Consider the following 55,350-nt stretch of genomic DNA (forward strand, 5'->3'; position numbering starts at 1 on the left):
GATAAGCGTACTGCTGGTTAACCTGCTGGGCGACGGCATTCGCCGCGCCATCAATGCGGGGGTGCAATAATGCCGTTACTGGATATCCGTAACCTGACCATCGAATTCCGCACCAGCGAAGGCTGGGTGAAAGCCGTCGATCGCGTCAGTATGACCCTCGCAGAAGGGGAAGTTCGCGGGCTCGTCGGTGAGTCCGGCTCGGGAAAAAGCCTGATCGCCAAAGCCATTTGCGGCGTCACCAAAGACAACTGGCGGGTTACCGCCGACCGCATGCGCTTTGACGACATCGACCTGCTGCGCCTGTCGAGCCGCGAGCGACGCAAACTTGTCGGCCACAATGTGTCGATGATTTTCCAGGAGCCGCAGTCGTGTCTCGACCCGTCGGAACGCATCGGCAAACAGCTGATGCAAAACATTCCCGGCTGGACCTATAAAGGCCGCTGGTGGCAGCGCTTCGGCTGGCGCAAGCGTCGCGCTATTGAGCTGCTGCACCGCGTCGGCATTAAGGATCACAAAGATGCGATGCGCAGCTTTCCTTATGAGCTGACAGACGGCGAGTGCCAGAAGGTGATGATTGCCATCGCGCTCGCCAACCAGCCACGCCTGCTGATCGCCGATGAGCCGACCAACGCCATGGAGCCGACGACCCAGGCACAGATCTTTCGCCTGCTCGCAAGGCTCAACCAGAACAACAACACCACTATTTTGCTGATCAGCCATGACCTGCAAATGCTGAGCCAGTGGGCCGATAAAATTAACGTGATGTACTGCGGACAAACCGTGGAAAGCGCGCTGAGCGAAGACCTGGTCAGCACGCCGCATCATCCTTATACTCAGGCGCTGATTCGCGCGATGCCGGACTTTGGCCGTTCAATGCCGCATAAAAGCCGCCTGAACACCCTGCCGGGCGCGATCCCACTGCTGGAGTCGCTGCCGATTGGCTGCCGTCTGGGGCCGCGCTGCCCTTACGCCCAGCGCAAATGCATTGAACGACCGCGGCTGACCGGGGCGAAGAACCACCTGTTTGCCTGTCATTTCCCGCTGAACATGGAGAAAGAGTGACATGGTCGAGACCCTGCTCGAAGTCCGCAACCTGAGTAAAACCTTTCGCTATCGCACCGGGTTGTTCCATCGCCAGACGGTTGAGGCGGTTAAACCGCTGAGCTTCACATTACGTGAAAAGCAGACTCTGGCGATCATCGGCGAGAACGGCTCCGGAAAATCGACGCTGGCCAAAATGCTGGCGGGTATGATCGAACCCACAACCGGCGAGCTGCTGATTGACGATCATCCGCTGGCCTTTGGCGACTACTCGTTTCGCAGCCAGCGTATCCGCATGATTTTTCAGGACCCGTCGACGTCGCTCAACCCGCGTCAGCGTATCTCGCAGATTCTGGATTTCCCGCTGCGCCTGAATACCGATCTGGAGCCTGAGGAGCGGCAAAAGCAGATTATTGACACGCTGCGCCTTGTCGGTCTGCTGCCCGATCATGTCAGCTACTATCCGCATATGCTCGCGCCAGGGCAAAAGCAGCGTCTTGGCCTTGCCCGTGCGCTGATTCTGCGCCCGAAGGTGATCGTCTGCGACGAGGCGCTGGCCTCGCTGGATATGTCGATGCGCTCGCAGCTGATTAACCTGATGCTGGAGCTCCAGGAAAAACAGGGCATTTCGTATATTTACGTCACGCAGCATCTGGGGATGATGAAGCACATCAGCGACCAGGTGCTGGTGATGCACCAGGGGGAAGTGGTCGAACGCGGCAGCACCGCCGACGTGCTCTCCTCCCCGCTCCACGACCTGACCAAACGCTTAATTGCCGGGCATTTTGGCGAGGCGTTGACGGCAGATGCGTGGCGAAAGGATCGGTAAAAACGCAAGCGGCTGAATCATTCAGCCGTTTTTTTTTGTGCATTTTCAGGCACAGCAGCGATCGTTCCACGAATCGCGATAGAGGATATTCCCTTCCGTGTATTTCCAGGTAATCGCTTCGTAGCGGAGCTCAATCGTTTCAAGATGCGTGCTGCTCCGGCCGCCAGGCGTCAGAAGCGGCGATACTGTCGTCAGTATGACGTTTTCCAGAACGATGTTGAAATACTCCACTTCAATGCCTGATTCCAGAATGCGGTACATCCTGATAATCGCCTTTTTGAACGGACGTCCCTGACAAACAGCACGATAGAGAATCGGCGTGGTCCGGTCGAACTCTTTCACGACAACAATTGGGCGATGAACGCGCGTGCCGGTCAGTTTGCCCCACTGAGGATCGACAGGAATAGTGACGCCATGGGAGAAGGATTTTAATTCAATCGAACCGGCTCGCAGAGGCATTATACAACTGCCGACAATCGGTGAGCCATTTTCATCCTCAAGCCATAAATGGGCCGGTGCGGACATAGTGATTCCTTATTGATGAGCGTTAAGGGTAAATGTTATTTGTTCACTTCTTGAATTTTCTGTATCTGTGCCAGAGATAGATTGCAGTCGCAAAGAGAAAGAAGGCTCCAATTGGCCAGACCGGGCTACCTGGAAAAAAATAGCTCTCCAGCAAAGCAAATATAACAGTTGCAATTACAGGGTGGGAGCCTTCCAATGCTGACTTACATGGCCAGCACATTATTTTCATGACCCATTTCATCGCTTATTCCATTTAACTTCACATCAGGACAGAGTAATCGTCACGACAATATAGGAAATCGGTATTAGCCAGAGCGGGATGCCAGGAAAAAATTGCAATTGAAGCAGTACAAATATACATAACAAGCCGAGAGATCGTAATACCCATTTGATAAACTCCATCATCACTATTGAATCATCCTTCTAATGATATCGACGAGTGACGAATCGGAAGTAAATTGCCCCTCCAGAGCGCCTGCACGCTGAAGCACGGGTTCTATCAAAAAATACATCATTTCAAGTTCGTGCGTGTACAACGCGGCGTAATAAGCTGGAAATTGTATATGTAACCGATAAGCGCTATCGGCAGCTTTCTGAACAACTCCATACAGTGAAGCACCTAACACGGCAACCCTGACACTGTCGCTAGCCAGAGCACTAATCTGCATGCTGAGGTTCAAGCCACCTTTGACTAAAGCAGCAGTTGCAAAAGCAAACCCCTCCTTTGTAAGCGAACTGGATGCAATATGCACGCTTCCCGCCAGCAACCATTGCTTAATGTACTCTAACTGTTCAGTTGTTCTGTACCTGAATACTTCATCAAAATAGATCCTGAGCATCTCACCAACAATATCTTCGCGGCGCAGCAATCGGACGACTCCATTAAAGAAACGAGCATCCTCCCGCCCCTGCTTTTTGCAAACGTCATGATATTCATCGGTAAAGCAGGAGAGATAATTCAATGCACGGGTTGCACCCTGTTCTGCATTTTTTACCTGCTCCATTACTTCTTTTCTGACGGCTGAAGCGGCGCGATCGAGTTTTTTGGAAAGAATGTTATTCGCCTGGAGATAGCTGATAATGGCGCTATTCTGATGCATTACGGATTCCTGTTATTCATTCTCTTACAGTTTCAAAACGGAAATGATTAAAGCCGTCAATAAAAACAAATATCAGCAAAACAGACAGCACGTCAAACAATAAATACAGCATCGTTAATAGAACAAATAAAACAACCCCGTACTAAAGAAGACATTTCCTGAACGCTTTATTTATATCGCTATTGCTTTTTATTGATTCTGAATATGTAATAAGCCCGCCAGACTTGCATTTAATAAAGTGAGACCGCTTCCGGGAATAGCGCTTGTCGTAATAACGCTGACCCCTTATTCTTTTTTTCGCATCTGCAAAATCAGATGCCGGGATTGAGTTTCTGGAAACCTTAAGTGACGACACACTGTCGCGTCTGCGCCATTTTTGTGTCGTGCGTACGGCTACGCTACAATGGCGGGCCGGACGGGGGCACCGCAAGGTGCGTTAGTTTCACTAAGGCCAGTAAGGTCAGCATCGTCCGGTTCCCTCCCCCGTGAGATTGGCCTCTCCAGTGGCGGTGAGGTTGGATCAGTCCTCTTCACGACTCCTGATATAATAGAAAGGTATCGTTTTACTGCGTTTTGCCGCCCTGCCTGCCGGGCGCAATGTAAAAATCACGTGACAATTCAGGCGTGTAGTGAGCTATAATTTCGGCCTGCTATCTCTCTGTTCTGGCTTTGATAACAGTAACTTACTGAATACAAAGCCAAAAACAAGCAATAACATAAGGATTAAAAGCTATGGGTTTTCTTTCCGGTAAGCGCATTCTGGTGACTGGCGTTGCCAGCAAACTCTCCATCGCCTACGGTATCGCACAGGCTATGCATCGCGAAGGCGCTGAGCTCGCCTTCACCTATCAGAACGAAAAACTGAAAGGTCGCGTTGAAGAGTTCGCTGCACAGCTGGGTTCCAGCATTGTTCTGGAATGCGATGTTGCGCAGGACGAAAGCATCGATAGCCTGTTCACTGAACTGGGCAAAGTGTGGCCGAAATTTGACGGTTTCGTTCACTCCATCGGCTTCGCGCCGGGCGACCAGCTGGACGGTGACTACGTAAATGCCGTCACCCGTGAAGGCTTCAAAATTGCACACGACATCAGCTCCTACAGCTTCGTTGCGATGGCAAAAGCCTGCCGCGAAATGCTGAACCCGGGCTCTGCGCTGCTGACCCTGTCCTACCTGGGTGCAGAACGCGCCATCCCTAACTACAACGTAATGGGTCTGGCTAAAGCGTCTCTGGAAGCAAACGTGCGCTACATGGCGAACGCGATGGGCCCTGAAGGCGTGCGCGTTAACGGTATCTCCGCCGGTCCAATCCGTACGCTGGCGGCCTCTGGCATTAAAGACTTCCGTAAGATGCTGGCACACTGCGAAGCGGTTACCCCGATTCGTCGCACCGTCACTATCGAAGACGTGGGCAACAGCGCAGCATTCCTGTGCTCTGACCTGTCTGCCGGTATTTCCGGTGAAGTTGTTCACGTTGACGGTGGCTTCAGCATCGCCGCAATGAACGAACTGGAACTGAAATAAGTTCTTCTTCCGCCCTGCTTTCGCGGGGCGGATTTCCCGCCGTTATTCCACTCCGTTATTTGTTATCACGCTTCAATATTTTTACCTGCCCGCGCCTTACGTCAGGATAGCGTTCTATCGATACGACATCCCGAAGGACATTCCATGGAGCAAAGCCGCGCTCACGGCAAAAGCCATTGGTATCATGAAACGCAAGCAAGAAATCAGGCAGCCGACGTGCTTCCCCTGGTTCCGGAAGCGGCCCACGTTGCAGACCGCTTTTTGCTGGATCTGACTCTTCCTCCCTTTTCTTCCCAAACGCTACGCTGGCTTGAACTTTCGCGGCAAATTTCGGCACATCTTTTTCCGGATGCCGTTGACGTCAATCGCCTGAATACCTTTAGCGCCTATGAACGCCTGAGTACCGCCCTCACCGTGGCGCAGGTTTTTGGCGTCCAGCGCTTATGTAATCACTACGCCGCGCGTCTCGCGCCGCTGCCAGGCCCCGACTCCTCGCGCGAAAGCAATCACCGGCTGGCGCAGATTACGCAATATGCGCGCCAGCTGGCCGCATCACCGTCGATTATCTGTACCCAGTCACGCCAGCAGCTTGACGCCGTTGGGCTGACGGCGCCTGATATGGTGCTGATAACCCAGATTGTTGGATTTATCGGCTATCAGGCACGTGTGGTCGCCGCCGGGCAGGCATTAATGGGATTACCGGTGCGCTGGCTTCCCGGCATGCCGATGCAGGACGATGCGCCTGCCAGCTGCTTTGACTCGCCAAAGGGGAGCTGGCAACCGGGACTGGCCTGCCGTGAAGCCACGCAGATCGATGCGATATCGAACGAAATCCCGCAAGCGCTTGCTGCCCTGCTGGCATGGGACGAATCGCTGCCTGACCTTCTGGCCGAACTGATACAGTCGCTTGAGGTTGATCAACCACTTGCAACGCTGGTGGCATTGCTTAACGCGCGTATTAACGGCAGCACCAGCTGTTTTCAGCTGAACGGTGCCGACGAGTTGCTGAAAGCTGCCACGCTGACGGGAGAACGGGCATTAAAACTGTGGCAACCGGAAGATCTGCTCAGTCACGCCGTCATTCAGGCCGTGCAGCTGATAATCCGGGCGCCAGACCGCTTCAGCGCCGCACAGTTTTCTCCCCTCACTGTACAGGGGCTTTCCGTCGAACAGGCCTTTACGCTGCTGGCATGGAGCGGCGTTTGCGGGTGGATAAACCGCCTGAAAATCGGCCTTGGCGAGGTGCTGCCGGATGCGTAAAAGCCTTAAAGTTCGCTTGCTGCGACAGGCATATTCGCGTAAAACTGTCAGCCGCTCTTTTGGCCACGAAAATACATTATTATGTTTCAGGACAATCCGCTGCTTGCGCAGCTAAAACAGCAACTTCATTCCCAGACCCCTCGCGCTGAAGGGGTGGTGAAAGGCACGGAAAAAGGCTTTGGTTTTCTCGAGGTCGATGCTCAGAAAAGCTATTTCATTCCGCCTCCGCAGATGAAAAAAGTGATGCATGGCGATCGTATTATCGCCACCATCCACAGCGATAAAGGCAAAGAGAGCGCTGAACCAGAAGAACTGGTTGAGCCATTTCTGACGCGTTTTGTTGGCCGGGTGCAGAAAAAAGACGATCGCCTGTCGATTGTTCCTGACCATCCGCTTCTGAAAGACGCCATCCAGTGCCGCCCGGTGCGCAGCCTGGAGCACGATTTTAAAGAGGGTGACTGGGCCGTGGCAGAAATGCGCCGTCATCCGCTGAAAGGCGACCGCAGCTTCTACGCCGAACTCACCCAGTTCATCACTTTTGGCGACGACCACTTTGTTCCGTGGTGGGTGACGCTGGCACGCCACAATCTTGAGAAAGTCGCACCGGATGGTGCTGCCACCGAAATGCAGGACGAAGGCCTTGAGCGTCGCGACCTGACTGCGCTGAACTTCGTCACCATCGACAGCGCCAGCACCGAAGATATGGATGATGCGCTGTTTGCTGAAGTCGCCGAAGACGGCAAACTGCATCTGACCGTTGCTATCGCCGACCCGACCGCGTGGATCGTCGAGGGCAGCAAGCTCGACAACGCTGCAAAAATCCGCGCGTTCACCAACTACCTGCCGGGCTTTAACATCCCGATGCTGCCGCGTGAACTCTCAGACGACCTCTGCTCGCTGCGCCCGGACGTTGTACGTCCTGTTCTGGCCTGCCGCATGATCCTCGCCGAGGACGGTGCTATCGAAGACGATATCGAATTCTTCGCCGCCACCATCGAATCAAAAGCCAAGCTGGCTTACGACGACGTTTCCGACTGGCTGGAGGGCAACGGCAGCTGGCAGCCGCAGAGCGAAGCAATCGCTGCGCAGATCAAACTTTTGGAGCGTATCTGTGCCCTGCGCGGCGAGTGGCGTCACAACCACGCTCTGGTGTTTAAAGACCGTCCGGATTATCGCTTTGTACTCGGTGAAAAAGGCGAAGTGCTGAACATCGTGGCGGAACCGCGCCGCATCGCCAACCGTATCGTTGAAGAATCGATGATTGCCGCTAATATCTGCGCCGCCCGCGTGCTACGCGATAAGCTCGGCTTCGGCATCTATAACGTGCACACTGGCTTCGATCCGGCGAAAACCGAGCAGCTTTCTGAGCTGATGAAAACCCACGACGTGCACGTCGATCCGCAGGAAGTACTGACGCTGGAAGGTTTCTGCAAGCTCCGCCGCGAGCTCGATGCGATGCCAACGGGCTTCCTCGACAGCCGCATTCGCCGCTTCCAGTCCTTTGCAGAAATCAGCATCGAACCGGGCCCACACTTTGGCCTTGGCCTCGAGGCTTACGCCACCTGGACTTCCCCGATCCGTAAGTACGGCGATATGGTGAACCACCGTCTGCTGAAAGCGATCGTTAAAGGCGAAACGCCGGCGCGTCCGCAGGATGAGGCCACCGTCCAGATGGCCGAGCGTCGCCGCCTGAACCGCATGGCGGAACGCGACGTGGCGGACTGGTTATACGCCCGTTTCCTGAATGATAAAGCCAGGACCGACACCCGCTTCGCGGCTGAAATCATTGATATCAGCCGCGGCGGCATGCGCGTGCGCCTGGTAGACAATGGCGCAGTTGCCTTTATTCCCGCACCATTCCTGCATGCAGTTCGTGATGAGATGGTTTGCAGCCAGGAAAATGGCACCGTGCAAATCAAAGGCGAAACCGTCTATAAAGTCACCGACGTGATTGACGTGACGATCGCCGAAGTGCGCATGGAAACCCGCAGCGTCATCGCGCGTCCGTTCCAGGCGTAATACTTAAGGGCGACTAATCATTGCTTAGTCGCCCTTCTCTTTCTGCAATGCGATTCCATCCACAATTTTTTTCCTGTTTTTCCCCACATTCCATCAAAAGCGATCACAATAAAGTGGTGTATCGCAACGCAAAATAATGACCCGCCTGATCGGTGCTCTTTTTTAGCTTCCGGGAACGGATATACCATTGAGAACCACCAGGCTCCGTCGCTGGCTAAGACTTTCGTATGAGCTGGCCGGACCAATTGATTCATGATTTCAGGATGCGCTTAACCAGGTTTTGGAGAAAAGATGGCTGAGGAACTGGAGCAAAATCTGCTCTTCCGGTATCTGGGAACCACGAGTCCCTACTGGCGATTGTCAGCAGACAGCAACGCGCTGCATCTGGCTATCAGCGAGGACACCGACACAAGCCAGGTCGTCGCGCTGAGCGCCGAACAGGCGAACAGCATTCGCGAGATGACGGTGATCACCTCCAGCCTGACGCTCAGCCTCAATCTGTACGGTAACGCCGTGCCGGTACATCTAGTTGGCCGTAAAATCAACAAATCACAGTGGGCAGGCAGCGCCTCCGCCTGGGATGATACCGGTTCCGTCGCCCGCGACCTGGTGCAGGGCCTCTCCTTTGCCGAACAGGTCGTTTCCGAAGCCAACTCCGTTATCGTTATCCTCGATAGCCATGGAAATATTCAGCGCTTTAACCGCCTGAGCGAAGAGTATACCGGGATGAAGGAGCAGGAAGTCATCGGCCAGAACGTGTTCAAATTGTTCATGAGCCCGGCGGAAGCGGCGGCATCGCGCCGTAACATCAGCGGTTTCTTTAAAAACGGCAGCTCCTATGAAGTGGAGCGCTGGATCAAAACCCGCAAAGGTCAGCGTTTGTTTCTGTTCCGCAATAAATTTGTGCACAGTGGCAGCGGCAAAAACGAAATTTATTTGATCTGCTCCGGTACCGACATCACCGAGGAACGCCGCGCTCAGGAACGCCTGCGCGTGCTGGCCAATACGGACACTATTACCGGACTTCCCAACCGTAACGCCATCAACGATATGATAGCCGAAGAGATTACCGGGCGGGGTGAGAATCAGGTTGGCATCGTCTATCTCGATCTCGACAACTTTAAGAAAGTGAACGATGCCTACGGGCATATGTTTGGCGATCAGCTGTTACAGTCCGTAGCCTTATCGATTTTGAGCTGCCTTGAAGAGGGTCAGACGCTGGCACGCCTCGGCGGCGATGAGTTTATCATCCTGGCAACGAACACCTCTCAGGGAAGCCTGGAGGCGATGGCTTCGCGCATTCTGACCCGACTGCGCGATCCTTTCCGCATCGGGCTGATTGAAGTCTATACCGGCTGTTCACTGGGGATCTCCCTCGCCCCGCAGCATGGTAACGATCGCGAAAGCCTGATTCGCAATGCCGATACCGCGATGTACACCGCCAAGGAAGGCGGTCGCGGTAAGTTCTGCGTGTTTTCACCCGAGATGAACCAGCGAGTGTTCGAATACCTGTGGCTCGACACCAATCTGCGCAAGGCGCTGGATAACAATCAACTGGTCATTCACTATCAGCCGAAGATCACCTGGCGCGGTGAAGTGCGCAGCCTCGAAGCGCTGGTGCGCTGGGAATCGCCCGAGCGCGGGCTTATTCCGCCAACCGAATTTATCTCTTATGCCGAAGAGTCAGGCCTGATTGTTCCGCTCGGACGTTGGGTCATGCTCGACGTGGTGCGCCAGGTTGCGCTGTGGCGTGATAAGGGCATTAATCTGCGGGTAGCGGTGAACGTTTCGGCTCGCCAGCTGGCGGATCAGACCATTTTCAGTGACCTGAAGCAGGCGTTGCGCAATCTGAATTTTGAGTACTGCCCGATTGACGTAGAGCTGACGGAAAGCTGCCTGATTGAGAATGAAGAACTTGCTCATTCGGTTATCCAGCAGTTCAGCGCGCTGGGCGCCCAGGTGCATCTTGATGACTTTGGTACGGGCTATTCATCACTGTCGCAGCTTGCCCGTTTCCCGATAGACGCCATCAAGCTCGATCAGATTTTCGTACGAGATGTGCACAAGCAATCCGTCTCGCAATCCCTGGTGCGTGCGATTGTCGCGGTGGCGCAGGCGCTTAATTTACAGGTCATTGCCGAAGGCGTTGAAAGCGCAAAAGAAGACGCCTTTCTTACCAAGAACGGCGTCAACGAACGGCAAGGTTTCTTATTTGCAAAGCCGATGCCCGCTGCCGTATTCGAGCGCTGGTTCAAACGGCGCCAGGCGCGCAAAATGGCGCGCTAATCGTAATGCAGCCTTGAGGGATAACAGGTCAATCTCAGCCAGCTTTTAGCCTACGCTTTCCTGGCCAAACTGGTGGCGATAGTCCGCCAGCAGCGCTGACGTGTTGTCGTAACCCAGAATGACGCCTGAGACAAAGCCAAGGGCGCCGCCCATGATCGTCGGCACAATCAGTCCCACCAGCTGCGAAAGCGCGCCAAAGCCAAATCCGCCCGCGCCGCCATATTTGCCACCGATAGACATACCTGTCGACATCCCGTCCAGGGTATTAGAGAAAATTTGATCCATGCGCTGGAAGATCTCCGGAGTAAAAGTACCGGCACCGCTCACTTCATTCATTTCATTTAACGCTAATTCTCTCATATTTATTTCCTTATCCTGTTCGTATTGTGAATAAAAAAGAGGTACGTATGAGCCACTGTCGCTAATTTAAAGCAACAGGATACGCACCTCTCTTTCATTATTAATCAGCAGTAATTAGCCGATAGTACCGCCGTGGTTAACGTCGCCTGGACCAAAGCTGTGACGATAATCGCTAAGGATTGCGCTGACGGTCTGGGTATCGCTCATCGCACCGGTAACAAAGCCAAAGATGCCACCCATTGCGGTAGGCACGATCAGACCAACCAGCTGAGAGAGCGCACCGAAGCCGAAGCCGCCTGCACCGCCCCACTTACCGCCGATAGACATACCGGTAGACGCGCCATCAAACAGGCCGAAAATTGCACCAGCCAAATCGCCACCTGCAACATTAGACAGTTCGGTATTAGATAATTCACGCATGATTTCTTTCCTTGTAAAATAGTTTTATCAACCACCGTCTCAGCATCAAAATTGATCTTTCACTGCTGGGCTGGTGATATAAAGTCTAACCTCCTCCCTCAGCGAAGAATATAGTAAAAATTTTATTTTACGGGTCAGATGGGTGGCACAAACATAATTAAAACCGGGACATGTCTTCACCGTGTCTGAACAGTTAATAACGCTCAAGTTTAAAAAGACGCCATTTAACCGTTATTAGCAGCAATGGCGTCAGCGAACGGCGATTTATTGGCTTACTTTCGCGATCCCGGCCGCAGTAAGCATGAGAAGGTACAACCCATGGCTAGCTGGCCTTACGCAACGCAACCTGCGTGTGTCGGTTCTGCAACATGACCAGTCGTTCCATATAGGCAATGTCTTTCTCCTGAAGGCAGAACGCAGCATCGACCCAGTCTTCGGTGATGTCCATCAGTTCGCTTCGCGGCAGCGTCAGTACCCGCTGGCGGGCCCGCAGCATCGCGCGGACGCCGTTCAGCTTCGGCAGCAGGGTGTCGATAAACGTGCGGGTCGCCACGTAGCTGTTACCCGGTTCAAACAACACGTCCACTAATCCTCGTTGTTCATGCCACTCAGCCGTATGCGCTTCTCCCCGATAGATCAGCTGCTCGGCAAGCTTCATGCCCGAGCGACGGCTGACCAGCGAGTACCCACCCATGCCCGGAAAGAGATTAAACGCAATCTCCGGGAAGCCCATCCGGGCATCCCGCTGAGCAAGAATAAAGTGATGCGCCAGCGCCGCTTCAAAGCCGCCGCCGAGTGCACTCCCCTCTACCATCGCAATACTGATAGCACCCGTATCAAACGCCCGGGAGGCCGCATGCACACAGTCCACGCAGGCACGGGCATAAGCACGAAGCGCTTCGCGCCGCCCGTTGCGAATGCACTCCACAAAATAGCGCAGATCGCCGCCGGTGTTGTAGATCCCCGACACCAGCGAGCCGGTTACCCAAAAATCAACCGCAACCCCCTGCTGCCTGACGAGCCAGGAGAGGTTCATGATCTCTTCTATCAACGCGTGGTTAAAGCACGGCCGAGGCTGCGCGCGTAACATCATCCACACGGTGCGCCGTTCTTCCTCGTAGTAGGCGGAGAGCTGGGTGAATCGTTCAGTGTCGGTAAACAATTTACAGGTAGGCTGATTAATCACGGTCATAATCTATTCCTCATAGATAAAAGCGCGTTGCGCGCCTGATCAGACTAATCCAGGCCATTTACTGCGGATATGTTGCAGTAGTAATTTATAATTTTATGTTATGTGTTTCAGTCCCGGCTCAATTTCCTCTTCTCTTTTCTTTCTAATTTTTGCATCATTGATTTTTCTTACTTTTCTTTCAGAGATGGCCTATGCCCAAGCTTGATGCGCGTCAGTTAGCTCAACGTATTGATACCGTGCTGGATATTCTGGTGGCGGGTGATGACACTTCCGCCATTAACAATCTGGAAATTCTGAAGGCAGAATTACTGGCCCAGGCGTCCGGCGAAGAAGAGGCCTCCTCTTCTCAGCCAAAATCTCCCTGGGAAATTTGAAGATACGACGACCCTGATATGAACGCCCGACAACAATCTATTTTACAAATGGTAATCGACCAAGGCCGCATGAGCGTTGGCGATCTCGCCCGAATGACCGGGGTTTCAGAAGTGACTATCCGTCAGGACCTGAACCTGCTCGAAAAACAAAGCTACTTACGCCGCATGCATGGATTTGCCGTTCCGCTGGACAGCGAAGACGTCGAAACCCGTATGATGAACAACTTCGCTCTGAAGCGTGAGCTGGCGGCGTTTGCAGCCAATCTCGTGAGCCCGGGGGAAACGGTGTTTATTGAGAACGGCAGCAGCAATGCCCTGCTCGCACGCGCGCTCTCCGAGCAACCAGGCGTCACGATCATCACCGTCAGCAGCTATATTGCCCATCTGCTGAAAGAGACGCCCGGCGAAGTGATTCTCCTCGGCGGCATTTATCAGAAGAAAAGTGAAAGCATGGTCGGTCCACTGACCCGCCAGTACATTCAACAGGTCCATTTCAGTAAGGCGTTTATTGGCGTTGATGGCTGGCAGTATGAAACCGGATTTACCGGCCGCGACATGATGCGCGCTGACGTGGTTAGCGCGGTGCTGGATAAAGGGTGCGAGTCTATCGTGCTTAGCGACAGCTCAAAATTTGGCGCGGTACACCCCTATCCGCTGGGCCCTTCCCATAAATTTAATCGTGTGATCACTGACGACAACCTCTCCGCCAGCCAGCGACAGCAGCTGGAAATGTCAGGTCTGACGGTCAATATTGTGCCTCGCCCATAATGACGGCCCCCAATTGGGGGCTGCAATTTAACTATCATCTTGATTTTGTCTCATTTTTCAACATTCAGACACATATAAGATTGTTCTGACCCGCCAATTAAGACAATTTACCTGCCTCATTCTTTCCCGTGTCGTAAAATTAATGTTAGCGATATAACAGGAAGTGACTATCACTTGCGTGATTTTAGTAACGCCTGCGCAACCTACTCCACGAGTGCCAGCTTTATTTCTGCGGAAATAATGATTGTAGACGCGGCGTGGACGAATTATTCAGGAGAATACTTTATGACTTCAATGAGCAAAAAAATGACTGCAGCCGTTCTGGCTGTCACCCTGGCCATGTCCCTGAGCGCATGTTCACATTGGTCTAAACGTGACCGTAACACCGCTATCGGTGCCGGTGCCGGTGCCCTTGGTGGCGCAGTACTGACCGATGGCAGCACCCTGGGCACCCTCGGCGGTGCAGCAGTCGGTGGTATTATCGGTCACCAGGTAGGCAAATAATCCTCCAGGGAAAGATAACAATAAATAAGATTTACAGCAGACTTACGCACCAAAAAGACAGGGCCACGCATTCGCGTGGCCCTTTTACATGGAATATATTTTCTGCCAAAAAGAAATATTAACCGCCGGCCAGTTTCACCTTCATGCCTTTTGCTTCCAGCAGGGTTTTAATCAGGTCACGTTTATCGCCCTGAATTTCAATCACGCCCTCTTTCACCGCACCGCCGCAGCCGCATTTCTTTTTCAGCTCAGCCGCAATTTTTGCCAGTTCGGTGTCGTCGGCATCAATGCCGGTAATCAGGCAGACACCTTTACCTTTACGGCCGCTGGTCTGGCGCTGAATGCGCACAATGCCGTCGCCTTTAGGCCGATCGACCGTGGCTTCAGGTTCATCGATACGACCACTGTCGGTGGAATACACCAGACGGCTGTTGGAATCGTTCATCAGACCTCCTTTACGAGGGATGCATTAATCTGGCGCAGCGTTTGCGCCGGGTCCGCAGACTGGGTAACCGGGCGGCCAATCACCATGTAATCCACGCCTGCCGCCTGTGCCTGTTCGGGGGTCATGATACGACGCTGATCGCCTGCATCGCTCCCTGACGGGCGAATGCCTGGCGTCACCAGCTTAAACGCCTGCCCCAGTTCCTGCTTGAAGCGCACCGCTTCCTGCGCGGAACATACCACACCGTCAAGCCCACAGCGCTGGGTCAGCGTCGCGAGTTTTGCCGCATGATCTGCCGGAGAGAGCGTAATGCCCAGGTCCTGTAAATCGCTGGCTTCCATGCTGGTTAATACGGTCACGGCAATCAGCAGTGGTGCATCTTTGCCAAACGGCAGAAGCGCTTCACGGGCCGCCGTCATCATCCGCGCGCCACCGGAGGCGTGCACGTTCACCATCCATACGCCCAAATCCGCTGCAGCGGCAACGGCATGTGCCGTGGTGTTCGGAATATCGTGGAATTTCAAATCCAGAAAGATGTCGAACCCGCGCTGTTGCAAATCACGCACCAGCTGCGGCCCGAATAGCGTAAACATCTCTTTCCCGACTTTCAGACGACAGTCGCGCGGATCGATGCGGTCGATGAAGGCCAGTGCTTTATCGCGATTATTATAATCAAGAGCAACAACGACGGGAGAGGAAGTAACACTACGGGATGGAGACGTCATGACCAGACCTTCTTGTTGTGAGCCGCAACCGGCGAAAAATCGGTAAACGGCGTGCATTCTACCTGCGATATCCGCAAATTAACAGGCTGCATTTCCCGCTTTTCCCTGCATGGCAAAGACGGGCACGTTGCCACTTAATGGGTTTAAAAAACCATTAGTATGTTGTAACTAATTAAATTGTTTTTAAAAATTACTGGCCGTCGAGACCACGGATAGGTTTCACCGTTGACCACGCACGGCAGGAAGGACAGTGCCAGTAGAGGGTGTAGGCCGTGAAGCCGCACTTCTGGCAACGATAGCGCGGTTTACTGCGCACCTGTTCGCCGACCATATCGCGCAGAACCATCAGGCTCTCTTTCGCACGCCCTTCTTCCGCTTCATTGAGGTGGTAATCCATTAGCTTATGAAAGACGCGCATAGTTGGATGGCGCGTGAGCTGGCGCGTAATGTAGGTTTGCGCTGTATCAGCGCCCTCTCGCTGTTCCATGATTTGTGCCAGCATCAGCTCGGCCGTCGCGCCGGTGTTTTCCTCCACCGCACGGCGCAAGAAGTGTTCCCACTCCGCTTCTTTCCCTAACTGCAGGTAGCAGGTTTGCAGCATCTCGAGGGTTTCGCTGACCAGCTCGCGGTCCTGGTCGATAACGCGTTGCAGGGATTCCACTGCTTTAGCGTAATCACCGTTAGCCATAAATACGCGGCCCATCATAATGGAGATACGCGCACTGTTGCGATCCGCCGCCGCACCCTTTTTCAACAGCGTCATGGCTTTGTCCATGTCGCCATTACCCATTTGCTGCAACGCAAGCTCACACCAGAAATGGGCGATTTCAGGACGATGCTTTTCTTTGCCCAGTTTGACCAGGCGCTCGGCTACATCGATGGCTTTTTGCCAGTCGCTGGTCGCCTGGTAAATCTGTAATAACTGCTGATGCGCGCTGATGCGGAAGTCGGTTTCGTCCACCAGCTGGCTAAACATGTCTTCGGCGCGGTCATACAGGCCTGCGGCCATGTAGTCGCGCCCCAGCTGCTGGACGGCAAGCAGGCGCTGATCGTAGGTCAGAGAGGCGCTTTCCATGAGAGTCTGGTGAATGCGGATTGCGCGATCAACCTCACCACGTGAACGGAACAGGTTGCCCAGCGTGAGGTGCGCCTCGACGGTACCGGTGTCTTCTTTCAGCATGTCGAGGAACAGGTCTACCGCCTTGTCCTGCTGATTGCTGAGCAGGAAGTTTACCCCTGCGACGTAATCACGGGAAAGGCGGTTGGCATCGTCCTGTTTGGACTGTTGTGCACTTCTGCGGCCCATGTACCAGCCATACGCGGCGGCAACGGGCAAAAGCAGAAACAACAACTCCAGCATAAAGCGTTATTCCTTCACAGCCGGTGGCATCGGCACGGTCGAAGCGGGCGTCACCGGCACAAGTGGTTGTTCGAGACGTTTAATTTTGCGTTCAGCACGAAGCAGCGAAACGCGGGTACGCAACCAGAACATGCCGCAAATCAGCCAGCCAATGGCGAACCCTGCGGCAAACAGCACGGCCAGCAGCGTGGAGATACGGAACTCCCCTTGCGCCAGCAGGTAGTTGAACGTGACCTGCTGATCGTTTTGCGCGCCAAGGGTGACGGAAATAACGAAAATTGCCAGCACCAGTAAGAAAATGAGTAAATATTTCACATTACTTCCCGTTATGTGGTTTATGTGAATAAATCATGTTCGATTTCTCGCTTCCAGCCTTATAAAGTACCATCTTCCCCGCAGCGGCGAAACTGGCAACCCGGTCGCCTGATAAGGATTTGTGGGCAGAAAGCACCGAAATCAAGCTTTACTTCTCATCAGACTCGCGGTTTCGGATATCCTGAGCCTCTTCTCCCGGCGGCGTCAGCGGGCCACACACTTTTTGTGCAAGCCAGGTGGCAAACGTCACCAGCAGCCATGACATCAGTGTGGCAACGACCAAATCCCGCGGCCAGTGCATGCCCAGCAGCAGCCTGCTGCCCATCACCGCCGTTGCCCAGACCAGCAGAATCACAATAGTCACCGTACGCCGACGAGGCCACAGCAGTCCGACCGCCAACAGCGCCCAACTTGCGGCAAACATCGTGTGGCCCGAAGGAAACGCAAAACCCGTCTCTTTTTGCCAGTGATGGCGTAAAAACGCTGGTAAATCATCCCGGTGCGAGAGTTGCTCTTTCACCAGATGCGCGCGTTCCTTACGTTTTAAAGTGTAGAACGCCTCGACCGGCACCTGCTGCGTTTTTTCCAGCCAGATAACAAACGGGCGCGGCTCCTGGACCCGATCCTTCACCCAGGATTTCGCGGCCTGGCCGATAAGAATGGCCCCTGCCAGAATGGCAAACAGCATGATTGCCGCCTTCAGCCGAAAGCGAAGGCACCACAGGAACCAGCCGCAAAGCACCACGTGAGTGATGATGCCCCAGGGCTGAGTCACCGTTTCGGTCATCCAGTACAATGCCTTCAGCCACCAGCCGTTGTGCCCCGGCTGCCACGTCCAGCCTGAGATCCACACCGCCAGTGGCATAATAAGTAACACCGCAGCGCCCGCTGCAGTTCGTCGGGCAATCGAAAGCATTGTCTCTCCTTTTTCCTTAAACATCACAATCATAACTGAAAAAAGCCAGAACGGTGAAAGTGCCCGAATTGTGCGCTTAAGCAGCAGACAACCTTCCGCCATTAGGTGAAGTTCCGCCATTGTGGCAAAATAATACGAAACAGAAGGCATTGGGATGCCGAAGAATCTGGAGAATCACATGCAGCTTAAACGTGTGGCAGAAGCCAAACTGCCAACCCCCTGGGGCGATTTCCTGATGGTGGGCTTTGAAGAACTGGCAACCGGGCAGGATCACGTTGCCCTGGTGTTCGGCGATATTTCTGGCAAAACTCCTGTACTGTCGCGCGTTCATTCTGAATGCCTGACCGGCGATGCGCTGTTCAGCCTGCGCTGCGACTGCGGTTTCCAGTTAGAAGCGGCGCTCGCCCACATCGCCGAGGAAGGTCGCGGCATTCTGCTCTATCACCGCCAGGAAGGACGAAACATCGGACTGCTGAATAAAATCCGCGCCTATGCGTTGCAGGATCAGGGCTACGACACCGTGGAAGCCAATCATCAGTTAGGCTTTGCCGCTGACGAACGCGACTTCACGCTTTGCGCAGATATGTTCAAGCTGCTGGGCGTGGACGAAGTGCGCCTGCTGACCAACAACCCGAAAAAAGTAGAGATTCTGACCGAAGCCGGAATCAACATCGTAGAACGCGTGCCGCTGATCGTGGGCCGTAACCCGAAAAACGAACATTACCTCGATACAAAAGCGGCCAAAATGGGCCATTTGCTCGGAGAGTAATCGTCGCGCGGCGCATTTTTATATGCGCCGTTTTCTTGCATTCGTGACGATTTTTGCCTCTTTTACTCCCTCTCGTTTCCTTCCTGTTAACGGCCCGTCGCAATAGTGTTGCTGCGCAAAGAATAGCCATCAGTTCTGTTTGCTTATCCTTCTGTTCAAAAAATAATCAGCTGATACGATATGTTCACGCCTCGCAAGAAGCCCCTTGTGAATGTTTTTTGATTAGCCTGATTTTTCGTTATGTCTTTGCCAAAATACTGTTTCACCACCCTGCTGTTTCTCGTTACTATGCTGTCTGTTTTTTCAGCAAGCGCCCTCAATCTCCCTGATCGTTTCACGACGCCGAAGCCATCAGCCTCTCATCATTTGAAAGCATCCCTGCTTCAGCAATATGCGCTCTGGAAAGGCACGCCATATGATTTTGGCGGCACCCGACGCAGCGGCATCGACTGCTCGGCGCTAATGCAGAAAGTTTTTGCACGGCACATAAGCCTGCCCCGAACCACTCATCAGCAAAAAAAACGGGGTAAGAAAGTCGGAAAACATGAGCTTCGCATCGGCGACCTGGTATTTTTTAAGTCTTCACCTCGCGTACAGCATGTGGGTGTATACATTGGCGATCGCCAGTTTATTCACGCCTCGCAAAAGGCAGGCGTCACCATTTCCCGGCTGGACAATCCCTACTGGGCACCGCGTTATGAGACCGCACGGCGAGTCCTTCAGTAACCTTTTAAACACGGGTTTATTGTCCGGTAGAGACTTTTGCAGTACCGTTAACGCATGAACAGCAAAAACCCTTGCCCTTCTCACCTCTCATTACGTTGGTGGCAGCCTTAACCAAGGCCGCCTGATTTCCCCTTTTCTTTTTTTTATCTCAGGCCGCCGGAAGGCGTCCGCTCTGTCTGCAGAACCGCTTTCTGGCGCACAACAGGAGCTTCTGATGACAGAGTTAACTGAACAATCTCACGTGATCCTCACCGGCGATCGTCCTACCGGCCAGCTGCATTTAGGTCACTATGCCGGCTCGCTGCGCCAGCGCGTCGCCTTGCAAACGCAATACCCTCAGTACATTCTGATCGCCGATTTACAAGGGCTGACCGATAATGGTTCGCAGCCGCAGAAAATCGCCAGCAACGTACTGGAAGTAATGGCCGATTATCTGGCCGTCGGCATCGATCCACTCCATTCGACAATCTGTCTGCAGTCCGCGCTGCCCGTGCTGGCGGAACTGACGATGCTGTATATGAATATCGTTACCGTCTCGCGGGTAGAACGAAATCCCACCGTTAAAAACGAAATTCAACAAAAGGGCTTTTCCCGTTCTCTCCCGACAGGTTTTCTGGTTTATCCGATAAGCCAGGCCGCTGACATTACCGCATTTGGCGCCGACAGGGTGCCCGTAGGAGACGACCAGTTGCCGATGATTGAACAGACCAATGAAATTGTTCAGAAGATGAATAGCCTGCTGGAGAAGCCCGCACTACGCCGCTGCAAGGCGCTGTTGAGTCCGGTCGGCCGCCTGCCGGGTATTGATGGTAATGCCAAAATGTCGAAATCGCTGGGGAACACGCTCACGCTGTCGGCCACTGAGGAAGAGATTCATAAAGCCGTTAGCGCGATGTACACCGATCCACACCATTTGCGCATCAGCGATCCGGGAAACATCGAAGGCAACGTCGTGTTTACCTATCTGGATGCGTTCCACCCCGATAAGGAAAAGATTGCGGCGATGAAAGCGCACTATCAACAGGGCGGCCTGGGCGATCGACAGTGCAAGCTTGAGCTGGAACAATGCCTGCAAACGCTGTTGGCGCCGATTCGCGAACGCCGTAAAGAAGTGATTGCTGATAAAAGTGCGCTGCTGGCGATGCTAAAGCAAGGCAGCGAGAGGGCGCATGAGCGCACGCAAAAGACGCTGCATGCGGTCAAACGTGGGCTGGGATTACCGGTGATGTTCTAAAAAAAGGGCCTGCATGCAGGCCCTTATGTTTTAGTGAAGCATATTGCGGATCACATAATGCAGGATCCCGTCGTTCTGGTAATAGGTCAGCTCTGTCGCGGTATCTATGCGACAGCGGCAGTCAATGACCTCTTGCTTACCGTCAGCGCGGGTCAGCGTAACGGGAACCGTGGCCCCCGGTTTAAGACTCTGTAGGTTGGCGATATCAATCTGCTCTTCGCCCGTTAGCTCCAGCGTTTTACGCGTGACCCCTGATGGGAACTCGAGCGGCAAAATCCCCATTCCAATGAGGTTCGAGCGGTGAATTCGCTCGAAGGATTCGGAGATGACCACCCGCACGCCCAGCAGACGAGGTCCTTTCGCCGCCCAGTCACGGCTGGAGCCAGAGCCGTATTCTTTCCCGGCAATCACCGCCAGCGGCGTGCCCTGCTCCTGATAGCGCATGGCTGCGTCATAAATGGAAATCACCTCTGAACCGGGCAGATGGCGAGTCATACCGCCCTCAACGCCTGGCACCATTTCGTTGCGGATACGGATATTGGCGAAAGTCCCGCGCATCATCACTTCGTGGTTACCGCGCCTTGAACCGTAAGAGTTGAAATCACCCCGCTCGACGCCATGATTTTGCAGATAGCGGCCAGCCGGACTGTCTGGCTTGATACTGCCCGCAGGCGAAATATGATCGGTGGTGACGGAGTCGCCCAGCATCGCGAGGATCCGCGCGCCGTGTATGTCCTCCACCGGATCCGGCTCCGCGCCCATCTCATCAAAGAACGGCGATAAACGAATATAGGTGGAATCCTGCTGCCAGCCGTAAGTGTCCGACTGTTCGGTTTTAATCGCTTTCCACTCCGGCGTGCCTTCAAATACTTCGGCATACTCTTTGTGGAACATCTCGGTCGACACCTCTTCCACCGCCCGGGCGATTTCAGCCCCGCTCGGCCAGATATCTTTGAGGTAAACCGGGTCCCCTTTCTTGTCGTGTCCCAGAGGATCGGTCATCAGGTTGATATTCATATTCCCCGCCAGCGCGTATGCTACCACCAGCGGTGGCGAGGCGAGCCAGTTGGTTTTCACCAGCGGATGAATACGTCCTTCAAAGTTTCGGTTGCCGGAAAGCACCGCGCCAACGGTCAAATCACCTTTTTTAATCGCTGTTTCAATCGGATCGGGCAACGGGCCGGAGTTACCAATACAGGTGGTGCAGCCGTAGCCGACCAGATTGAATCCCAGCTCATCCAGCCAGGGCGTCAGCTTCGCGTGAGCCAGATAGTCGGACACCACCTTCGAGCCAGGCGCAAGCGAGGCTTTTACCCAGGGCTGGCGCTTCAGCCCGAGCTTGACGGCCTTTTTCGCCAGTAGCCCGGCGGCCATGAGTACGCTCGGATTCGAGGTGTTCGTACAGGAGGTGATGGCGGCAATCACCACCGCGCCATCAGGCAGCTGATATTGATGCCCGTTCAGCGTGTAGTCCACCGGGTTCCGGTCTTTTTGAGCGGTGTTCAACTCAAGCTCCTCGCTTTGCGAGAACGCTTTTGGCACATCGCCCAGCGCCACGCGGTCCTGTGGACGTTTTGGCCCGGCCAGGCTCGCTTCAACCTCGCCCATGTCCAGGGCGAGCGTACTGGTAAACACCGGTTCATCGCCGGTATTACGCCACATGCCCTGTGCTTTAGCATAAGCCTCTACCAGTTCAATTTGTTCATCGCTGCGGCCGCTCAGGCGCATGTAGTCGAGGGTGACGCCATCAATCGGGAAGAAGCCACAGGTTGCGCCATATTCCGGCGACATATTGGCAATGGTGGCACGGTCCGCCAGCGGCAGTGAATCCAGTCCATCACCATAAAATTCAACAAACTTGCCCACCACGCCGTGCTTACGCAGCATCTGGGTGACCGTGAGCACGAGGTCAGTGGCGGTAATTCCTTCGCGTAGTTTTCCGGTCAGCTTAAAGCCGACCACATCCGGGATCAGCATCGAAACCGGCTGCCCCAACATAGCGGCTTCCGCTTCAATCCCACCGACGCCCCATCCCAGCACGCCGAGACCGTTAATCATGGTGGTGTGAGAATCCGTGCCGACAAGCGTGTCCGGATACGCGACCCACTTGCCGTTCTGCTGTTCGCTCCATACCGCTTTGCCCAGGTATTCGAGGTTCACCTGGTGGCAGATGCCGGTGCCTGGCGGCACCACGCTAAAGCGACTGAACGCCTGCTGGCCCCAGCGGAGGAAAACATAACGTTCGTGGTTGCGCTCCATTTCCAGACGCACGTTTTCGCCGAACGCATCATCATCGCCGAAATGGTCAACGGTCACGGAATGGTCGATAACCAGATCGACGGGGGAAAGCGGGTTCACTTTGGCGGTATCGCCACCGAGACGTTTCACCGCCTCGCGCATTGCTGCCAGATCGACCACCGCCGGAACGCCGGTAAAGTCCTGCATCAGCACACGGGCAGGCCTGTAGGCAATTTCACGGTCGGCATGGGCATTTTTCAGCCATCCGGCCAGGGCATGAATATCTTCTTCGGTGACGGAATCACCGTCCTGCCAGCGCAGCAGGTTTTCGAGCAGGACTTTAAGCGATTTGGGCAGGCGAGAAATATCGCCCAGGGTTTTTGCGGCGAGCGGCAGGCTGTAATAGTGGTACGTTTTGGTTTTGGCCTGTAGCGTGTCCTGGCTCGCTTCTCGTAGGGTTGACGACATAGCTCCTCCTTAATGACAGGGAATTGCGATACCCCGACTCTCCTCAGGGTCTGTCTTTAAAGATAACACACGCGCAACGTAACGTTTTGATAACAACCCAAATCGCTAAAAAGCTGAAGGTTCTTTACAAGGCAAAAAAGAAAACCCGACGAGGATTGTCGGGTTTATCAGAGGTTCACTGAAGGACCATCCAGACCAGCTGGCACCAGAAAAGGAGAGAAAGTGAAAACGCCCCAATCCATGACCAGTATTTCACGTTGCGGTTCGTATTCATTATTTAATACCCATAATTATTCATTTTAACTGCCTGAGCAGGCAGCCGGATTATTGCTGTGGTGTATTTATTAACGAGTACAAAACCCAAAATACAGACCGAAAGTTAACAACCTGACGACATCGAATTAGCGTTTTTTAGCGTCGTTATCATCAAAGGAATCAATAAAAGCCTGCTGCTGCGCTGTCAGTTTCCAGGACTCCGGCACCGCCGTTTTGCCTTTTTTACGGACCCGTGGTTTGTCACCAGACTGACATGTTGGCTTCACGGAGACGTTCTGGCCTGACACCGCCATAGTTACCCCCAAAATTTCCAGATGAGCATGGCCACGACTATCCAGAACAGCGCGGAGCCCAGGAATACCGCCCGCCAGGCTTTTCGCTTCAGCTCAGGATCCCTCTGCGGTTCATCTCGTCCTGACGGCATTGCTAACCTCATACAATCGGCATCACTTATCGTTTGGCACCGAACAATCGGTACAATTAATAATCATTGAGATAAATCCTAATAAAAAACGCCCTAAAAATCCAGAGATTTTATGAATCGTCGCGGGTGAGATCCTGAATCTTTGACGGAAAATAAATAATTGGTAAACAAAATTTGCGTAGCGGCAAAATAGTTTCTACTTTTGCCTTCATTTCACAGCATATAAACATTCAGACAGGCTAAAAACGCAGAGGTGAAAAAAGCGAGAAATGCAAATGAGGGGGATTTTAATTTCCATTAAGTGATCGGTTTCACGATATCCCCGACACCGGGGATACCATTAATACCGGCAGGGATTATTTCTCTGGCAATTTAATATCTTTAAACATCGCTTCAATATCTTCATTCGAACGCAACGCCACGGCGGCGTCGACCACATCACGCGTCAGGTGCGGCGCAAAGCGCTGAATGAAATCATACATATAGCTACGCAGGAACGTGCTACGGCGGAAACCAATTTTCGTGGTGCTGTGGCTGAAGATGTCGCCCGCTTCAAGCTTAATCAGATCCGGGTCGGAAACAGGATCAACCGCCATGCTGGCAATCACCCCTACCCCTAATCCCAGACGCACATAGGTTTTAATCACATCGGCATCGGTAGCGGTAAAGACGATGCGTGGCGTCAGCCCTGCGCGGTTAAAGGCGGTGTCCAGCTCAGAACGTCCGGTAAAACCAAAGGTATAGGTAACAAGTGGATACTGCGCCAGCTCTTCAATCGTTACGGAACCTTTGCCCGCCAGCGGGTGATCCGGTGTGACTACGATCGAACGGTTCCAGTGGTAGCAAGGCAGCATCACCAGATCGTCATAGAGATGCAACGCTTCAGTGGCGATGGCGAAGTCGGCATTGCCTTTGGAAACCGCCTCAGCAATTTGCGTGGGCGACCCCTGATGCATATGCAACGAAACGCGCGGATAGCGTTCAATAAAACCTTTAATGACGCCCGGCAGCGCATAACGGGCCTGGGTGTGGGTCGTCGCCACGTACAGCGATCCTTTGTCCGGCCAGGTGTGCTCGCCGGCAACCGACTTAATCGCATCCACTTTGGAAAGCACTTCCCTGGCAATACGAATAATTTCCTGACCGGCTGGCGTCACCTGCGTCAGGTGCTTGCCGCTTCGCGCGAATATCTGGATACCCAGCTCATCCTCGAGCATACGAACCTGCTTACTGATGCCCGGCTGAGAGGTATAGAGCCCTTCAGCGGTCGAGGAGACGTTGAGGTTATGGTTCACAACCTCAACGATATAACGGAGTTGCTGTAGTTTCATGACCGGTATCCGATATGCGTATGGCGCTGATGCCTAATACGATTTAATAATAAGAAAGTGGTTAACTATAACCACTATATCATTTATACCGGATGTGTATAGATGCGAAGAAAAAATAATAACGTGGGGTTTTATCGCAAAAGAAAGGGCCGCAGTGCGGCCCTTCAGAGGAGACTTATCGTCACGAAAATGCGTTACTTTTTCGCCACTTCCTGCCATTTGCCGTCGATGAAGAAGGCAGACCAGCCGGTTGCTTTTCCGTCTTTCTCCGAAGCCACATACTGCTGCTTGGTTTTACGGCTGAAGCGAACCATGGTTTTGTTCCCCTGCGAATCTTCCTGCGGCGCATCTGCAAGATAGCGCAGTTTTTCCGGCAGGCGATCGCGGAAGCGATACAGCTCCTCCACCAGCGGCGCGCGGGTTTCACGCGATTTCGGGAAGGTGTTCGCGGCCAGGAACACGCCCGCAGCACCGTCGCGCAGCACGAAATACGCGTCTGATTTTTCACACGGCAGCTCAGGCAATGGAACCGGATCTTCCTTCGGCGGAGCCACTTCACCGTTACGCAGGATCTTACGGGTATTTTTACACTCGTCGTTGGTGCAGGCCATGTACTTGCCGAAACGCCCCATTTTCAGGTGCATTTCAGAGCCGCACTTTTCACACTCAACGATCGGGCCGTCATAACCTTTGATGCGGAACTCGCCCTCTTCGATTTCGTAGCCATCGCAGGTCGGGTTATTACCACAGACGTGCAGCTTGCGCTTCGGATCGATCAGGTAGCTGTCCATCGCCGTGCCGCACTTGGCGCAACGGCGCTTGGCGCGCAGCGCGTTGGTTTCCGCGTCGTCGCCTTCCAGCACGTTCAGCACTTCGTTTTCCGGCACCAGGTTAATGGTGGTTTTGCAGCGCTCTTTCGGCGGCAGCGCATAGCCAGAACAGCCGAGGAACACGCCGGTGCTGGCGGTACGAATCCCCATTTTACGACCGCAGGTCGGGCAGTCGATGCTGGTCAGGATCATCGGGTTAGGCTGCATGCCGCCCTCTTCCGGATCCTTATCTGCCGTTTCCAGCTGACGCGTAAAATCGCCGAAGAAATCGTTCAGCACCGCTTTCCACTCGGCCTGATGGTTTGCCACCTTATCGAGGCTGTTTTCCATCTGCGCGGTGAAGTCGTAGTTCATCAGCTCGCGGAAGTTTTCTTCCAGGCGATCGGTGACGATTTCACCCATTTTTTCGGCGTAGAAACGGCGGTTTTCAACGCGAACATAGCCACGATCCTGAATGGTCGAAATGATCGACGCATAGGTGGACGGACGGCCAATCCCACGTTTTTCAAGCTCTTTGACCAGTGATGCTTCGCTGAAGCGCGCCGGCGGTTTGGTAAAGTGCTGAGCTGGCAGCAGTTCAACCAGCGCCAGATCGTCGCCTTTTTTCACCGGAGGCAGCGTGCGGTCTTCATCACCTTTGCGCAGCGCAGGCATGACTTTCGTCCAGCCGTCGAAGCGCAGCGTGCGACCGCGAGCCTTCAGTTTGAAATCACCCGCGCCTACGGTAAGCGTGGTGGAATCGTACTGGGCTGGCGTCATCTGACAGGCCACGAACTGACGCCAGATCAGCTGATACAGCTTCTGCGCATCCGCTTCCATGTCCTTCAGTGATTCCGCCAGCACGGCAACGTCGGAAGGACGAATTGCTTCGTGCGCTTCCTGAGAGTTCTCTTTGCTCGCGTACTGGTTTGCATTTTCCGGCAGGTATTTCTTGCCGAAGTTGTCGCTGATGTACCCACGAACCATATTCACCGCGTCCTGGCTCAGGTTAGTGGAGTCAGTACGCATATAGGTGATGTAACCCGCTTCATAGAGACGCTGGGCCATCATCATGGTTTTCTTCACGCCGTAGCCAAGACGGGTACTTGCCGCCTGCTGCAGCGTGGAGGTGATAAACGGCGCGCCCGGCTTGCTGCTGGTTGGCTTGTCTTCACGCTCCAGCACGCTGTAGCGCGCTTTTTCAAGCAGGCTGACCGCGGCCATGGTTTCGTCACGGGTGACCGGACGGAACGGCTTGTCGTGATGGTGGCTGACTTCCAGCGGCAGCGCTTCGCCTGACGGCGTCGTGGTATTGGCGTCGATTTCCCAGAACTCTTCCGGTACAAACGCTTTAATTTCACGTTCACGTTCGACAACCAGACGTACCGCAACGGACTGCACGCGGCCAGCGGACAGACCACGAGCAATTTTTTTCCACAGCAGTGGCGACACCATGTACCCGACCACGCGGTCGACAAAACGACGCGCCTGCTGAGCGTTAACACGGTCGATATTCAGTTCGCCCGGCGTATCAAACGCCTGACGAATAGCATTCTTGGTTATCTCGTTAAACACCACGCGACTGTAGCGTGAGTCATCACCACCGATCACTTCCCGCAGGTGCCATGCAATGGCTTCCCCTTCGCGGTCAAGGTCGGTTGCGAGATAAATGTGGTCAGCTTTTTCAGCTAACTGTTTGAGTTCCGCGACCACCTTTTCTTTACCCGGCAGCACTTCATACTGGGCAGCCCAGCCGTGCCACGGATCCACGCCCATACGGTTTACCAGGGCGCCGCGCTCATCTTTCTTCGGCTTTTTGGCCGGTTTGGTGGCGGTGGCGTCAGCGCTTTTTTTGCTTGCTGAACCGCTGGTCGGCAGATCGCGGATATGACCGACGCTGGATTTCACCACGTAGTCATTGCCAAGGTATTTATTGATCGTTTTGGCTTTTGCCGGGGACTCAACGATAACGAGAGCTTTACCCATATTCACCTTTACCTAATTTGATTCTTCCAGAAATACGCGTCCGCCTCGGGGTGTGGCGCATATATCGCACTTGAATTCACCTTCCACTGGCGACGAACCTAATCTGGTGGCGGCGTCAATGGAGTTCAACCCTCTGGTCTGCATCGGCCCCAGAAGCCGGAGGCAGCACGTTGAGATTGCTGGCTAATTCCAGCCAGGTGGTACACCACGAAGAATATTCGGTCGAATGTCAAGCAAATCTGTTGCCAGAATGCGAAAGCGTCACACTGTACCTGATAAAATCCGTTACGCAACTTTATTAGCATGCAAAAGTGATTCCCGCCAGCAGACACTCCGCCGGGAAGTCCTTGTGATTTTCAGGGAAAATTTGCCCACGTTGCGCGCCCGGCGTAGACTATCGCCAGTGTTTTAGAGGAGTCAGAGATGCAAGAAACATCCCAACCTATCGATCGCCAGTCCCTGCTGGCCGAAGCCAACCGTCTCATCCGTGAACATGAAGATACCATGAAAGGCATTGAGGCCACCGGCGTCACCCAGCGCAACGGCGTGCTGGTATTCAGCGGTGAGTTCTATCTCGATGAACAGGGCTTACCGACGCCGAAAAGTACCGCCGTCTTCAATATGTTCAAGTATCTGGCCCATCAGCTGTCTGAAAAGTACCACCTGATCGATTAAAAAAATGCGAGGCCCAGGCCTCGCATTCTTTTTTACATCATGGGTTTCTGCCCACGCTGCCACCAGCGCATCAGCAGGTGGTCGGCGCTTTGTGCCGCGCTGCCGGTAAAACGATCCATCAACTTCTTGCGTTGCAGATAGCGCACGTTCAGCACTTCATGGCTCTCCATCAGCCCCAGCAGCAGATCGTCGCTGGTGCCAATTTCATCCACCAGCCCTTTCGCTTTCGCCTGTTGGCCGTACCAGTGTTCGCCCGTTGCTACCTCGTCGATATCCAGCTGTGGACGCATCTGATGTACAAAATCTTTAAACAGCAGATGGGTTTCATTAAGATCTTCACGGAATTTCTGCCGTCCTTCTTCCGTGTTTTCCCCCAGCAGCGTCAGCGTGCGCTTGTACTGCCCGGCGGTGTGCAGCTCAATATCAATGTCTTTGCTCTTCAGGAAACGATTGAAGTTCGGGATCTGCGCCACAACGCCAATAGAGCCGATAATCGCAAACGGCGCAGAGACAATTTTATTCCCCACGCACGCCATCATGTAGCCACCGCTGGCCGCTACTTTATCGACGGCAATAGTCAGCGGGATGTTTTTTTCCCGCAGACGCTGAAGCTGAGACGCCGCCAGGCCGTAGCCGTGTACCACCCCACCAGGACTTTCTAAGCGAATCACCACCTGATCCTGAGGCTTGACGACCGCGAGCACCGCCGTTACTTCTTCACGGAGCCCGGTGACCTCGTGAGCATCCATGCTGCCTTTAAAATCGAGTACCCAGGCCTTCGGTTTCTCTTGCGGATCTTTCAGGGCTTTCTTTGCATTCGCCTTCGCCGTTTTCGCTTCAAGCTTGTGCTTCTTCTTTTGCGCCTTGTGCCAGAGCTTTTGCTGTGGTCCGTCGAGCAGAGCCACGCTCATCTCTTCCTGCATCTCTTTATAGTGTTCACTGAGGTTGGTGATCCGCAGCTCCCCTCGCTGCCGCTTACGTTGGGTAAGATTCACGATTAGCGTGGCAACCACCGCTATCGCAACTACAACCGTGGCGATTTTCGCCAAAAACAACCCGTATTGAGCAAGTAATTCCACGCTTCCACCTTGAAAAGAATCACACAGTTATCGCGCACAGTGTACAACAGCCCTGACGGTGCGTCTCCCGCCTGAATTGTACGATGCGAGCGCGCTTCCCGTTTTTTTCTCCACTGATGAAATGATTGCAAAATGTTAATTATGAACATGCTTTCCGCATGGCTGATTGAAATAGGTCGCCGTTTAGGGCATAAAGCCGAAAAGCGAACAAACAGAAGCAGAACAGCGACGTGGCGCGTTTGAGCACCACAGGAGAGAGTCCGTGCATTATCAACCTCAGCGCGATTTGCTACAAAATCGCATCATTCTTGTTACCGGTGCCAGCGATGGCATCGGCCGTGAAGCCGCCCTGACCTACTCGCGCTACGGCGCCCGAGTCATTTTACTTGGCCGTAATGAAGATAAGCTGCGGGCCGTCGCCCGCGAAATTGAGCAGGAAAGCGGCACGGTGCCGTACTGGTTCCTGCTCGACCTGCTGACCTGCACGCCGGAAGAGTGTCAACAGCTGGCGCAAAAAATCAGCATCCATACGCCACGGCTCGACGGCGTGCTGCATAACGCCGGCCTTTTAGGTGACGTGGCGCCAATGGATCAGCAGAAAATCGACGTCTGGCAGGACGTCATGCAGGTCAACGTCAACGGCACCTTTATGCTGACCCAGGCGCTGCTTCCTTTATTACTTCGTTCAGATTCCGGCTCGCTGGTCTTTACGTCCTCAAGCGTCGGCCAGCAGGGGCGCGCCAACTGGGGGGCTTACGCCGTCTCTAAATTCGCCACCGAAGGCATGATGCAGGTGCTGGCGGAGGAGTATCAGGGTCAGCTTCGCGTCAACTGCATTAACCCGGGCGGCACCCGCACCGGCATGCGCGCCAGCGCGTTCCCTACAGAAGATCCGCAGAAGCTGAAAACCCCTGCCGACATTATGCCGCTCTACCTGTGGCTGATGGGCGACGACAGCCGCCGCAAAACCGGGATGACTTTTGATGCTCAGCCGGGCCGCAAACCAGGTATTGCGCAATGAGTGATGAAAGACATCGCGAGCGTCAGCAGCGACTAAAAGAGAAAGTCGATGCCCGCGTCGCGGAAGCCCGGCAGGAACGCGGGATCCTGCTGGTGCTCACCGGCAACGGAAAAGGGAAAACCACTGCGGCATTTGGCACCGCCACCCGCGCAGTCGGCCACGGTAAAAAAGTTGGCGTGATCCAGTTTATCAAGGGCGAATGGCCAAACGGCGAGCGCAACCTGCTGGAGCCGCACGGCGTCGAATTTCAGGTGATGGCGACAGGATTTACCTGGGACACGCAGGACAAAGCGGGCGATACCGCCGCCTGTCTCGCCGTCTGGCAGCACGCAAAACGGATGCTGATGGATGAAACCCTGGATCTGGTCATTCTCGACGAACTGACCTACATGGTGGCATATGACTATTTGCCGCTGCAGGAGGTGCTCACAGCGCTCGAGCAGCGTCCACGCCAGCAGACGGTCATTGTCACGGGCCGCGGCTGCCACAGGGATATTCTGGAGATGGCCGATACGGTGAGTGAGTTACGTCCGGTGAAGCACGCATTTGACGCAGGCATCAAGGCGCAGATCGGCATCGACTACTGACAAAAAAGGCCCCTGAGGGGCCTTTTTGCATCGAACGGCGGTTATGAACCGCTGCCGTTATTACGGCTGCTGGAGCGACGAGCCCCACCGCTTTTCGCCGGTTTACCGCTCACCTGCGTATGGCGTTTCACCGCACGCCGAATCTGATTCGCCTTCATGCGACGACGGTCTTTTTCCACCGCCACTTTTGATTCGGTTTCAGGCTTCAGTTCCACCAGTTCACGCAGGTAGTTAGTCTGCGCCAGATCCAGCTCGGTGTAACCGCCGCGCGGAAGGCCTTTTGGCAGTGGAATATCGCCATAGCGAACGCGAATCAGACGGCTCACCTGCACGCCAACGGCTTCCCACAGACGACGGACTTCACGGTTACGGCCTTCGGTCAGGGTGACGTTGTACCATTGGTTGATACCTTCACCGCCGGTGAATTTAATCGTTTTGAACGCCGCCGGACCATCTTCCAGCTGCACGCCGCGTGAGAGCTGTTTCACTTTGTTGTCGTCAACTTCGCCAAACACGCGCACGGCGTATTCACGCTCAACTTCGCGGCTTGGGTGCATCAGACGGTTTGCCAGCTCGCCGTCGGTGGTGAACAGCAGTAAACCGCAGGTGTTCACGTCCAGACGCCCGACGGCAATCCAGCGCGCACCGCGCAGTTTTGGCAGACGATCGAACACCGTTGGGCGCCCTTCCGGATCGCTGCGGGTACACAGCTCACCTTCCGGTTTGTAGTACGCCAGCACGCGGCAAATCTGCTCCACGGACTCTTTGACGGAGATAAGATGACCGTCGATACGAATTTTAAGACCCGGGATCACTTCAACGCGATCGCCCAGCGTGGCTACTTTGCCATCGACGCTGACGCGACCTGCCTGAATCATGGTTTCGATTTCACGGCGGGAGCCGTGGCCGGCACGAGCCAGCACTTTCTGTAATTTCTCGCTCATCGAGCATCCTTAAGGTGTCGCCTTCCCAGGCGTCTGGTATACATGCAAAATCAACACGTTAGCGAAAACTGAACCTGTCGACAGAGTGATTCTTGCGCCGTCAGCGGCGTGTTTTCACCCGCCCGGCGTTGCGTGACCGCACATAATACATGAATTTTCGGTGAAAAGGTTCATCTCATTAGCGCTGGATATCGCCACACGCGCTCCGACAGCGCTTTTTCGCGCCGCCAGATTAAACGGCTCTGTTTTCCTGACATCCAGGGATAACGCTCAAAGAGCGGATTGACCGCAGCAGCAACGTTTTGGGCTCAGGACTTCATCAGATGACGGAAGCGCTTCGCTGGCGCTACAGGGTGAAACGGAGTGGCACAAGGTACCACTCGCAAAGATTACAGGAACGGTTTCACGTCGCCCACGCCTTCGCGCAGCACCACCGGAGAATCTTCGGTAATGTCGATAACCGTGGTGGGCTGCTGGCCGAGATAGCCGCCGTGAATGATCAGATCTACCTGCTTCTCGAGTCGGTCTTTGATCTCTTCCGGATCGGATTCGGTGAATTCACTGCCCGGCAGCATCAGGGACGTGGAGAGCATGGGTTCACCAAGCGCTTCCAGCAGCATCTGGGCAATCGGGTTTGACGGTACGCGCATGCCGATGGTTTTGCGTTTTTCCTGCAACAGACGGCGCGGCACCTCTTTGGTGCCTTTGAGAATAAACGTGTAGTTACCCGGCGTGTTGTTCTTGATCAGCCTGAAGGCCACGTTGTCCACATAGGCATAGGTCGACAGCTCCGACAGGTCACGACACATCAGGGTGAAGTTGTGGCCGTCCGGCAACTGGCGGATACGGCAGATCCGCTCCATCGCGCCCTTGTCTTCAATTTTACAGCCAAGCGCATAGCCAGAATCCGTGGGATAGACGATAACGCCGCCTTTACGCACGATTTCCACCGCCTGGTTGATCAGGCGCTGCTGCGGGTTTTCCGGGTGAATATAAAAAAACTGACTCATACTTCCTCTCGTTTATCCTGGGGCGCTTCCCAGCTCTGCCACACGCCTTCCGCCCCGGCGGGAAGCCACAGCTTCCGGCCAAGTTCGATCCACGGGCAAGGCTGATGAAAATCAGACCCCTGTGACGCCAGTAATCCATACTGACGTGCATAAGCGGCAAGCTGCGTTCGCTCGTGGGGAGCCTGCTGGCACTGGGCGACCTCCATGGCGTCGCCACCGCATTCACTGAAGAACGCCAGCAGTCTTTTCAGCCACTTGGCGGAGAGCTGGTAGCGTCCCGGATGGGCAATCACCGCTTTACCACCAGAATGGTGAATCACATCAATAGCTTGATCTATTGTACACCACTGTGGCGGAACGTATCCGGTTTTACCGCGGGCGAGGTATTTTTTAAAGACGTCGTTGAAGTTGCTGGCCTTGCCCGCTTCAACCAGGAAACGGGCAAAATGGCCGCGCGTGACCACGCCGCCGTCGGCAAACGCCAGCGCGCCTTCCCATGCGCCGGGGATCTGCGCTTTTTCCAGTCGTTCAGCAATCAGCTTCGCGCGCTGCTGGCGACGTTCAGTCTGCTGCGCCAGAAACGCAGTCATTGCCGGATGCCCGATATCAATGTTCAGCCCAACGATGTGGATCTCATGATTTTCCCAGACGGTCGAAATCTCCACGCCTGAAATTAAATTCAGCGGCAGCCCCGCGCGGGCGATTTCAGCCCGGGCGGCAGGAATGGCCGCTACGGTATCATGATCGGTTATCGCAAGCGTACCCACGCGCATTGAAGCCGCACGGTGCACCAGCGCTTCGGGCGTCAGGCGTCCATCGGAGGCGGTTGTGTGGCTGTGCAGGTCGTAAATCAGGGCGTAGGGATGGTCGCTCAAAATCACTCCGGAGTTCAGTTATGCAATCAGGTCAGGCTTATGTCGGCGTCCATCATAGCCGTTGTGAATGAATTTCTGAAATCAGGGGTTGACTTTACCCTCTCGGACTAGTTAACTAGTACACAAGTTCACACAACGAGGTATCTGCGATGACCCACTTTACCGTTACTTTTCATAGCTGGTGGCGTACAACCTGAAATCGGGCTGTACGATCGCGTCTGCACAAGACCAACAGATACCAGGCCCGCCAGTGAGCGGGCTTTTTTTTGAACCACAGATAACAGATTGAGCGAGAACAAGAATGCAAAACTCAACACCGAAACTCGAGCTTCTGACCAGTGACGCCATCTATCGCGAAAATCCGACGGCGCTGTTCCACCAGCTGTGCGGCGCGCGTCCGGCGACGCTGTTGCTGGAGTCCGCAGATATCGACAGCAAAGATGATTTGAAAAGCCTGCTGTTAGTCGACAGTGCACTGCGCATTACCGCTTTAGGTGACACCGTCACCATTCAGGCTCTCTCTGACAACGGCGCAGCCCTGTTGGATTTGCTTGATGTTGCCCTGCCCGCAGGCGTGGAGAACCAACGCCAGCCGAATGGCCGTATCCTTCATTTCCCGGCGGTGAGCACGCTGCTGGATGAAGACGCTCGCCTTTGCTCATTGTCCGTTTTTGATGCCTTTCGCCTGTTGCAAACGCTGGTAACGGTGCCGGAAACCGAACGCGAAGCGATGTTCTTCGGTGGCCTGTTTGCTTATGATCTGGTCGCAGGCTTCGAAGATTTACCTCAGTTAGACAGCGACACCGCCTGCCCGGATTACTGCTTCTACCTGGCCGAAACGCTGCTGGTTATCGACCACCAGACCAAATCCTCCCGCATTCAGGCAAGCCTCTTTACCCCGCTGGAAGCGGAAAAGCAGCGCCTGACCCAGCGCCTGGCGCAAATTCGTCAGCAGATGAACGAACCGCCAATGCCGCTGCCGGTTACACGGGTAGAGAAAATGCACACCGAGGTGAACCAGAGCGACGACGAGTTCGGTGCCGTGGTGCGCAAAATGCAGCGCGCGATTCGCGCCGGGGAAATTTTCCAGGTCGTGCCTTCCCGCCGCTTCTCGCTGCCTTGCCCTTCGCCGCTGGCGGCCTACGACGTGCTGAAGAAAAGTAACCCGAGCCCGTACATGTTCTTTATGCAGGATAACGACTTCAGCCTGTTCGGTGCCTCGCCGGAAAGCTCGCTGAAATACGATGCCGGCAACCGCCAGATTGAAATTTACCCGATTGCCGGTACGCGTCCGCGCGGCCGCCGGGCCGACGGTTCTCTCGACCGCGACCTCGACAGCCGTATCGAGCTGGAAATGCGTACCGATCAGAAAGAGATGTCGGAGCACCTGATGCTGGTTGACCTGGCGCGTAACGATCTGGCGCGTATTTGTACGCCGGGCAGCCGCTACGTGGCAGACCTCACCAAAGTGGACCGCTACTCCTTCGTGATGCATCTGGTCTCCCGCGTGGTGGGCGAGCTGCGCCAGGATCTGGATGTGCTGCACGCCTATCGCGCCTGCATGAATATGGGCACGCTGAGCGGCGCACCGAAAGTACGCGCGATGCAGCTGATTGCAGCCGCCGAAGGCAAACGCCGTGGCAGCTACGGTGGTGCGGTGGGCTACTTCACCGCTCACGGCGACCTTGATACCTGCATCGTGATCCGCTCTGCCTTTGTTGAAAACGGCATTGCCACCGTCCAGGCCGGTGCTGGCGTGGTGCTTGACTCCGTACCGCAGTCCGAAGCCGATGAAACCCGTAATAAAGCTCGCGCGGTGCTGCGCGCCATTGCTCAGGCCCACCACGCAGAGGAGATTTTCTGATGGCTGACATTCTGCTGCTCGACAATATTGATTCCTTTACCTACAACCTGGCCGACCAGCTGCGCGCCAGCGGGCATAACGTGGTCATCTACCGCAACCATGTACCGGCACAGACGCTGATTGAACGTCTGGCCACCATGGATAACCCGGTGTTGATGCTCTCACCGGGTCCGGGTGCGCCATCTGAAGCAGGCTGCATGCCAGAGCTTCTGACCCGCATGCGCGGCAAGCTGCCTATCATCGGCATCTGCCTCGGCCATCAGGCGATTGTTGAAGCCTACGGCGGCTACGTCGGTCAGGCAGGTGAGATCCTCCACGGCAAAGCCTCCAGCATTGAACACGACGGTCAGGCAATGTTCGCCGGGCTCGCCAATCCGCTGCCGGTTGCGCGCTATCACTCGCTGGTCGGCAGCAATATTCCGGCTGGGCTGACGATCAACGCCAGCTTTAACGGCATGGTGATGGCCGTCCGTCACGATGCCGATCGCGTGGTTGGCTTCCAGTTCCATCCGGAATCTATTCTGACCAGCCACGGTGCACGCCTGCTGGAACAGACTCTGGAATGGGCTCTGAAAAAGCTGGAGCCGGCCAATCTGCTGCAGCCGATTCTGGAAAAGCTGTATCAGGCGCAAACCCTGACCCAGCAGGAAAGCCACCAGCTCTTCTCCGCCGTTGTGCGTGGTGAGGTGAAGCCGGAGCAGCTGGCCGCCGCGCTGGTCAGCATGAAAGTGCGTGGTGAACAGCCGCAGGAAATTGCCGGGGCCGCCACCGCGCTGCTGGAAAACGCCGCGCCGTTCCCGCGCCCTGAATATGCGTTTGCCGATATTGTCGGCACCGGCGGCGACGGCAGCAACAGCATCAATATCTCTACCGCCAGCGCCTTTGTGGCGGCGGCCTGTGGAATGAAAGTGGCGAAACACGGCAACCGCAGCGTATCGAGCAAGTCCGGTTCCTCCGATTTACTCGCGGCCTTCGGCATTAATCTGGACATGAACGCCGATAAATCCCGGGAAGCGCTGGATGAGCTTGGCGTCTGCTTCCTGTTCGCGCCGAAATACCACACCGGATTCCGCCACGCGATGCCGGTTCGTCAGCAGCTGAAAACCCGCACGCTGTTCAACGTGCTCGGGCCGCTGATCAACCCAGCGCACCCACCGCTGGCGCTGATTGGCGTCTACAGCCCGGAGCTGGTGCTGCCGATAGCTGAAACCCTGCGCGTGCTCGGCTATCAGCGTGCCGCCGTGGTACACAGCGGCGGAATGGATGAAGTTTCCCTGCATGCACCAACCGTGGTGGCGGAACTGAAAGACGGCGAAATTCACAGCTATCAGCTGACCGCCGAGGACTTTGGCCTGACGCCATATCGTCAGGAGCAGCTGGCAGGCGGCACCCCGGAAGAAAACCGTGACATTCTTTCCCGTTTACTCCAGGGTAAAGGTGAGAGTGCCCACGAGGCCGCAGTCTCTGCCAACGTCGCCATGCTGATGCGCCTTCACGGCCATGAAGATTTAAAAGCCAACGTGAAAAAGGTAATGGATGTCCTGCACAGCGGTGCAGCCTACGATCGCGTAACCGCATTAGCAGCAAGAGGATAAGAAATGCAGACCGTTTTAGCCAAAATCGTTGCCGATAAGCGTATCTGGGTCGAAGCCCGCAAAGCGCAGCAACCATTAGCCAGCTTCCAGAATGAGATTCAGCCGAGCCAGCGCCATTTCTATGATGCGCTACAGGGTGCACGCACCGCATTCATCCTCGAATGCAAAAAAGCGTCACCGTCAAAAGGCGTCATTCGTGAAGATTTTGACCCGGCGCGTATCGCCGGGGTGTACAAACATTATGCGTCCGCTATCTCCGTGCTGACGGACGAGAAATATTTCCAGGGCAGCTTCGATTTTCTGCCCATCGTCAGCCAAATCGCGCCGCAGCCGATTCTGTGCAAAGACTTTATCGTCGATCCGTATCAGATTTACCTGGCCCGCTACTATCAGGCCGATGCCTGCCTGCTGATGCTGTCGGTGCTGAATGATGACGAATATCGTCAGCTCTCAGCCGTGGCGCACAGCCTGAGCATGGGCGTGCTGACGGAAGTCAGTAATGAAGAAGAGCTGGAGCGCGCTATTGCGCTCGGCGCAAAAGTCGTCGGCATCAATAACCGCGACCTGCGCGATCTCTCTATCGATCTCAATCGTACCCGCCAGCTCGCCCCGCGTTTGGGCGCAGGCGTCACGGTGATCAGCGAATCCGGCATTAACACCTATGGTCAGGTCCGTGAACTGAGTCATTTCGCCAACGGCTTCCTGATTGGCTCAGCGATGATGGCGCACGACGATCTTAATGCTGCCGTGCGTCGCGTGCTGCTTGGCGAAAACAAAGTATGCGGGCTGACGCGCAGCCAGGATGCGCAGGCCGCCTTCGAGTCTGGCGCTCTTTATGGCGGGCTGATTTTTGTGCCTTCCTCTCCCCGCTACGTCAATGAAGCGCAGGCCCGCGACGTCATCAACAGCGCACCGCTAAGCTACGTTGGCGTGTTCCGGGATACTGACCTGGCGGATATCGTCGCCAAAGCAGAAAGCCTGAAGCTGGCGGCGGTACAGCTGCACGGCAATGAAGATCAGGCGTATATCGACGCGCTTCGCGTTGCCCTGCCTGAGAACGTGCAAATATGGAAAGCGCTGAGCGTAAAAGAGACGCTGCCTGCCCGCACGCTGAATCATGTCGACAAATACGTGTTCGACAACGGCCAGGGCGGCACAGGCCAAAGCTTCGACTGGTCACTGCTGAATGGACAGGACTTAAGCAACGTCCTGCTGGCAGGTGGCCTTAGCCCGGATAATTGTGTGGCAGCGGCGAAAAGCGGCTGCGCGGGGCTCGATTTCAATTCAGGCGTAGAATCTGAACCGGGTATCAAAGACGCCGGCAAGCTGGCCTCGGTTTTTCAGACGCTGCGTGCATATTAAGGAAATGGACATGAAGACATTACTGAACCCCTATTTTGGTGAATTTGGCGGCATGTACGTGCCGCAGATCCTGATGCCCGCCCTGCGCCAGCTGGAAGAAGCGTTCGTAAGCGCGCAGAAAGATCCTGAGTTCCAGACCCAGTTTACCGATTTACTGAAGAACTATGCGGGTCGTCCGACCGCGCTGACCAAATGCCAGAACCTGACCGCAGGCACCAAAACCACGCTGTACCTTAAGCGTGAAGATCTTCTCCACGGTGGCGCGCATAAAACCAACCAGGTGTTGGGCCAGGCGCTGCTGGCGAAGCGCATGGGCAAAACTGAAATCATCGCCGAAACCGGCGCAGGCCAGCACGGCGTAGCCTCCGCCCTGGCGAGCGCCCTGCTCGGTCTGAAATGCCGCATCTATATGGGCGCAAAAGACGTTGAGCGCCAGTCGCCAAACGTGTTCCGTATGCGTCTGATGGGCGCGGAAGTGATCCCGGTACACAGCGGCTCCGCCACGCTGAAAGATGCCTGTAACGAAGCGCTGCGTGACTGGTCCGGCAGCTACGAAACCGCGCATTATATGCTCGGCACCGCAGCAGGCCCTCACCCGTTCCCGACCATCGTGCGTGAATTCCAGCGCATGATCGGCGAAGAAACCAAAGTGCAGATTCAGGAAAAAGAAGGCCGTCTGCCGGATGCGGTTATCGCTTGCGTCGGCGGCGGATCCAACGCCATCGGCATGTTTGCGGACTTTATTGATGAAACCTCCGTCGGCCTGATCGGCGTAGAGCCCGCCGGACACGGCATCGAAACTGGCGAGCACGGCGCGCCGCTTAAGCACGGTCGCGTTGGCATCTATTTCGGCATGAAATCGCCGATGATGCAGACCGATGAAGGCCAGATTGAAGAATCTTATTCCATTTCGGCGGGCCTGGATTTCCCGTCCGTTGGGCCACAGCACGCGTTTTTGAACAGCACGGGCCGTGCGGACTACGTCTCTGTCACCGACAACGAAGCGCTGGACGCCTTTAAGGCGCTCTGCCGCCATGAAGGGATCATCCCGGCGCTGGAGTCTTCCCACGCCCTCGCTCACGCGCTGAAAATGATGCGCGAAAATCCGGATAAAGAGCAGCTGCTGGTGGTTAACCTTTCCGGCCGCGGCGATAAAGACATCTTCACCGTACATGACATCCTGAAAGCACGAGGGGAAATCTGATGGAACGCTATGACAACCTGTTTGCTGAGCTGAAAAACCGCAAGGAAGGCGCGTTTGTTCCCTTCGTGACGCTGGGCGATCCCAACCCGGAACAGTCGCTAAAAATCATTGATACGCTGATTGAAGCAGGCGCAGATGCCCTGGAGCTCGGTATTCCCTTCTCCGATCCGCTGGCCGACGGCCCGACCATTCAAAGCGCTACGCTGCGTGCGTTCGCCTCGGGCGTTACCGTGACCCAGTGTTTCGAAATGTTGGCGGCGATTCGCCAGAAGCACCCGACCATGCCGATTGGCCTGCTGATGTATGCCAATCTGGTCTTCAGCCGCGGCATCGATCGCTTCTATGCCGAATGCGAGCGCGTGGGCGTGGATTCCGTTCTGGTGGCAGATGTGCCGGTGGAAGAGTCTGCCGAATTCCGCCAGGCGGCGATGCGCCATAACGTGGCACCGATTTTCATCTGCCCGCCGAACGCAGATGATGAACTGCTGCGCCAGATTGCGTCCCACGGTCGCGGTTATACCTACCTGCTTTCCCGTGCAGGCGTAACGGGGGCGGAAAACAAGGCTGCGCTGCCGCTGCATCATCTGATTGAGAAGCTGAGTGAATACCATGCCGCCCCGCCGTTGCAGGGCTTTGGCATTTCCGCGCCAGATCAGGTGACCGCCGCCATTGGCGCGGGTGCCGCAGGCGCAATTTCCGGTTCGGCTATCGTCAAAATTATCGAGAAGAACGTCGATAATCACCCGGCAATGCTGGCAGAGCTGAAAACGTTCGTGCAGAACATGAAAGCCGCGACCCGCAGCGCATAACATTCCGCCGTCTGGCTAGCAGTCAGACGGCGTTTTTCCCTTCACGCTTTCCGCATATTGCCTTACCAGACGAAATAACGCCTTCACGTCTTCCTCCGGCCACTCGGCAAAAATTGCATTCATCAGCTTTTGTCTTGCGCCGTCAATCGCGTTCGTCAGCGCTTTACCCTGCTCTGAGAGCGTCACTTCGCTGATACGCTTGTCCCGTTCGGCAGGCTGCTTTAGCGCCAGCCCCTGCTCCTGCAACTTCTTCACCTGACGACTGACCGTGGTGTAGTCGCGCCCGAGGCTGTCCGCCAGTTCCACCACGCCCACCGGCCCATAGCGGCCAATTGTGACCAATAGCGGAAACAGCACCTGATCCAGCTTGACGTCTGCCGCCGCCAGCAGCGTTTCATCGCGCTTCGGCTGATTCATCACGCTCAGGATGTCGAGCAACGCGCCGTGAAAATCCGTCACGTCATATTGTTTATGTGCATATTGCATATAATTTCTCTTCGGCGTAGAGTGGCCTTATCAATTATGTGCATTTTACACGTAAAACCGATTAAGGAGAAACAGGATGAAAGCAGCCGTAGTATTTGCTCCCTCACAGGGGCCGGTTTATGCCGATTTTGCTGAACCGGTTGCCGCTGAAAATCAGCAGTTGATTCAGGTTACCGCGTCGGCAATCAGCCACGTGGTGAAAAGCCGGGCATCCGGTAAGCATTACAGTTTTGACGGCACGCTCCCGTTTATCGCCGGGATCGACGGCACTGGCGTCACCCGGGACGGTCAGCGCGTTTATTTCGTATTCCCGCCAACGCCCTGGGGCAGCATGGCGCAGCTTGCGCCTGTCGATGTTGCTCATTGCCTGCCGCTGCCGGACGGGCTGGATGATGCCACCGCTGCGGCAATGGCAAATCCTGGTATGTCGGCCTGGGCCGCGCTGGTTAACCGTGCTGGCTTTAAGGCAGGTGAAACCGTGTTGATAAACGGTGCGACGGGCAGCGCCGGACGGTTAGCGGTACAAATCGCCCGCCATCTTGGCGCTAAAAAGATCATCGCCACCGGGCGTAACCCACAGGCACTGGCCTCGCTCAACGCCGATGCCACCGTTTTGCTGACCGAAGATGAAAGCGTGCTGGCGCAAACCCTCGCGACACATGCCGCCGGGCAAATTGACGTGGTCATTGATTATCTGTGGGGCCGCAGCGCCGAACTGCTGCTGAAGGCGCTGGCAAAACATGTGCCGGGTACAACTCCCGTGCGCTATGTCCAGGTGGGTTCGCTCTCCGGGCAGGAGATTACGCTGCCGGGCGCCGTGCTGCGATCCTCCCCCATTCAGCTGATGGGCAGCGGGATTGGGAGCCTTTCCCTGCCCGCGCTGGTAAAAGCCACCGGCGAGATGCTCAATGCGGCGGTAGCAGGCAGCTTTTCCATCGCCCACCGCACGGCGCTGCTGGCCGACGTTGCGGAGGTCTGGCCACTGGATGACAGCCAGAATCGTACCGTTTTCCAGATTGGCTAACATCCCCAGAAAAGAAGGGGTTGAACTTCTTAATGAGAAGCATTATCTTTCTCAACACCGAGTAATTGAGCAAATCACTCAGGTATTCGGTACGACATTGCTCACATTGCTTCCAGTATTGTTTGCCCGCCTTGCGCGGGCTTTTTTTGCCTCTCAGAACTGTACCTGATTCACGTTCAGTGCCCTGTCTACAAACATGCAGCGATTTCTTCCGCTCTGTTTTCCGCGATACATAGCGCAATCTGCCCGCTCCAGCACCCGATGCAGCGTTTCGCCCTGATGGGCTCGCGTCAGTCCTGAGGTGACGGTTATCGACAGCTGCTCTGCGCCAAATCGGATGCGGTGTGCCGCAATGGCTTCGTTAATGCGCAACCCTGCGTGACAGGCGTCCCGGTCGTTTCTTGCCTTCAGCAGCGTGATGAACTCCTCACCGCCAAAACGGTACGAAGGCTCATAGCTACGGGTGCATTCACGCAGCTTTAACGCCAGTGCACGCAGCACCGCATCGCCCGTCATGTGTCCCCAGGTATCGTTCACCTGCTTGAAATGATCGACGTCGGTGATCAGCACATACACGTTGTCGCCGTTTTCTTCGGGAAGATGGCTGTCGAAGGATTCATCAAGAATGCGGCATCTGTTGCAGCTCCGTCAGCGCATCGTAGCCGCTGCAAAGCTTGCTTGAAGACATCAAAGAGAGCCAGCTTAACGTCGCCATCGACGATGGAGGTGACCAGCTCACGGCAGACGTTATGCGTCTCTTCATGGCGCTGATGTATGGCCAGTACGAATCCCCCTGTCGTCGGAGTTTTCGCTCAGCTAACCGTTGATCCAGCTACCGAAAGCACAAAGATTATGCGACGCCTGGCGAGTAATGGCTGGCTGTTCCCTGTCACGCACTGAAATATAGCTGAATACCTCCACCAGCCACTGATAATGCGCCTCAACGGCCTGGTTCAAATCACCAATCAGTTTATCGATTTCATTGAGTTTTTTGCTCATGGAACCTCCTGTTCCGTTCGCTGATATGCCCCCTGAGGGTAGCAGGCAAAACTTACAGAAACGTAAAGCGCAGGCAAATCAGACGATCCGCTGAGCAATAATGAATACGGGAAAGACAGCGAAGCAAAAAACGACGACGGCGTTGTCGACGTCGGGAAAATTATCGATTGAGGTCCGTGTTCGGGCGGCCTGGTTTAGGCAGCGCGCAAAATGACGCGAGAGAATAGAGATGCGTAACTATATGAAATTTAATAATAAATTCAGGATAGCGTGTTTATCGTTTATAAAGAGTGACCGCAAAGCGGCCACTCATCTCGTTATCAGAAGCGATAACCCGCGGAGAACATAAACACCCAGGGATCGATACGGACTTTGTCGTTATAGCTCTGCGCCGGGAGAACCGAACCATCGGACTTGTAGCGCGCTTTGGTGTCGATATCCATGTACCACACGGAGGCGTTGAGCAGCCAGTCGCGGTTAATGAGATAATCCACGCCCACCTGCCCGGCAACGCCCCAGGAATCCTTCAGGCTCAGATCGGAAAGACCTGCATCTTTACCGTTGTCGTTGAATTTCTCATCAAAAAAGGTGGTGTAGTTAACCCCAACCCCAACATAAGGGCGGAATTTGCTGGTAGCCTCACCGAAGTACCACTGCGCCATTAACGTTGGCGGAAGCTGGTGTACCGTGGCGATATCGCCGGTCGCACCGGTGCCAATTTTATGGCGGAACGGCGTTGCTGCCAGCAGTTCAACACCGAGATTATCGGTCGCCATGTAGGTAAAGGTCAGCCCGAGCTGTGTGTTATTGCTGACGTTAAAGCCATTGAGGCTCCCGAGGGTACCGTTCGCGCCTTCCGTTGGTCTGACGGTGGCCGTACCTGCACGAATAAAGAACTCACCCGCTTCATGCGCCCAGGCTCCGCCAGAAAGACTGCCTAAAACCAGCGCTGCCACTGCTAACTTTTTCATATCCACTCCTTCGTTATGGTTTTATAAGCGCGATGAATATACCCACAAAAGAGTAAAAACGATCCAACTCAGATCACATTCAATCCTGAGATTTAACATTCATTGATCTGGATTAATTTTTCGTAGCAATTGCATTAAGGGAAAAGCATATCCATATCAATTTTCTGTCTTTTCTTCGTGACAAAATAAGCAGCGCACGCGGTACTCACCCAATCCTGACCTTTTACGGCTTACCGCCTCTTTACAAAGATATGCTTTTCCATACAGGTGTTGATGCTGCCACTTTGACGTCGGGTGAGTTACAATTGCCGGCTTATTCATACCAGCCAGACTCAAGGAGAGTGCATGTCTATCACGGCTAAGTCGGTTTACCGTGACACGGGTAATTTTTTTCGCAATCAGTTCGTTACGATACTGCTGATTGCGTTGTTGTGTGCGTTTATCACGGTGGTGCTTGGCCATGCGTTCTCACCGAGCGACGAGCAGCTCGCCGTTCTGAAAGAAGGCGATAATCTCGCGGGCAGCGCGGGTCTGTTTGAACTGGTGCAGAACATGACGCCAGAGCAGCAGCAAATCCTGCTGCGGGCATCGGCGGCGTCCACGTTTTCCGGACTGATTGGCAACGCCATTCTCGCGGGCGGCGTACTGCTGATGATTCAGATGATCTCTGCCGGGCAGCGCGTCAGCGCCCTGCGTGCGATCGGCGCCAGCGCGCCGGTCCTGCCGAAGCTGTTACTCCTCATCTTCATTACCACTTTCCTGGTACAGATGGGCGTAATGCTGGTGGTCGTTCCGGGCGTGCTGCTGGCCATCGTGCTGGCCTTTGCACCGATCATGCTGGTGCAGGACAAAATGGGGATATTTGCCTCAATGCGTAACAGTATGCGCCTGACGTGGAGCAATATGCGCCTCGTCGCCACCCCGGTGATGGCCTGGCTGCTGGCGAAAACAGCGCTGCTGATGTTCGCGCCGAACTTTGCCGTATTGACGCCAAACGTTGGCGCGGTGGTGGTGAACTGCATCAGCAATCTCATTTCCGCATTGTTGCTGATCTATTTATTCCGCCTGTATATGCTTATTCGTAACTGATCCCCTCAAGGCCCGGCATGCCCGGGCCCTTACTGAAATACGGAACCGATGTATGAAGCAGTTTCTGGATTTTTTACCGCTGGTGGTGTTCTTTGCTTTCTATAAGCTTTACGACATCTACGCAGCGACCACGGCGCTGATCGTTGCCACCGCCATCGTGCTGATTTACAGCTGGGTGCGCTATCGCAAAGTCGAGAAGATGGCGCTGATCACTTTTGTCATCGTTGCCGTGTTCGGCGGCCTGACGCTGTTCTTCCACAACGATGAATTTATCAAATGGAAAGTCACCGTCATTTACGGCCTGTTTGCCATCGCCCTGCTGGTCAGCCAGTGGGTGATGAAAAAGCCGCTGATCCAGCGCATGCTCGGCAAAGAGTTAACGCTGCCGCAGTTCGTGTGGTCTCGTCTCAACATCGCATGGGCGCTGTTCTTTATCCTGTGCGGGCTGGCAAACATCTATATTGCTTTCTGGCTGCCGCAGAACATCTGGGTCAACTTCAAAGTGTTTGGTTTAACCGCGCTGACCCTGATTTTCACGCTGCTGAGCGGCGTATACATCTACCGCCACATGCCGCAGGACGAGAGTAAATGAGTACGAGCAGTGATGCGCCAGTTGGCGATTTAGTTCTTCGCACGCTGGCTATGCCCGCTGACACTAATGCCAACGGCGATATTTTTGGCGGCTGGATCATGTCGCAGATGGACCTCGGCGGCGCAATCATGGCCAAAGAGATTGCCCAGGGCCGCGTTGTCACGGTTCGAGTGGACGGCATGACGTTTCTGCGGCCGGTCGCGGTGGGTGATGTGGTGTGCTGCTATGCCCGCTGCACCAAACGTGGCACAACGTCGATTACGGTAAACATTGAAGTCTGGGTGAAGAAAGTGGCGTCCGAACCTATCGGGCAGCGCTATAAAGCCACTGAAGCACTGTTTATCTATGTCGCGGTAGACAGCGAAGGCAAACCAAGACCTTTCCCTAAGCCGTAATCCCTTGCCGGGTGGCGGCTTTCGCCTGACCCGGCCTGCGAATCAAGCAGGCCGGGTAAGCACAGCGCCATCAGGTACGCTTCAAAGAAAGCCCAACAGCTTAAAGAAGAAATACCCCGCCACAATCACGATCGCGGGCAGCACGTACAGCGGGAATATCTGCAAAAAGATAGTGTGGTGCGGCACCACAATTTTCGCGTCAATTTGCTCTTTGGTTAATCCTTCGGGCCCTTTCGCATGCTCCAGAATCAGCTGATCCTGCACGCCCTCACGCAGAAACTTCGCCTGGCGGCCCATTCGCGCCCCGGAAGCCTGTAACGCCATGCCAATAAACACCAGCGCAAAGATAATCCAGAAGCCGATATTCAGGCTGTGGTGGAAATCCGGCAGCGGTGAGTTGAACCAGAACACGTTCAGGAACGGCGTATTGAAACGGATCATTTCAATCATCACGTGGGCGAAATCCAGCAGCACTGCGTCAATACCTGGCTGCTTTTCACTGTGTTCAAACATAAATTTGAACAGTGAGATAAGTGTTGAAATCACCGCCGGGATGAAAATAACCCAGCCCAGAATGCGTTTTAGTATGGCAATGCGTCCAGCTTGTTGATACGTCATGGATTCCCCTTGTTCAGACGCGCTGATGTTTCGCTGTAAGTCTACCCTGAGTTACCCCTTTTCGCCTGCGTTTTAACAGCGATATGATGTAGGATGAAGCCCCTGGCGCTGGCCTATTACCTTACAGGAGTTGCATTATGACAGCCTCGCGACAAATTGTTGCCGCTATCTTTGATATGGACGGATTGCTGATTGACTCTGAGCCGCTGTGGGATCGCGCTGAGCTGGGCGTTTTAGCTGAAATCGGCGTCGACATCAGCCGCCGTAGCGAACTGCCGGATACCCTTGGCCTGCGTATCGATATGGTCGTCGAACTGTGGTTCGCCCATCACCCCTGGAGCGGCCCGAGCCGCGCGGAAGTGACCGACCTGATAATCAACCGCGCCATTTCCCTGGTTGAAGCAGAACGCCCGCTGCTGCCAGGCGTACGTGAAGCCATTGCGCTGTGCAAGGCTCAGGGGCTGAAAGTGGGTCTGGCTTCGGCCTCTCCGCTGCATATGCTGGAAAAAGTGCTGGCGATGTTCGATCTGCGCGATCAATTTGACGCCCTTGCCTCGGCGGAAAAGCTGCCCTACAGCAAACCGCATCCGCAGGTGTATCTCGACTGCGCGCAGAAGCTTGGCGTATCTCCGCTTAACTGCGTGGCGCTGGAAGACTCTGTTAATGGCATGATCGCCAGTAAGGCTGCACGGATGCGCTCCATCGTTGTGCCCGAACATGCGAATTTTGCCGACCCGCGCTATGTGTTGGCGGAGGCAAAACTGTCCTCTCTCGAACAACTCACCTCCGCGCATCTTCTTGGCTGAATCCTCTCCTGCACAACCCGGCTGAACGTCGGGTTGTGACAAAGAGTTACACCGTCACCTCTTCCACCTACTGTATAAAAACCCTATACTGTATGAATTGACAGTTTTACGGGTGTTATCATGACGGCGGAAGGTCACCTGCTCTTTTCAATTGCCTGTGCGGTGTTTGCCAAAAATGCCGAGCTGACCCCGGTTCTGGCACAGGGTGACTGGTGGCATATTGTGCCCGCCGCGGTACTCACCTGCCTGCTGCCGGACATCGATCACCCCAGGTCCTTCCTTGGTCAGCGGCTAAGCTGGATAGCCAAACCCATAGCGCGAATGTGTGGCCATCGTGGCTTTACCCATAGCCTTCTGGCGGTGTTCGGCGGCCTGACGCTGTTTTATCTCAAAGTTCCGGAAAGCTGGATTGTTCCTGCCGATGCTATTCAGGGAATGGTGCTCGGCTACCTGAGTCATATCCTTGCGGACATGCTCACGCCTGCGGGCGTGCCGCTGCTGTGGCCCTGCCGCTGGCGGTTTCGTCTGCCCATCCTCGCACCACGCAAAGGCAATCAGCTGGAGCGCGTGCTCTGCATGGTCCTGTTCGTTTATGCCGTCTGGATGCCGCAGTCGGTCACCGATAACAGCGCCGTACGCTGGTCATCTGGCCTTATCAGTTCGCTCCAGTGGCGCTTCGATCGCTTTATAAATCAGCAAAGCGGCCACTAAACCGGCAATCATGGCTGTTTTGGCATAACCCATTCCATTTGGATATAAGATGCGCATCACACTTCTGCTACTCTTTGCGGCATTACAGTCGGCCTGATTCTGGGCCGTATAACGACATCAGGAGAACGGGGATGAATTTTCCACTTATAGCGAACGTTGTGGTGTTCGCGGTATTACTTTTTGCTCTGGCACAGACACGACACAAAAACTGGAGCCTGGCTAAAAAAGTACTGGTCGGCCTGGCAATGGGCGTGGTCTTTGGCCTGGCGCTGCAGCTGGTTTACGGTGCGGACAGCGCAGTACTGAAAGACTCAATTCAGTGGTTCAACATTGTAGGTAACGGCTACGTCCAGCTGTTGCAGATGATCGTTATGCCGCTGGTATTCGCCTCTATCCTTAGCGCGGTGGCACGTCTGCATAACGCGTCCCAGCTGGGTAAAATCAGCTTCCTGACCATCGGCACCCTGCTGTTCACCACGCTGATTTCTGCGCTGGTCGGCGTGCTGGTGACCAACCTCTTCGGCCTGAGCGCTGAAGGTCTGGTGCAGGGCACTGCGGAAACCGCGCGCCTGAACGCCATCCAGAGCACCTACGTCGGTAAAGTGGCTGACCTGAGCGTACCGCAGCTGCTGCTCTCCTTCGTGCCGAAAAATCCGTTTGCAGACCTGACCGGTGCGAGCCCGACTTCAATCATCAGCATCGTGATTTTCGCCGCCTTCCTCGGCGTGGCCGCGCTGAAGCTGCTGAAAGACGATGAAGCAAAAGGCAAACGCGTTCTGACCGCCATCGATACCCTGCAAAGCTGGGTGATGAAGCTGGTGCGTCTGGTGATGCAACTGACCCCTTATGGCGTACTGGCGCTGATGACCAAAGTCGTTGCGGGTTCTAACCTGCAGGACATCATTAAGCTTGGCGGTTTCGTGGTGGCATCCTATCTGGGCCTGGCGATCATGTTTGTGGTTCACGGCCTGCTGCTGGGTGCGAACGGCGTTAACCCGTTGAAATACTTCCGTAAAGTATGGCCTGTGCTGACCTTCGCGTTCACCAGCCGTTCCAGCGCCGCGTCTATTCCGCTGAACATCGAAGCGCAAACTCGCCGTCTGGGCGTGCCGGAATCTATCGCCAGCTTCTCCGCGTCCTTCGGTGCGACCATCGGCCAGAACGGCTGTGCGGGCCTGTACCCGGCTATGCTGGCGGTGATGGTTGCCCCAACCGTCGGGATTAACCCACTGGATCCGCTGTGGATTGCGACTCTGGTTGGCATCGTAACCGTCAGCTCCGCCGGCGTGGCGGGCGTGGGCGGCGGCGCAACCTTCGCTGCGCTGATCGTGCTGCCTGCGATGGGCCTGCCGGTAACGCTGGTTGCCCTGCTGATCTCCATTGAACCGCTGATCGACATGGGCCGTACTGCCCTGAACGTCAACGGCTCCATGACCGCCGGTACTCTCACCAGCCAGTGGCTGCGTCAGACCGACAAAGCGGTAATGGCAAGCGAAGATGAAGTAGAGCTGGCGCACCGCTAAGCCCACTTCTTCCAAAAAAACGGTGAGCCAGACACGTTCTGCTCACCGTTTTTTTATGTCTCCGTGCCCCGGTAGCTGCGCTGCGGCCGACCAACCTTGCCGTAGACAATCTCAGCCCGAATCTGCTGCTGGCCTGCGGCATACTCCAGATAGCGCCTTGCCGTCGTCCGGCTTAGCTTAAGCGTCTGAGCAACCGTTTCTGCGGTGTGGCTGGTCTCACGGTCGGCAAACAGCGCGAGGACCTTCTCAAGCGTCAGGCCATCGATGCCAACCGGGAGCTCAGCCCTGGGCTCACCGCGTGCGTAAGCGTTAAACATCTGGTCAATCTGACGCTGGCTGGCGCTGGCGGTGTGTGCCAGCATCTGCATCCTCTGCTGATAGCGTACCAGCGTCTGATGAAGCCGCTCGTACGAAACCGGCTTCACCAGATAATCAAAGACTCCGCCGCGCACCGCTTCGGAGACGGTATCCATATCGCTCGCTGCGGTAGTAAAAATCACGCCGCATGACGTATGGGCCTCGATCAGCTCATGCAGTAAGGTGATACCCTTCCCGTCCGGCAGGTAGTTATCAAGCAGAATCAGCGAAGGATGCAGCCGGGCGATCATGGCACGCGCCTGAGCCAGATTTCCTGCCAGCCACACTTGACTGCATTCGGGATACTGTTGAATAAATTCTGCATGCATTTCGGCCAGCGCCGTTTCATCTTCAACAATCAAAATCGTCAGAGGTTGTGCCATCATTGCATTTCACTTTCGGTATAAAAACGGAAAACAGAGCGCCAGTGGGATCGTTATCTTCAAGCGTAATAACGCCGCCGCAACGCTCCACATAGCCAGAAATCAAATACAAGCCGAGGCCGTGTTCACCGGCATCTTTCTCCCGGGTGCTCACGCCCTGGCTAAAAATGGCGTGACGCAGCTCATCCGGAACGCCGCAGCCGTGGTCACTCACTTCAATCACTACCTCCGGGCCCTCATCGCTGAGATACAGCTCGACAGTTTTATCGCCCTTCGGGTTGTGGAGGCTTGCTTCGAATGCGTTATCCAGCAGGTTGCCGACGATGGCGGAAAACTCGGTGCTGTCCAGCCCTGGCGGTAACTGACGGAGCTGGCTGCCTTCCACAATATGCAGATTAAGCCCCAGCTCGTGCGCACGTTGTACCTTGCCGAACAGTAACCCGGCGACCTGGCGATCGCAGAAGGCGCTGCGCAGGCGGTCTATCAGCGCCTGCTGGGCCTGGGATTCCCCCTTCACCATCTCCAGCACACGGTCGTACTCTTTCATCTGCAGCAGGCCGCTTAGCGTCGACATCCAGTTCAGATGCTCGTGCCGCAGCACCCGCAGGCTCTCCACGTACTGTTTAATCTGCGTCAGCTGAGCGTTCAACGCGCTCATTTCATCCTTGCTGCGAAAGCTGATAATGGCCCCCAGCATTTCCGCCCCGGAACGAATCGCCCCCCGATTGGCGATCACGTTCAGCCCGTTAAACGTACACATCACGTCCTGCCTTTTGTCCGCGATGCTGTCGGTGAAAAACGCGCTCGGCTGGACCACGTCGGCAATCGGCCTGCCGAGCCACTGTCGCCCCGGCGAACTCAGACCGAGCATTTTTCGGGCGTTACGGTTAATCGCGGTGATTTGTCCATCGGGATCCACCGCAATCAGCCCCTCAAAAACGGAGCCGAACAGCGCCTCCTGCTGACGAACGACCCTCGCAATCTGCCGCGGCTCCATACCCAGCATCTGGCGGCGAATATGTGCGGCAAACAGCCACGACAGCAGCAGTAAAATCAGCAACAGCAGCACAAACACGCCCGCCATCGGCAAAATAAAATCCAGCCGCCAGCTGTCGATTTTGCTGACCAGATAGCCCAGCGACACCACGCCGATAATCTGCCCGTGCTCATCAAACACCGGCGTTTTCGCACGCATCGCCATGCCTATCGAACCTTTGCCGGTAATGAAGTAGCTTTCGCCCTTTTCCAGCGCGCCGGGTTTGGTCCACTGCATCGGCTGACCTATTTTCTCCGGATTAGGGTGATACAGACGAACCGAATGCTTATCGCCAATGACCACATAATCCAGGTCTGAGCCCCCTGCCAGCTTGCTGGCTATCACCGAGAGCCGTGCGGTATCCCGGCTTTTCACCGCCGCCACGACGCTGTCGTTTGCCGCGATAATTTTGGCCTGATTCATCGCCATATCCCTGACCTGGCGGGTGAGATAGTCTTCAAAGCTTGCGGAGAGGTACTGGCCGAGGGCCGCAACTAATAGCGAGGACATTAACAGCAGCAGCAGAAAAATACGCAGCGGAAACGCGAGGCGATAAAAGAACGCCAGGCTTCCTCCCGCTTTTACCTCTGACATGATCGTTTCCTTGTGTCGGAACAGGCTTCTCCCTAATGACCCTTAAAATGTAATGGTTTTGTTTTCGCGGCGTCCAGAGATTCGCACCGGTTTCGTTAAGGATTGCACAAATAAAATCAATTACGAAAATAAACGTCACGCCATTAGATGCATTAAAGATAATTAAACAAATAAAAACCATTAAGCCAATTTAAAACAGCCCTGCGTTTGTGAAACAGGTCAATAATTAAAATAAAAACAGCTCGTACTATCGTCGCATGAGTAAGGAATAACCCGTACTGAAGTCGCAAATGTTATTCATTTGCAAAGCATTATTATCAGTTTCGTTGCTACTTCGGCAGCGTAAAAAAAACAGGATGTTTTGATCCATGCAGGCCCAACCCGTATTTACGCAGGTCAAACGTGCGGAAAATAAAAAAATCGCCACCGTGACGCAATTCCTGCGCGAAAACGACCTGAGCATAGATACCACGGTAGAGGTTTTTATTACCGTAACCCGCAATGAAACACTGATTGCCTGCGGCGGTATTGCCGGGAATATTATTAAATGTGTCGCCATCAGTGAATCAGCGCGCGGTGAAGGCCTGGCATTAAAGCTGGCCACCGAATTAATAAATCTGGCGTATGAAAAGCAGCGCACAAATTTATTCATTTACACCAAAAGCCATAACAAAGCCCTGTTTAAGCAATGCGGTTTTTATACGATCGCCAGCGTGCCCGGCGTGATGGTATTGATGGAAAACAGCGCCACGCGACTGCAACGCTATGCCAGCTACCTCACAACGCTCCGCCAGAGCGGCGAAAAAATTGGCTGTATCGTCATGAACGCCAATCCCTTCACTCTCGGCCATCGCTATCTGATTCAGACAGCAGCTGCGCAGTGCGACTGGCTGCATGTGTTTCTGGTGAAAGAGGACACCTCACGTTTTCCCTATGAGGACCGCCTGGCGCTGGTCCGCGCCGGAACAGCGGATATTCCGGGCATTACCGTCCACCGGGGATCGGAATACATGATCTCACGCGCCACCTTCCCCTGCTATTTCATCAAAGAGCAGAGCGTGATTAACCACTGCTACACCGAAATTGACCTGCAAATCTTTCGGCAACATCTCGCTCCGGCGCTGGGCATTACGCACCGCTTCGTCGGCACCGAGCCGTTCTGTACGGTCACCGCAGGTTACAACCACGATATGCGCCAGCGGCTTGCCGATCCGGCATGGACTTCGCCGCCCATTCAGCTGGTTGAAATCGAGCGCCTGCAGTACCAGGGCGCGGCAATTTCCGCTTCCTGGGTGCGTCAGCTGCTGGTGAAAAAAGATCTGGCAACCATCGCGCAGCTGGTCCCGGAGGCGACCTGCAATTATCTGCAACAGATGATCGCCGTGAACAAAGAATCCCCTTCCGCATCAATGACAGGTGAAAAATGAACATTACCCAAGCAGCCGTCGCCGGCACCCTGGAGTCAGGCGATGTCATGATACGAATAGCCCCGCTCGACGGTCAGGAGATTGACCTGCAAATCAGCAGCAGCGTCGAGAAACAGTTTGGCGAAGCCATTCGCGCCACGCTCTATGAAATCCTCCACCGCCACGATGTTCGCGGCGTACAGCTGATCGTCGATGATAAAGGCGCGCTCGACTGCGTACTACGCGCTCGTCTGGAAACCCTGCTGGTCCGCGCCAGCGGGCTCAGCGCCCTGCCATGGGAGGATCGCTCATGACCTCGACTTCCGCCCAGCTGCGCAGATCCCGTACCCGACGCAGCATGCTGTTTATTCCCGGTGCCAACGCTGCGATGGTCAGCAATAGCTTTATCTACGGCGCTGATGCGCTGATGTTCGACCTTGAGGACTCAGTCATTCTACGTGAGAAAGATGCCGCACGCTGCCTGGTGTACCACGCCCTTCAGCACCCACTTTACCGGGAGCGTGAAACCATCGTGCGGGTCAACGCCCTGGATTCGGCGTACGGTCTGGCTGACCTCGAGGCCGTTGTTCGCGGCGGAGCCGACATTGTGCGTCTGCCGAAAACCGATACCGCGCAGGACGTGAAGGATATTGAAAGCGAAATCGTCCGCATTGAGGAACAGTGCGGCCGCGAGTCCGGCAGCACAGGGCTGCTGGCGGCCATCGAATCGCCGCAAGGGATCACCGAAGCGGCCGCCATTGCCAACGCTTCGCCACGTCTGATCGGCATCGCGTTAGGCGCTGAAGACTACGTCAGGAATTTGCGCACAGAGCGTTCAGCGGATGGCGTAGAGCTGCTCTTCGCGCGCTGTGCCATTTTACAAGCCGCCCGTGCCGCCGGGATCCAGGCGTTCGATACCGTCTATTCCGACGCCAGCAACGATGCGGGGTTTCTCCACGAGGCCGCGCACATCAAACAGCTGGGCTTTGACGGTAAATCCCTGATCAACCCGCGCCAGATTGAACTGCTGCATAACCTCTATGCGCCTACGCAGAAAGAGATTAACCACGCACAGCAGGTTATTGAGGCCGCTGAAGCCTCTGCGCGCGAAGGG

General features: G+C 55.0%; 58 protein-coding genes, 1 pseudogene and 1 other annotated feature (2 of these 60 only partly in view). Of the genes and pseudogenes, 32 read left to right on the top strand and 27 right to left on the bottom strand.

All coding sequences use genetic code 11. From position 1 onward, the window contains the following. The 3 genes in view from sapC to sapF are tightly spaced (at most 1 nt apart) and all read left to right on the top strand, a layout consistent with a single transcriptional unit that may run on beyond the window. A protein-coding gene (gene sapC, locus AB1287_RS13585; RefSeq protein WP_435618093.1) for a putrescine export ABC transporter permease SapC crosses the window boundary here: on the top strand, positions 1 to 70 show its end. It extends 821 nt beyond the left edge of the window; the window shows 70 of its 891 coding nt (coding positions 822-891); the start codon falls outside the window, past its left edge; its stop codon occupies positions 68 to 70. After that, positions 70 to 1,062, top strand: a complete 993-nt coding sequence (gene sapD, locus AB1287_RS13590; RefSeq protein ID WP_435618094.1) for a putrescine export ABC transporter ATP-binding protein SapD — start codon at positions 70 to 72, stop codon at positions 1,060 to 1,062. Before sapC ends, sapD begins: the two co-directional genes overlap by 1 nt. Before the next feature lies 1 nt (position 1,063). Then, positions 1,064 to 1,870, top strand: coding sequence for a putrescine export ABC transporter ATP-binding protein SapF (sapF, locus tag AB1287_RS13595; RefSeq protein ID WP_312626662.1), 807 nt, complete (start codon positions 1,064 to 1,066; stop codon positions 1,868 to 1,870). Between the two features lie 45 nt (positions 1,871 to 1,915). Here sapF and AB1287_RS13600 read toward each other — a convergent pair whose 3' ends face one another. Continuing rightward, positions 1,916 to 2,395 carry an Hcp family type VI secretion system effector gene (locus AB1287_RS13600; protein WP_435618095.1) on the bottom strand — a complete coding sequence of 160 codons (480 nt, stop codon included), beginning with the start codon at positions 2,393 to 2,395 and terminating at the stop codon, positions 1,916 to 1,918. 407 nt (positions 2,396 to 2,802) lie between these two features. After that, the gene (locus AB1287_RS13605; RefSeq protein ID WP_435618096.1) at positions 2,803 to 3,495 is read right to left on the bottom strand and encodes a hypothetical protein; all 693 of its coding nucleotides are present in this window, start codon (positions 3,493 to 3,495) and stop codon (positions 2,803 to 2,805) included. Between the two features lie 732 nt (positions 3,496 to 4,227). Here AB1287_RS13605 and fabI point away from each other — a divergent pair. From fabI to pdeR, 4 genes are all read left to right on the top strand, one after another. After that, the gene (gene fabI / locus AB1287_RS13610) at positions 4,228 to 5,016 is read left to right on the top strand and encodes an enoyl-ACP reductase FabI (RefSeq protein WP_097161073.1); all 789 of its coding nucleotides are present in this window, start codon (positions 4,228 to 4,230) and stop codon (positions 5,014 to 5,016) included. Between the two features lie 144 nt (positions 5,017 to 5,160). Continuing rightward, positions 5,161 to 6,276 carry a CMD domain-containing protein gene (locus tag AB1287_RS13615; protein ID WP_435618097.1) on the top strand — a complete coding sequence of 372 codons (1,116 nt, stop codon included), beginning with the start codon at positions 5,161 to 5,163 and terminating at the stop codon, positions 6,274 to 6,276. Between the two features lie 81 nt (positions 6,277 to 6,357). Then, positions 6,358 to 8,295 (top strand): exoribonuclease II, encoded by a 1,938-nt coding sequence (locus AB1287_RS13620; protein ID WP_435618098.1) that lies wholly within the window; start codon positions 6,358 to 6,360, stop codon positions 8,293 to 8,295. Between the two features lie 291 nt (positions 8,296 to 8,586). After that, positions 8,587 to 10,581: a cyclic di-GMP phosphodiesterase gene (pdeR, locus tag AB1287_RS13625; RefSeq protein WP_435618099.1), complete on the top strand. Its 1,995-nt coding sequence runs from the start codon at positions 8,587 to 8,589 to the stop codon at positions 10,579 to 10,581. Positions 10,582 to 10,626: 45 nt separating this feature from the next. On the opposite strand, the gene AB1287_RS13630 is transcribed toward pdeR, so the two are convergent. The 3 genes from AB1287_RS13630 to AB1287_RS13640 all read right to left on the bottom strand — a co-directional run bounded on the left by AB1287_RS13630 (position 10,627) and on the right by AB1287_RS13640 (position 12,553). Continuing rightward, entirely contained in the window at positions 10,627 to 10,941 is a 315-nt protein-coding gene (locus tag AB1287_RS13630; protein ID WP_435618100.1) for a DUF5862 family protein, read from the bottom strand. A gap of 114 nt (positions 10,942 to 11,055) precedes the next feature. Beyond that, the gene (locus tag AB1287_RS13635) at positions 11,056 to 11,361 is read right to left on the bottom strand and encodes a DUF5862 family protein (RefSeq protein ID WP_312626650.1); all 306 of its coding nucleotides are present in this window, start codon (positions 11,359 to 11,361) and stop codon (positions 11,056 to 11,058) included. A 322-nt stretch (positions 11,362 to 11,683) separates the two neighbouring features. After that, entirely contained in the window at positions 11,684 to 12,553 is an 870-nt protein-coding gene (locus AB1287_RS13640) for a crotonase/enoyl-CoA hydratase family protein (RefSeq protein WP_435618101.1), read from the bottom strand. A gap of 191 nt (positions 12,554 to 12,744) precedes the next feature. On the opposite strand from AB1287_RS13640, the gene yciZ reads away from it, so the two are divergent. From yciZ to osmB, 3 genes are all read left to right on the top strand, one after another. After that, a complete protein-coding gene (gene yciZ, locus AB1287_RS13645; RefSeq protein ID WP_312626648.1) occupies positions 12,745 to 12,927 on the top strand; it encodes a protein YciZ/DeoL in 183 nt (60 codons plus the stop codon). A gap of 18 nt (positions 12,928 to 12,945) precedes the next feature. Then, positions 12,946 to 13,695 carry a DNA-binding transcriptional regulator YciT gene (gene yciT, locus AB1287_RS13650; RefSeq protein WP_312626647.1) on the top strand — a complete coding sequence of 250 codons (750 nt, stop codon included), beginning with the start codon at positions 12,946 to 12,948 and terminating at the stop codon, positions 13,693 to 13,695. 285 nt (positions 13,696 to 13,980) lie between these two features. Beyond that, positions 13,981 to 14,199, top strand: a complete 219-nt coding sequence (gene osmB / locus AB1287_RS13655; RefSeq protein ID WP_312626646.1) for an osmotically-inducible lipoprotein OsmB — start codon at positions 13,981 to 13,983, stop codon at positions 14,197 to 14,199. Between the two features lie 118 nt (positions 14,200 to 14,317). On the opposite strand, the gene yciH is transcribed toward osmB, so the two are convergent. The 5 genes from yciH to pgpB all read right to left on the bottom strand — a co-directional run bounded on the left by yciH (position 14,318) and on the right by pgpB (position 17,960). Further along, on the bottom strand, positions 14,318 to 14,644 hold the full coding sequence (gene yciH / locus AB1287_RS13660) for a stress response translation initiation inhibitor YciH (protein WP_435618102.1): 327 nt from the start codon (positions 14,642 to 14,644) through the stop codon (positions 14,318 to 14,320). After that, positions 14,644 to 15,369, bottom strand: coding sequence for an orotidine-5'-phosphate decarboxylase (gene pyrF / locus AB1287_RS13665; protein ID WP_435618103.1), 726 nt, complete (start codon positions 15,367 to 15,369; stop codon positions 14,644 to 14,646). Before pyrF ends, yciH begins: the two co-directional genes overlap by 1 nt. Positions 15,370 to 15,559: 190 nt before the next feature. After that, positions 15,560 to 16,729 (bottom strand): lipopolysaccharide assembly protein LapB, encoded by a 1,170-nt coding sequence (lapB, locus tag AB1287_RS13670; RefSeq protein WP_435618104.1) that lies wholly within the window; start codon positions 16,727 to 16,729, stop codon positions 15,560 to 15,562. A gap of 6 nt (positions 16,730 to 16,735) precedes the next feature. Beyond that, positions 16,736 to 17,044 carry a LapA family protein gene (locus AB1287_RS13675; RefSeq protein ID WP_435618105.1) on the bottom strand — a complete coding sequence of 103 codons (309 nt, stop codon included), beginning with the start codon at positions 17,042 to 17,044 and terminating at the stop codon, positions 16,736 to 16,738. Between the two features lie 148 nt (positions 17,045 to 17,192). After that, a complete protein-coding gene (gene pgpB / locus AB1287_RS13680) occupies positions 17,193 to 17,960 on the bottom strand; it encodes a phosphatidylglycerophosphatase B (RefSeq protein WP_435618106.1) in 768 nt (255 codons plus the stop codon). Between the two features lie 178 nt (positions 17,961 to 18,138). On the opposite strand from pgpB, the gene ribA reads away from it, so the two are divergent. The 3 genes from ribA (at position 18,139) to trpS (ending at position 20,689) form a co-directional block, all read left to right on the top strand. Beyond that, positions 18,139 to 18,729, top strand: coding sequence for a GTP cyclohydrolase II (gene ribA, locus AB1287_RS13685; protein ID WP_312626638.1), 591 nt, complete (start codon positions 18,139 to 18,141; stop codon positions 18,727 to 18,729). 240 nt (positions 18,730 to 18,969) lie between these two features. Continuing rightward, positions 18,970 to 19,455, top strand: coding sequence for a C40 family peptidase (locus AB1287_RS13690; protein WP_435618107.1), 486 nt, complete (start codon positions 18,970 to 18,972; stop codon positions 19,453 to 19,455). A 214-nt stretch (positions 19,456 to 19,669) separates the two neighbouring features. Further along, on the top strand, positions 19,670 to 20,689 hold the full coding sequence (gene trpS / locus AB1287_RS13695) for a tryptophan--tRNA ligase (RefSeq protein WP_435618108.1): 1,020 nt from the start codon (positions 19,670 to 19,672) through the stop codon (positions 20,687 to 20,689). Positions 20,690 to 20,719: 30 nt separating this feature from the next. On the opposite strand, the gene acnA is transcribed toward trpS, so the two are convergent. The 6 genes from acnA to topA form a co-directional block, all read right to left on the bottom strand. Continuing rightward, a complete protein-coding gene (acnA, locus tag AB1287_RS13700) occupies positions 20,720 to 23,395 on the bottom strand; it encodes an aconitate hydratase AcnA (protein ID WP_435618109.1) in 2,676 nt (891 codons plus the stop codon). 175 nt (positions 23,396 to 23,570) lie between these two features. Then, positions 23,571 to 23,669 carry a small membrane protein YmiC gene (gene ymiC, locus AB1287_RS13705; protein ID WP_312626630.1) on the bottom strand — a complete coding sequence of 33 codons (99 nt, stop codon included), beginning with the start codon at positions 23,667 to 23,669 and terminating at the stop codon, positions 23,571 to 23,573. Between the two features lie 127 nt (positions 23,670 to 23,796). Then, positions 23,797 to 23,964, bottom strand: a complete 168-nt coding sequence (locus AB1287_RS13710; protein WP_312626628.1) for a hypothetical protein — start codon at positions 23,962 to 23,964, stop codon at positions 23,797 to 23,799. A gap of 2 nt (positions 23,965 to 23,966) precedes the next feature. Beyond that, the gene (locus AB1287_RS13715) at positions 23,967 to 24,107 is read right to left on the bottom strand and encodes a YmiA family putative membrane protein (protein WP_435618110.1); all 141 of its coding nucleotides are present in this window, start codon (positions 24,105 to 24,107) and stop codon (positions 23,967 to 23,969) included. A 344-nt stretch (positions 24,108 to 24,451) separates the two neighbouring features. Next, the gene (gene cysB, locus AB1287_RS13720; RefSeq protein WP_312626624.1) at positions 24,452 to 25,426 is read right to left on the bottom strand and encodes an HTH-type transcriptional regulator CysB; all 975 of its coding nucleotides are present in this window, start codon (positions 25,424 to 25,426) and stop codon (positions 24,452 to 24,454) included. 194 nt (positions 25,427 to 25,620) lie between these two features. After that, a complete protein-coding gene (topA, locus tag AB1287_RS13725; protein WP_312626622.1) occupies positions 25,621 to 28,221 on the bottom strand; it encodes a type I DNA topoisomerase in 2,601 nt (866 codons plus the stop codon). Between the two features lie 423 nt (positions 28,222 to 28,644). Here topA and AB1287_RS13730 point away from each other — a divergent pair, with 423 nt between their 5' ends. Continuing rightward, on the top strand, positions 28,645 to 28,896 hold the full coding sequence (locus AB1287_RS13730) for a YciN family protein (protein WP_312626620.1): 252 nt from the start codon (positions 28,645 to 28,647) through the stop codon (positions 28,894 to 28,896). Between the two features lie 32 nt (positions 28,897 to 28,928). Here the strand turns inward: AB1287_RS13730 and sohB are convergent, their stop codons facing one another. Beyond that, positions 28,929 to 29,975: a protease SohB gene (gene sohB / locus AB1287_RS13735; protein WP_312626618.1), complete on the bottom strand. Its 1,047-nt coding sequence runs from the start codon at positions 29,973 to 29,975 to the stop codon at positions 28,929 to 28,931. Positions 29,976 to 30,237: 262 nt separating this feature from the next. Between sohB and AB1287_RS13740 the strand changes: the two genes are divergently transcribed. Together AB1287_RS13740 and cobO are read left to right on the top strand one after the other, a co-directional pair. Next, on the top strand, positions 30,238 to 30,996 hold the full coding sequence (locus AB1287_RS13740) for a YciK family oxidoreductase (protein ID WP_312626616.1): 759 nt from the start codon (positions 30,238 to 30,240) through the stop codon (positions 30,994 to 30,996). Then, the gene (cobO, locus tag AB1287_RS13745; RefSeq protein WP_435618111.1) at positions 30,993 to 31,583 is read left to right on the top strand and encodes a cob(I)yrinic acid a,c-diamide adenosyltransferase; all 591 of its coding nucleotides are present in this window, start codon (positions 30,993 to 30,995) and stop codon (positions 31,581 to 31,583) included. Before AB1287_RS13740 ends, cobO begins: the two co-directional genes overlap by 4 nt. Positions 31,584 to 31,624: 41 nt before the next feature. Here the strand turns inward: cobO and rluB are convergent, their stop codons facing one another. From rluB to rnm, 3 genes are all read right to left on the bottom strand, one after another. Further along, the gene (gene rluB, locus AB1287_RS13750) at positions 31,625 to 32,527 is read right to left on the bottom strand and encodes a 23S rRNA pseudouridine(2605) synthase RluB (RefSeq protein ID WP_312626612.1); all 903 of its coding nucleotides are present in this window, start codon (positions 32,525 to 32,527) and stop codon (positions 31,625 to 31,627) included. Between the two features lie 389 nt (positions 32,528 to 32,916). After that, positions 32,917 to 33,537: an L-threonylcarbamoyladenylate synthase gene (locus tag AB1287_RS13755; RefSeq protein WP_312626610.1), complete on the bottom strand. Its 621-nt coding sequence runs from the start codon at positions 33,535 to 33,537 to the stop codon at positions 32,917 to 32,919. Further along, a complete protein-coding gene (gene rnm / locus AB1287_RS13760) occupies positions 33,534 to 34,412 on the bottom strand; it encodes an RNase RNM (protein ID WP_312626608.1) in 879 nt (292 codons plus the stop codon). The genes AB1287_RS13755 and rnm overlap by 4 nt, the downstream gene beginning before the upstream one ends. A 173-nt stretch (positions 34,413 to 34,585) precedes the next feature. Continuing rightward, positions 34,586 to 34,680 (top strand) — a sequence feature (Trp leader region). Positions 34,681 to 34,713: 33 nt separating this feature from the next. On the opposite strand from rnm, the gene AB1287_RS13765 reads away from it, so the two are divergent. Genes AB1287_RS13765 through trpA form a run of 5 tightly spaced genes read left to right on the top strand, consistent with a single transcriptional unit; the run spans position 34,714 to position 41,246 of the window. Beyond that, positions 34,714 to 36,276, top strand: coding sequence for an anthranilate synthase component 1 (locus tag AB1287_RS13765; RefSeq protein ID WP_312626606.1), 1,563 nt, complete (start codon positions 34,714 to 34,716; stop codon positions 36,274 to 36,276). After that, positions 36,276 to 37,871 carry a bifunctional anthranilate synthase glutamate amidotransferase component TrpG/anthranilate phosphoribosyltransferase TrpD gene (gene trpD, locus AB1287_RS13770; RefSeq protein WP_312626604.1) on the top strand — a complete coding sequence of 532 codons (1,596 nt, stop codon included), beginning with the start codon at positions 36,276 to 36,278 and terminating at the stop codon, positions 37,869 to 37,871. The genes AB1287_RS13765 and trpD overlap by 1 nt, the downstream gene beginning before the upstream one ends. Before the next feature lie 3 nt (positions 37,872 to 37,874). Then, complete coding sequence (gene trpCF, locus AB1287_RS13775) at positions 37,875 to 39,233, top strand: bifunctional indole-3-glycerol-phosphate synthase TrpC/phosphoribosylanthranilate isomerase TrpF (RefSeq protein WP_435618112.1); 1,359 nt, start codon at positions 37,875 to 37,877, stop codon at positions 39,231 to 39,233. A gap of 10 nt (positions 39,234 to 39,243) precedes the next feature. Further along, positions 39,244 to 40,437, top strand: coding sequence for a tryptophan synthase subunit beta (gene trpB, locus AB1287_RS13780; protein WP_312626600.1), 1,194 nt, complete (start codon positions 39,244 to 39,246; stop codon positions 40,435 to 40,437). Beyond that, positions 40,437 to 41,246, top strand: coding sequence for a tryptophan synthase subunit alpha (trpA, locus tag AB1287_RS13785; protein ID WP_435618113.1), 810 nt, complete (start codon positions 40,437 to 40,439; stop codon positions 41,244 to 41,246). The genes trpB and trpA overlap by 1 nt, the downstream gene beginning before the upstream one ends. Before the next feature lie 15 nt (positions 41,247 to 41,261). On the opposite strand, the gene AB1287_RS13790 is transcribed toward trpA, so the two are convergent. Next, positions 41,262 to 41,732: a MarR family winged helix-turn-helix transcriptional regulator gene (locus AB1287_RS13790; RefSeq protein WP_312626596.1), complete on the bottom strand. Its 471-nt coding sequence runs from the start codon at positions 41,730 to 41,732 to the stop codon at positions 41,262 to 41,264. Positions 41,733 to 41,808: 76 nt separating this feature from the next. Between AB1287_RS13790 and AB1287_RS13795 the strand changes: the two genes are divergently transcribed. After that, positions 41,809 to 42,756 carry a zinc-binding alcohol dehydrogenase family protein gene (locus AB1287_RS13795; RefSeq protein ID WP_435618114.1) on the top strand — a complete coding sequence of 316 codons (948 nt, stop codon included), beginning with the start codon at positions 41,809 to 41,811 and terminating at the stop codon, positions 42,754 to 42,756. Positions 42,757 to 42,909: 153 nt separating this feature from the next. Here AB1287_RS13795 and AB1287_RS13800 read toward each other — a convergent pair whose 3' ends face one another. The 3 genes from AB1287_RS13800 to ompW form a co-directional block, all read right to left on the bottom strand. Further along, the gene (locus AB1287_RS13800) at positions 42,910 to 43,332 is read right to left on the bottom strand and encodes a diguanylate cyclase domain-containing protein (RefSeq protein WP_436799839.1); all 423 of its coding nucleotides are present in this window, start codon (positions 43,330 to 43,332) and stop codon (positions 42,910 to 42,912) included. A gap of 240 nt (positions 43,333 to 43,572) precedes the next feature. Continuing rightward, positions 43,573 to 43,755 (bottom strand): hypothetical protein, encoded by a 183-nt coding sequence (locus AB1287_RS13805; protein ID WP_435618115.1) that lies wholly within the window; start codon positions 43,753 to 43,755, stop codon positions 43,573 to 43,575. Between the two features lie 320 nt (positions 43,756 to 44,075). Beyond that, positions 44,076 to 44,726 carry an outer membrane protein OmpW gene (gene ompW, locus AB1287_RS13810; protein ID WP_312626590.1) on the bottom strand — a complete coding sequence of 217 codons (651 nt, stop codon included), beginning with the start codon at positions 44,724 to 44,726 and terminating at the stop codon, positions 44,076 to 44,078. A 224-nt stretch (positions 44,727 to 44,950) separates the two neighbouring features. On the opposite strand from ompW, the pseudogene AB1287_RS13815 reads away from it, so the two are divergent. The 4 genes and pseudogenes from AB1287_RS13815 to yciA all read left to right on the top strand — a co-directional run. Beyond that, a pseudogene (locus AB1287_RS13815) lies at positions 44,951 to 45,088 on the top strand (hypothetical protein); the annotation flags it as partial. Beyond that, complete coding sequence (locus AB1287_RS13820) at positions 45,072 to 45,815, top strand: YciC family protein (RefSeq protein ID WP_312626588.1); 744 nt, start codon at positions 45,072 to 45,074, stop codon at positions 45,813 to 45,815. The pseudogene AB1287_RS13815 and the gene AB1287_RS13820, both read left to right, overlap by 17 nt. A 52-nt stretch (positions 45,816 to 45,867) precedes the next feature. Next, on the top strand, positions 45,868 to 46,407 hold the full coding sequence (locus AB1287_RS13825; RefSeq protein WP_312626586.1) for a septation protein A: 540 nt from the start codon (positions 45,868 to 45,870) through the stop codon (positions 46,405 to 46,407). After that, positions 46,404 to 46,802 (top strand): acyl-CoA thioester hydrolase YciA, encoded by a 399-nt coding sequence (gene yciA, locus AB1287_RS13830; protein WP_312626585.1) that lies wholly within the window; start codon positions 46,404 to 46,406, stop codon positions 46,800 to 46,802. Before AB1287_RS13825 ends, yciA begins: the two co-directional genes overlap by 4 nt. A gap of 81 nt (positions 46,803 to 46,883) precedes the next feature. Here yciA and AB1287_RS13835 read toward each other — a convergent pair whose 3' ends face one another. Further along, on the bottom strand, positions 46,884 to 47,420 hold the full coding sequence (locus AB1287_RS13835) for a YniB family protein (protein ID WP_435618116.1): 537 nt from the start codon (positions 47,418 to 47,420) through the stop codon (positions 46,884 to 46,886). A 137-nt stretch (positions 47,421 to 47,557) separates the two neighbouring features. On the opposite strand from AB1287_RS13835, the gene hxpB reads away from it, so the two are divergent. The 3 genes from hxpB (at position 47,558) to AB1287_RS13850 (ending at position 50,460) form a co-directional block, all read left to right on the top strand. Beyond that, positions 47,558 to 48,226, top strand: coding sequence for a hexitol phosphatase HxpB (gene hxpB / locus AB1287_RS13840; RefSeq protein WP_435618117.1), 669 nt, complete (start codon positions 47,558 to 47,560; stop codon positions 48,224 to 48,226). 120 nt (positions 48,227 to 48,346) lie between these two features. Next, a complete protein-coding gene (locus AB1287_RS13845) occupies positions 48,347 to 48,937 on the top strand; it encodes a metal-dependent hydrolase (protein ID WP_312626581.1) in 591 nt (196 codons plus the stop codon). Positions 48,938 to 49,068: 131 nt separating this feature from the next. Beyond that, positions 49,069 to 50,460 (top strand): L-cystine transporter, encoded by a 1,392-nt coding sequence (locus tag AB1287_RS13850; RefSeq protein ID WP_312626579.1) that lies wholly within the window; start codon positions 49,069 to 49,071, stop codon positions 50,458 to 50,460. A 53-nt stretch (positions 50,461 to 50,513) separates the two neighbouring features. Here AB1287_RS13850 and dpiA read toward each other — a convergent pair whose 3' ends face one another. Then, positions 50,514 to 51,200: a two-component response regulator DpiA gene (gene dpiA, locus AB1287_RS13855; protein ID WP_435618191.1), complete on the bottom strand. Its 687-nt coding sequence runs from the start codon at positions 51,198 to 51,200 to the stop codon at positions 50,514 to 50,516. Further along, positions 51,169 to 52,830, bottom strand: a complete 1,662-nt coding sequence (dpiB, locus tag AB1287_RS13860; protein ID WP_435618118.1) for a sensor histidine kinase DpiB — start codon at positions 52,828 to 52,830, stop codon at positions 51,169 to 51,171. Before dpiB ends, dpiA begins: the two co-directional genes overlap by 32 nt. 368 nt (positions 52,831 to 53,198) lie before the next feature. Between dpiB and citC the strand changes: the two genes are divergently transcribed. The 3 genes in view from citC to AB1287_RS13875 are tightly spaced (each overlapping or abutting the next) and all read left to right on the top strand, a layout consistent with a single transcriptional unit that may run on beyond the window. Then, positions 53,199 to 54,257: a [citrate (pro-3S)-lyase] ligase gene (citC, locus tag AB1287_RS13865; RefSeq protein WP_435618119.1), complete on the top strand. Its 1,059-nt coding sequence runs from the start codon at positions 53,199 to 53,201 to the stop codon at positions 54,255 to 54,257. Then, entirely contained in the window at positions 54,254 to 54,550 is a 297-nt protein-coding gene (citD, locus tag AB1287_RS13870) for a citrate lyase acyl carrier protein (protein WP_435618120.1), read from the top strand. The genes citC and citD overlap by 4 nt, the downstream gene beginning before the upstream one ends. Continuing rightward, positions 54,547 to 55,350 carry the 5' portion of an aldolase/citrate lyase family protein gene (locus tag AB1287_RS13875; protein ID WP_435618121.1) on the top strand. 105 nt of this gene lie beyond the right edge of the window, so only the first 804 of its 909 coding nucleotides appear in the window; it begins with the start codon at positions 54,547 to 54,549; the stop codon falls past the right edge of the window. Before citD ends, AB1287_RS13875 begins: the two co-directional genes overlap by 4 nt.

The sequence above is a fragment of the Scandinavium sp. UTDF21-P1B genome (assembly GCF_040750395.1).
Taxonomy (GTDB): Bacteria; Pseudomonadota; Gammaproteobacteria; order Enterobacterales; family Enterobacteriaceae; genus Scandinavium.

Bases quoted from the DNA above. Each gene is read 5' to 3' on its own strand.
- sapD (WP_435618094.1), top strand. From the start codon at position 70: ATGCCGTTACTGGATATCCGTAACCTGACCATCGAATTCCGCACCAGC.
- sapF (WP_312626662.1), top strand. From the start codon at position 1,064: ATGGTCGAGACCCTGCTCGAAGTCCGCAACCTGAGTAAAACCTTTCGC.
- AB1287_RS13600 (WP_435618095.1), bottom strand. From the start codon at position 2,395: ATGTCCGCACCGGCCCATTTATGGCTTGAGGATGAAAATGGCTCACCG.
- AB1287_RS13605 (WP_435618096.1), bottom strand. From the start codon at position 3,495: ATGCATCAGAATAGCGCCATTATCAGCTATCTCCAGGCGAATAACATT.
- fabI (WP_097161073.1), top strand. From the start codon at position 4,228: ATGGGTTTTCTTTCCGGTAAGCGCATTCTGGTGACTGGCGTTGCCAGC.
- AB1287_RS13615 (WP_435618097.1), top strand. From the start codon at position 5,161: ATGGAGCAAAGCCGCGCTCACGGCAAAAGCCATTGGTATCATGAAACG.
- AB1287_RS13620 (WP_435618098.1), top strand. From the start codon at position 6,358: ATGTTTCAGGACAATCCGCTGCTTGCGCAGCTAAAACAGCAACTTCAT.
- pdeR (WP_435618099.1), top strand. From the start codon at position 8,587: ATGGCTGAGGAACTGGAGCAAAATCTGCTCTTCCGGTATCTGGGAACC.
- AB1287_RS13630 (WP_435618100.1), bottom strand. From the start codon at position 10,941: ATGAGAGAATTAGCGTTAAATGAAATGAATGAAGTGAGCGGTGCCGGT.
- AB1287_RS13635 (WP_312626650.1), bottom strand. From the start codon at position 11,361: ATGCGTGAATTATCTAATACCGAACTGTCTAATGTTGCAGGTGGCGAT.
- AB1287_RS13640 (WP_435618101.1), bottom strand. From the start codon at position 12,553: ATGACCGTGATTAATCAGCCTACCTGTAAATTGTTTACCGACACTGAA.
- yciZ (WP_312626648.1), top strand. From the start codon at position 12,745: ATGCCCAAGCTTGATGCGCGTCAGTTAGCTCAACGTATTGATACCGTG.
- yciT (WP_312626647.1), top strand. From the start codon at position 12,946: ATGAACGCCCGACAACAATCTATTTTACAAATGGTAATCGACCAAGGC.
- osmB (WP_312626646.1), top strand. From the start codon at position 13,981: ATGACTTCAATGAGCAAAAAAATGACTGCAGCCGTTCTGGCTGTCACC.
- yciH (WP_435618102.1), bottom strand. From the start codon at position 14,644: ATGAACGATTCCAACAGCCGTCTGGTGTATTCCACCGACAGTGGTCGT.
- pyrF (WP_435618103.1), bottom strand. From the start codon at position 15,369: ATGACGTCTCCATCCCGTAGTGTTACTTCCTCTCCCGTCGTTGTTGCT.
- lapB (WP_435618104.1), bottom strand. From the start codon at position 16,729: ATGCTGGAGTTGTTGTTTCTGCTTTTGCCCGTTGCCGCCGCGTATGGC.
- pgpB (WP_435618106.1), bottom strand. From the start codon at position 17,960: ATGCTTTCGATTGCCCGACGAACTGCAGCGGGCGCTGCGGTGTTACTT.
- ribA (WP_312626638.1), top strand. From the start codon at position 18,139: ATGCAGCTTAAACGTGTGGCAGAAGCCAAACTGCCAACCCCCTGGGGC.
- AB1287_RS13690 (WP_435618107.1), top strand. From the start codon at position 18,970: ATGTCTTTGCCAAAATACTGTTTCACCACCCTGCTGTTTCTCGTTACT.
- trpS (WP_435618108.1), top strand. From the start codon at position 19,670: ATGACAGAGTTAACTGAACAATCTCACGTGATCCTCACCGGCGATCGT.
- acnA (WP_435618109.1), bottom strand. From the start codon at position 23,395: ATGTCGTCAACCCTACGAGAAGCGAGCCAGGACACGCTACAGGCCAAA.
- ymiC (WP_312626630.1), bottom strand. From the start codon at position 23,669: ATGAATACGAACCGCAACGTGAAATACTGGTCATGGATTGGGGCGTTT.
- AB1287_RS13710 (WP_312626628.1), bottom strand. From the start codon at position 23,964: ATGGCGGTGTCAGGCCAGAACGTCTCCGTGAAGCCAACATGTCAGTCT.
- AB1287_RS13715 (WP_435618110.1), bottom strand. From the start codon at position 24,107: ATGAGGTTAGCAATGCCGTCAGGACGAGATGAACCGCAGAGGGATCCT.
- cysB (WP_312626624.1), bottom strand. From the start codon at position 25,426: ATGAAACTACAGCAACTCCGTTATATCGTTGAGGTTGTGAACCATAAC.
- topA (WP_312626622.1), bottom strand. From the start codon at position 28,221: ATGGGTAAAGCTCTCGTTATCGTTGAGTCCCCGGCAAAAGCCAAAACG.
- AB1287_RS13730 (WP_312626620.1), top strand. From the start codon at position 28,645: ATGCAAGAAACATCCCAACCTATCGATCGCCAGTCCCTGCTGGCCGAA.
- cobO (WP_435618111.1), top strand. From the start codon at position 30,993: ATGAGTGATGAAAGACATCGCGAGCGTCAGCAGCGACTAAAAGAGAAA.
- rluB (WP_312626612.1), bottom strand. From the start codon at position 32,527: ATGAGCGAGAAATTACAGAAAGTGCTGGCTCGTGCCGGCCACGGCTCC.
- AB1287_RS13755 (WP_312626610.1), bottom strand. From the start codon at position 33,537: ATGAGTCAGTTTTTTTATATTCACCCGGAAAACCCGCAGCAGCGCCTG.
- AB1287_RS13765 (WP_312626606.1), top strand. From the start codon at position 34,714: ATGCAAAACTCAACACCGAAACTCGAGCTTCTGACCAGTGACGCCATC.
- trpD (WP_312626604.1), top strand. From the start codon at position 36,276: ATGGCTGACATTCTGCTGCTCGACAATATTGATTCCTTTACCTACAAC.
- trpCF (WP_435618112.1), top strand. From the start codon at position 37,875: ATGCAGACCGTTTTAGCCAAAATCGTTGCCGATAAGCGTATCTGGGTC.
- trpB (WP_312626600.1), top strand. From the start codon at position 39,244: ATGAAGACATTACTGAACCCCTATTTTGGTGAATTTGGCGGCATGTAC.
- trpA (WP_435618113.1), top strand. From the start codon at position 40,437: ATGGAACGCTATGACAACCTGTTTGCTGAGCTGAAAAACCGCAAGGAA.
- AB1287_RS13790 (WP_312626596.1), bottom strand. From the start codon at position 41,732: ATGCAATATGCACATAAACAATATGACGTGACGGATTTTCACGGCGCG.
- AB1287_RS13795 (WP_435618114.1), top strand. From the start codon at position 41,809: ATGAAAGCAGCCGTAGTATTTGCTCCCTCACAGGGGCCGGTTTATGCC.
- AB1287_RS13805 (WP_435618115.1), bottom strand. From the start codon at position 43,755: ATGAGCAAAAAACTCAATGAAATCGATAAACTGATTGGTGATTTGAAC.
- ompW (WP_312626590.1), bottom strand. From the start codon at position 44,726: ATGAAAAAGTTAGCAGTGGCAGCGCTGGTTTTAGGCAGTCTTTCTGGC.
- AB1287_RS13820 (WP_312626588.1), top strand. From the start codon at position 45,072: ATGTCTATCACGGCTAAGTCGGTTTACCGTGACACGGGTAATTTTTTT.
- AB1287_RS13825 (WP_312626586.1), top strand. From the start codon at position 45,868: ATGAAGCAGTTTCTGGATTTTTTACCGCTGGTGGTGTTCTTTGCTTTC.
- yciA (WP_312626585.1), top strand. From the start codon at position 46,404: ATGAGTACGAGCAGTGATGCGCCAGTTGGCGATTTAGTTCTTCGCACG.
- AB1287_RS13835 (WP_435618116.1), bottom strand. From the start codon at position 47,420: ATGACGTATCAACAAGCTGGACGCATTGCCATACTAAAACGCATTCTG.
- hxpB (WP_435618117.1), top strand. From the start codon at position 47,558: ATGACAGCCTCGCGACAAATTGTTGCCGCTATCTTTGATATGGACGGA.
- AB1287_RS13845 (WP_312626581.1), top strand. From the start codon at position 48,347: ATGACGGCGGAAGGTCACCTGCTCTTTTCAATTGCCTGTGCGGTGTTT.
- AB1287_RS13850 (WP_312626579.1), top strand. From the start codon at position 49,069: ATGAATTTTCCACTTATAGCGAACGTTGTGGTGTTCGCGGTATTACTT.
- dpiA (WP_435618191.1), bottom strand. From the start codon at position 51,200: ATGGCACAACCTCTGACGATTTTGATTGTTGAAGATGAAACGGCGCTG.
- dpiB (WP_435618118.1), bottom strand. From the start codon at position 52,830: ATGTCAGAGGTAAAAGCGGGAGGAAGCCTGGCGTTCTTTTATCGCCTC.
- citC (WP_435618119.1), top strand. From the start codon at position 53,199: ATGCAGGCCCAACCCGTATTTACGCAGGTCAAACGTGCGGAAAATAAA.
- citD (WP_435618120.1), top strand. From the start codon at position 54,254: ATGAACATTACCCAAGCAGCCGTCGCCGGCACCCTGGAGTCAGGCGAT.